This is a genomic window from Streptomyces sp. NPDC102274, assembly GCF_044766385.1.
Taxonomy (GTDB): Bacteria; Actinomycetota; Actinomycetes; order Streptomycetales; family Streptomycetaceae; genus Streptomyces.
In genome coordinates this window covers 56,769-113,253 of record NZ_JBIWLW010000021.1, presented here as the reverse complement: position 1 = coordinate 113,253, position 56,485 = coordinate 56,769, and the positions used below count along the sequence as shown (strand labels likewise).

53 protein-coding genes and 3 pseudogenes (1 of these 56 running past the window's edge) are annotated in these 56,485 nt (G+C 70.5%); 39 read left to right on the top strand and 17 right to left on the bottom strand.

What is annotated here, in order from left to right; genetic code table 11:
- Positions 1–171 precede the first annotated feature (171 nt).
- Together ACIRQP_RS26200 and ACIRQP_RS26195 are read left to right on the top strand one after the other, a co-directional pair.
- Positions 172–3,690: a phosphodiester glycosidase family protein gene (locus ACIRQP_RS26200; protein WP_403893583.1), complete on the top strand. Its 3,519-nt coding sequence runs from the start codon at positions 172–174 to the stop codon at positions 3,688–3,690.
- Between the two features lie 164 nt (positions 3,691–3,854).
- A complete protein-coding gene (locus ACIRQP_RS26195; protein ID WP_403893582.1) occupies positions 3,855–4,070 on the top strand; it encodes a hypothetical protein in 216 nt (71 codons plus the stop codon).
- On the opposite strand, the gene ACIRQP_RS26190 is transcribed toward ACIRQP_RS26195, so the two are convergent.
- Both ACIRQP_RS26190 and ACIRQP_RS26185 read right to left on the bottom strand, forming a co-directional pair.
- Positions 4,067–5,416 carry a cytochrome P450 gene (locus tag ACIRQP_RS26190; protein WP_403893581.1) on the bottom strand — a complete coding sequence of 450 codons (1,350 nt, stop codon included), beginning with the start codon at positions 5,414–5,416 and terminating at the stop codon, positions 4,067–4,069. The two genes, ACIRQP_RS26195 and ACIRQP_RS26190, sit on opposite strands and share 4 nt — an antisense overlap.
- Before the next feature lie 174 nt (positions 5,417–5,590).
- Positions 5,591–6,208, bottom strand: a complete 618-nt coding sequence (locus ACIRQP_RS26185; protein WP_403893580.1) for a DUF1349 domain-containing protein — start codon at positions 6,206–6,208, stop codon at positions 5,591–5,593.
- A 233-nt stretch (positions 6,209–6,441) separates the two neighbouring features.
- Between ACIRQP_RS26185 and ACIRQP_RS26180 the strand changes: the two genes are divergently transcribed.
- Together ACIRQP_RS26180 and ACIRQP_RS26175 are read left to right on the top strand one after the other, a co-directional pair.
- Positions 6,442–7,965 carry an FG-GAP repeat protein gene (locus ACIRQP_RS26180; RefSeq protein WP_403893579.1) on the top strand — a complete coding sequence of 508 codons (1,524 nt, stop codon included), beginning with the start codon at positions 6,442–6,444 and terminating at the stop codon, positions 7,963–7,965.
- A 243-nt stretch (positions 7,966–8,208) separates the two neighbouring features.
- A complete protein-coding gene (locus tag ACIRQP_RS26175; RefSeq protein WP_403893578.1) occupies positions 8,209–9,285 on the top strand; it encodes a TolB family protein in 1,077 nt (358 codons plus the stop codon).
- On the opposite strand, the gene ACIRQP_RS26170 is transcribed toward ACIRQP_RS26175, so the two are convergent.
- Positions 9,249–9,881 carry a GNAT family N-acetyltransferase gene (locus ACIRQP_RS26170; protein ID WP_403893625.1) on the bottom strand — a complete coding sequence of 211 codons (633 nt, stop codon included), beginning with the start codon at positions 9,879–9,881 and terminating at the stop codon, positions 9,249–9,251. The two genes, ACIRQP_RS26175 and ACIRQP_RS26170, sit on opposite strands and share 37 nt — an antisense overlap.
- A gap of 199 nt (positions 9,882–10,080) precedes the next feature.
- On the opposite strand from ACIRQP_RS26170, the gene ACIRQP_RS26165 reads away from it, so the two are divergent.
- From ACIRQP_RS26165 to ACIRQP_RS26130, 8 genes are all read left to right on the top strand, one after another.
- Complete coding sequence (locus tag ACIRQP_RS26165) at positions 10,081–11,529, top strand: serine hydrolase domain-containing protein (protein ID WP_403893577.1); 1,449 nt, start codon at positions 10,081–10,083, stop codon at positions 11,527–11,529.
- A gap of 33 nt (positions 11,530–11,562) precedes the next feature.
- Positions 11,563–11,997: a winged helix-turn-helix domain-containing protein gene (locus tag ACIRQP_RS26160; RefSeq protein WP_403893576.1), complete on the top strand. Its 435-nt coding sequence runs from the start codon at positions 11,563–11,565 to the stop codon at positions 11,995–11,997.
- Entirely contained in the window at positions 11,994–12,524 is a 531-nt protein-coding gene (locus ACIRQP_RS26155; protein ID WP_403893624.1) for a transposase, read from the top strand. The genes ACIRQP_RS26160 and ACIRQP_RS26155 overlap by 4 nt, the downstream gene beginning before the upstream one ends.
- Before the next feature lie 122 nt (positions 12,525–12,646).
- On the top strand, positions 12,647–13,816 hold the full coding sequence (locus ACIRQP_RS26150) for a helix-turn-helix domain-containing protein (protein WP_403893575.1): 1,170 nt from the start codon (positions 12,647–12,649) through the stop codon (positions 13,814–13,816).
- A 137-nt stretch (positions 13,817–13,953) separates the two neighbouring features.
- Entirely contained in the window at positions 13,954–14,172 is a 219-nt protein-coding gene (locus ACIRQP_RS26145) for a hypothetical protein (protein ID WP_403893574.1), read from the top strand.
- A gap of 948 nt (positions 14,173–15,120) precedes the next feature.
- Complete coding sequence (locus tag ACIRQP_RS26140; RefSeq protein WP_403893573.1) at positions 15,121–15,300, top strand: hypothetical protein; 180 nt, start codon at positions 15,121–15,123, stop codon at positions 15,298–15,300.
- Between the two features lie 239 nt (positions 15,301–15,539).
- Positions 15,540–16,037, top strand: a complete 498-nt coding sequence (locus tag ACIRQP_RS26135; protein WP_403893572.1) for a hypothetical protein — start codon at positions 15,540–15,542, stop codon at positions 16,035–16,037.
- 63 nt (positions 16,038–16,100) lie between these two features.
- Positions 16,101–16,283, top strand: a complete 183-nt coding sequence (locus tag ACIRQP_RS26130; protein WP_403893571.1) for a hypothetical protein — start codon at positions 16,101–16,103, stop codon at positions 16,281–16,283.
- Between the two features lie 312 nt (positions 16,284–16,595).
- Here the strand turns inward: ACIRQP_RS26130 and ACIRQP_RS26125 are convergent, their stop codons facing one another.
- The 4 genes and pseudogenes from ACIRQP_RS26125 to ACIRQP_RS26110 all read right to left on the bottom strand — a co-directional run bounded on the left by ACIRQP_RS26125 (position 16,596) and on the right by ACIRQP_RS26110 (position 20,243).
- Positions 16,596–17,210 (bottom strand): TetR/AcrR family transcriptional regulator, encoded by a 615-nt coding sequence (locus ACIRQP_RS26125; RefSeq protein ID WP_403893570.1) that lies wholly within the window; start codon positions 17,208–17,210, stop codon positions 16,596–16,598.
- Positions 17,210–18,058, bottom strand: coding sequence for an oxidoreductase (locus tag ACIRQP_RS26120; RefSeq protein WP_403893569.1), 849 nt, complete (start codon positions 18,056–18,058; stop codon positions 17,210–17,212). Before ACIRQP_RS26120 ends, ACIRQP_RS26125 begins: the two co-directional genes overlap by 1 nt.
- Positions 18,059–18,189: 131 nt before the next feature.
- Positions 18,190–18,909, bottom strand: a pseudogene (locus ACIRQP_RS26115) (bile acid:sodium symporter family protein); the annotation flags it as partial.
- 62 nt (positions 18,910–18,971) lie between these two features.
- A complete protein-coding gene (locus tag ACIRQP_RS26110) occupies positions 18,972–20,243 on the bottom strand; it encodes a cytochrome P450 (protein ID WP_403893568.1) in 1,272 nt (423 codons plus the stop codon).
- A 770-nt stretch (positions 20,244–21,013) separates the two neighbouring features.
- Between ACIRQP_RS26110 and ACIRQP_RS26105 the strand changes: the two genes are divergently transcribed.
- The 7 genes from ACIRQP_RS26105 (at position 21,014) to metF (ending at position 27,743) form a co-directional block, all read left to right on the top strand.
- On the top strand, positions 21,014–22,156 hold the full coding sequence (locus ACIRQP_RS26105) for a type III polyketide synthase (protein ID WP_403893567.1): 1,143 nt from the start codon (positions 21,014–21,016) through the stop codon (positions 22,154–22,156).
- Between the two features lie 192 nt (positions 22,157–22,348).
- Positions 22,349–22,936 carry a cupin domain-containing protein gene (locus ACIRQP_RS26100; RefSeq protein WP_403893566.1) on the top strand — a complete coding sequence of 196 codons (588 nt, stop codon included), beginning with the start codon at positions 22,349–22,351 and terminating at the stop codon, positions 22,934–22,936.
- Between the two features lie 121 nt (positions 22,937–23,057).
- On the top strand, positions 23,058–23,576 hold the full coding sequence (locus ACIRQP_RS26095) for a hypothetical protein (RefSeq protein ID WP_403893565.1): 519 nt from the start codon (positions 23,058–23,060) through the stop codon (positions 23,574–23,576).
- A complete protein-coding gene (locus tag ACIRQP_RS26090) occupies positions 23,573–24,658 on the top strand; it encodes a PrsW family intramembrane metalloprotease (RefSeq protein ID WP_403893564.1) in 1,086 nt (361 codons plus the stop codon). Before ACIRQP_RS26095 ends, ACIRQP_RS26090 begins: the two co-directional genes overlap by 4 nt.
- Before the next feature lie 44 nt (positions 24,659–24,702).
- Entirely contained in the window at positions 24,703–25,356 is a 654-nt protein-coding gene (locus tag ACIRQP_RS26085) for a ScbR family autoregulator-binding transcription factor (RefSeq protein WP_403893563.1), read from the top strand.
- A gap of 153 nt (positions 25,357–25,509) precedes the next feature.
- The gene (locus ACIRQP_RS26080; RefSeq protein WP_403893562.1) at positions 25,510–26,349 is read left to right on the top strand and encodes an NAD(P)H-binding protein; all 840 of its coding nucleotides are present in this window, start codon (positions 25,510–25,512) and stop codon (positions 26,347–26,349) included.
- 449 nt (positions 26,350–26,798) lie between these two features.
- Entirely contained in the window at positions 26,799–27,743 is a 945-nt protein-coding gene (metF, locus tag ACIRQP_RS26075) for a methylenetetrahydrofolate reductase [NAD(P)H] (RefSeq protein ID WP_403893561.1), read from the top strand.
- 101 nt (positions 27,744–27,844) lie between these two features.
- Here metF and ACIRQP_RS26070 read toward each other — a convergent pair.
- Together ACIRQP_RS26070 and rpmF are read right to left on the bottom strand one after the other, a co-directional pair.
- Positions 27,845–27,966: pseudogene (locus ACIRQP_RS26070) on the bottom strand (ATP-binding protein); the annotation flags it as partial.
- A gap of 106 nt (positions 27,967–28,072) precedes the next feature.
- Positions 28,073–28,243: a 50S ribosomal protein L32 gene (gene rpmF / locus ACIRQP_RS26065; protein WP_403893560.1), complete on the bottom strand. Its 171-nt coding sequence runs from the start codon at positions 28,241–28,243 to the stop codon at positions 28,073–28,075.
- Between the two features lie 207 nt (positions 28,244–28,450).
- Between rpmF and ACIRQP_RS26060 the strand changes: the two genes are divergently transcribed.
- Entirely contained in the window at positions 28,451–28,747 is a 297-nt protein-coding gene (locus ACIRQP_RS26060) for a hypothetical protein (RefSeq protein ID WP_403893559.1), read from the top strand.
- A gap of 96 nt (positions 28,748–28,843) precedes the next feature.
- Here the strand turns inward: ACIRQP_RS26060 and ACIRQP_RS26055 are convergent, their stop codons facing one another.
- Positions 28,844–30,409 carry an MDR family MFS transporter gene (locus ACIRQP_RS26055; RefSeq protein WP_403893623.1) on the bottom strand — a complete coding sequence of 522 codons (1,566 nt, stop codon included), beginning with the start codon at positions 30,407–30,409 and terminating at the stop codon, positions 28,844–28,846.
- A gap of 114 nt (positions 30,410–30,523) precedes the next feature.
- Positions 30,524–31,222: a TetR family transcriptional regulator gene (locus ACIRQP_RS26050; protein ID WP_403893622.1), complete on the bottom strand. Its 699-nt coding sequence runs from the start codon at positions 31,220–31,222 to the stop codon at positions 30,524–30,526.
- 55 nt (positions 31,223–31,277) lie between these two features.
- On the opposite strand from ACIRQP_RS26050, the gene ACIRQP_RS26045 reads away from it, so the two are divergent.
- From ACIRQP_RS26045 to ACIRQP_RS26035, 3 genes are all read left to right on the top strand, one after another.
- Entirely contained in the window at positions 31,278–32,270 is a 993-nt protein-coding gene (locus ACIRQP_RS26045) for an aldo/keto reductase (protein WP_403893558.1), read from the top strand.
- A 276-nt stretch (positions 32,271–32,546) separates the two neighbouring features.
- Positions 32,547–32,750, top strand: a complete 204-nt coding sequence (locus tag ACIRQP_RS26040; protein ID WP_403893557.1) for a cold-shock protein — start codon at positions 32,547–32,549, stop codon at positions 32,748–32,750.
- Positions 32,751–32,951: 201 nt separating this feature from the next.
- Positions 32,952–33,377 carry a pyridoxamine 5'-phosphate oxidase family protein gene (locus ACIRQP_RS26035; protein ID WP_403893556.1) on the top strand — a complete coding sequence of 142 codons (426 nt, stop codon included), beginning with the start codon at positions 32,952–32,954 and terminating at the stop codon, positions 33,375–33,377.
- A 24-nt stretch (positions 33,378–33,401) separates the two neighbouring features.
- Here the strand turns inward: ACIRQP_RS26035 and ACIRQP_RS26030 are convergent, their stop codons facing one another.
- Positions 33,402–34,037: a histidine phosphatase family protein gene (locus ACIRQP_RS26030; protein ID WP_403893555.1), complete on the bottom strand. Its 636-nt coding sequence runs from the start codon at positions 34,035–34,037 to the stop codon at positions 33,402–33,404.
- A 260-nt stretch (positions 34,038–34,297) separates the two neighbouring features.
- Between ACIRQP_RS26030 and ACIRQP_RS26025 the strand changes: the two genes are divergently transcribed.
- On the top strand, positions 34,298–34,561 hold the full coding sequence (locus ACIRQP_RS26025; RefSeq protein ID WP_403893554.1) for a type B 50S ribosomal protein L31: 264 nt from the start codon (positions 34,298–34,300) through the stop codon (positions 34,559–34,561).
- Positions 34,562–34,673: 112 nt separating this feature from the next.
- On the opposite strand, the gene ACIRQP_RS26020 is transcribed toward ACIRQP_RS26025, so the two are convergent.
- Entirely contained in the window at positions 34,674–35,132 is a 459-nt protein-coding gene (locus tag ACIRQP_RS26020) for a MarR family winged helix-turn-helix transcriptional regulator (RefSeq protein ID WP_403893553.1), read from the bottom strand.
- Positions 35,133–35,297: 165 nt separating this feature from the next.
- Here ACIRQP_RS26020 and ACIRQP_RS26015 point away from each other — a divergent pair, with 165 nt between their 5' ends.
- Both ACIRQP_RS26015 and ACIRQP_RS26010 read left to right on the top strand, forming a co-directional pair.
- Entirely contained in the window at positions 35,298–36,515 is a 1,218-nt protein-coding gene (locus tag ACIRQP_RS26015; protein ID WP_403893552.1) for an MFS transporter, read from the top strand.
- 168 nt (positions 36,516–36,683) lie between these two features.
- Positions 36,684–37,508, top strand: a complete 825-nt coding sequence (locus ACIRQP_RS26010) for an aldo/keto reductase (RefSeq protein ID WP_403893551.1) — start codon at positions 36,684–36,686, stop codon at positions 37,506–37,508.
- Positions 37,509–37,555: 47 nt separating this feature from the next.
- Here the strand turns inward: ACIRQP_RS26010 and ACIRQP_RS26005 are convergent, their stop codons facing one another.
- From ACIRQP_RS26005 to ACIRQP_RS25995, 3 genes are all read right to left on the bottom strand, one after another.
- Positions 37,556–38,464, bottom strand: a complete 909-nt coding sequence (locus ACIRQP_RS26005; protein WP_403893550.1) for a ThuA domain-containing protein — start codon at positions 38,462–38,464, stop codon at positions 37,556–37,558.
- Between the two features lie 182 nt (positions 38,465–38,646).
- Entirely contained in the window at positions 38,647–39,075 is a 429-nt protein-coding gene (locus ACIRQP_RS26000) for a protein-tyrosine phosphatase family protein (RefSeq protein WP_403893549.1), read from the bottom strand.
- A gap of 66 nt (positions 39,076–39,141) precedes the next feature.
- A complete protein-coding gene (locus ACIRQP_RS25995) occupies positions 39,142–39,849 on the bottom strand; it encodes a FadR/GntR family transcriptional regulator (protein WP_403893548.1) in 708 nt (235 codons plus the stop codon).
- A gap of 217 nt (positions 39,850–40,066) precedes the next feature.
- Here ACIRQP_RS25995 and ACIRQP_RS25990 point away from each other — a divergent pair.
- From ACIRQP_RS25990 to ACIRQP_RS25970, 5 genes and pseudogenes are all read left to right on the top strand, one after another.
- Positions 40,067–41,367 (top strand): annotated as a pseudogene (locus ACIRQP_RS25990) (SLC13 family permease).
- 53 nt (positions 41,368–41,420) lie between these two features.
- Complete coding sequence (locus ACIRQP_RS25985; protein ID WP_403893547.1) at positions 41,421–42,881, top strand: acyl-CoA synthetase; 1,461 nt, start codon at positions 41,421–41,423, stop codon at positions 42,879–42,881.
- On the top strand, positions 42,874–44,259 hold the full coding sequence (locus ACIRQP_RS25980; protein WP_403893546.1) for a carboxyl transferase domain-containing protein: 1,386 nt from the start codon (positions 42,874–42,876) through the stop codon (positions 44,257–44,259). The genes ACIRQP_RS25985 and ACIRQP_RS25980 overlap by 8 nt, the downstream gene beginning before the upstream one ends.
- A 91-nt stretch (positions 44,260–44,350) precedes the next feature.
- Positions 44,351–45,364, top strand: a complete 1,014-nt coding sequence (locus tag ACIRQP_RS25975) for a DUF2510 domain-containing protein (protein WP_403893545.1) — start codon at positions 44,351–44,353, stop codon at positions 45,362–45,364.
- A gap of 560 nt (positions 45,365–45,924) precedes the next feature.
- Positions 45,925–47,403 (top strand): UDP-N-acetylmuramoyl-L-alanyl-D-glutamate--2,6-diaminopimelate ligase, encoded by a 1,479-nt coding sequence (locus tag ACIRQP_RS25970; RefSeq protein ID WP_403893544.1) that lies wholly within the window; start codon positions 45,925–45,927, stop codon positions 47,401–47,403.
- Between the two features lie 67 nt (positions 47,404–47,470).
- On the opposite strand, the gene ACIRQP_RS25965 is transcribed toward ACIRQP_RS25970, so the two are convergent.
- Positions 47,471–47,998, bottom strand: a complete 528-nt coding sequence (locus ACIRQP_RS25965; protein WP_403893543.1) for a cupin domain-containing protein — start codon at positions 47,996–47,998, stop codon at positions 47,471–47,473.
- A 220-nt stretch (positions 47,999–48,218) separates the two neighbouring features.
- Between ACIRQP_RS25965 and ACIRQP_RS25960 the strand changes: the two genes are divergently transcribed.
- The 8 genes from ACIRQP_RS25960 to ACIRQP_RS25925 form a co-directional block, all read left to right on the top strand.
- Entirely contained in the window at positions 48,219–48,716 is a 498-nt protein-coding gene (locus ACIRQP_RS25960) for an RrF2 family transcriptional regulator (RefSeq protein ID WP_403893542.1), read from the top strand.
- On the top strand, positions 48,713–49,732 hold the full coding sequence (locus ACIRQP_RS25955; RefSeq protein WP_403893541.1) for a DsbA family protein: 1,020 nt from the start codon (positions 48,713–48,715) through the stop codon (positions 49,730–49,732). The genes ACIRQP_RS25960 and ACIRQP_RS25955 overlap by 4 nt, the downstream gene beginning before the upstream one ends.
- A gap of 572 nt (positions 49,733–50,304) precedes the next feature.
- Positions 50,305–51,918 carry an ABC transporter substrate-binding protein gene (locus ACIRQP_RS25950; protein ID WP_403893540.1) on the top strand — a complete coding sequence of 538 codons (1,614 nt, stop codon included), beginning with the start codon at positions 50,305–50,307 and terminating at the stop codon, positions 51,916–51,918.
- Complete coding sequence (locus ACIRQP_RS25945) at positions 51,915–52,979, top strand: ABC transporter permease (RefSeq protein ID WP_403893539.1); 1,065 nt, start codon at positions 51,915–51,917, stop codon at positions 52,977–52,979. Before ACIRQP_RS25950 ends, ACIRQP_RS25945 begins: the two co-directional genes overlap by 4 nt.
- The gene (locus tag ACIRQP_RS25940; protein WP_403893538.1) at positions 52,976–54,022 is read left to right on the top strand and encodes an ABC transporter permease; all 1,047 of its coding nucleotides are present in this window, start codon (positions 52,976–52,978) and stop codon (positions 54,020–54,022) included. Before ACIRQP_RS25945 ends, ACIRQP_RS25940 begins: the two co-directional genes overlap by 4 nt.
- Positions 54,006–55,172, top strand: coding sequence for an ABC transporter ATP-binding protein (locus tag ACIRQP_RS25935; protein ID WP_403893537.1), 1,167 nt, complete (start codon positions 54,006–54,008; stop codon positions 55,170–55,172). The genes ACIRQP_RS25940 and ACIRQP_RS25935 overlap by 17 nt, the downstream gene beginning before the upstream one ends.
- A complete protein-coding gene (locus ACIRQP_RS25930) occupies positions 55,169–56,284 on the top strand; it encodes an ABC transporter ATP-binding protein (RefSeq protein ID WP_403893536.1) in 1,116 nt (371 codons plus the stop codon). Before ACIRQP_RS25935 ends, ACIRQP_RS25930 begins: the two co-directional genes overlap by 4 nt.
- 43 nt (positions 56,285–56,327) lie before the next feature.
- On the top strand, positions 56,328–56,485 hold the 5' end (the start) of the coding sequence (locus ACIRQP_RS25925) for an LLM class flavin-dependent oxidoreductase (RefSeq protein ID WP_403893535.1). Its footprint extends 1,000 nt past the window's final position; 158 of the gene's 1,158 nt are visible here — the first part of the coding sequence; its start codon is at positions 56,328–56,330; the stop codon falls past the right edge of the window.

Genomic DNA, 56,485 nt, shown 5'->3' with positions numbered 1-56,485 from the left:
AGCTTCCGACGCGGCGTCTGATACCGGCCGGATTCGCTGCCCCGTTCCCCCCTGTCACCGCGTGTTCTCCCCGACGTATCCGCGAACCCCTGGTTCATTGGTGTGAGCACGGCAATGCTGGCGGCCGACATCGCGCAAGCCATGCGTATCCACCGTCTTCCAGGAGAAGTTGTGGGCCCAGGCATCGCCGGGCGGACCGCCGTGCTGTTCGCGGCTGTGACCGCTCTGACGGTGGGGGCGGTATCCCCGTCCTCCGCCGACTCCACCCCCGACCCCCGACCCCGTATCGCCGCGGAGGTACTGCGGCCGGTCGCGCCACCACCCGCGAGCGCGGCCACCACGGACCCGAGAGCCACCGGAACGCCGAGATCCGTCGCCGACGCCGACGGCATCGAGACCGCGCGGGCCTCGCGCCCGATCGCCCCCGGCGTCCGGCTCACCTCGTACGACCGGCTCGAATCCGACAAGTGGCTGCGCGTGGACGCGCTCTCCGTCGACCTCGACGGCACCGGCGCTCAGGCCGACTACCTCTCGTCGGGCAAGGTCTCCGACCGCCGTACGGTCTCGGAACTGGCCGCCGGCCATGACGCGGGACCCGGACGCCGTACCGTCGCCGCGATCAACGCGGACTTCTTCGACATCAACGAGACGGGCGCGCCCCAGGGCCCCGGGATCGCGGACGGCGAGGTCACGCACTCACCCGCGCCGGGCGTCAACCAGGCCATCGGTATCGGCCCCGGGAACGCCGGGCGCCTCCTGAAGCTGTACTTCGACGGCACCGTGACGCTCCCCTCGGGGCCGCGCGCCCTGAACGCCTACAACGCGGCCAATGTGCCCGCCGGCGGCATCGGCGCGTACAACGCGGGCTGGGGTGTGGCCGACCGCGCGCTCACCGTGGACCGGGCGACCCCCGTGGCCGAGGCCGCCGTACGGGACGGCCGGGTCGTCTCCGTGACGGACCGTCCCGGCACCGGAGCGATCGCCGAGGGCACGACCGTCCTGGTCGGCCGGGAAGCGGGCGCCGAGGCGCTCCGCGCCCTGCGCCCCGGGGACCCGGTCACCCTGGAGTACCGGCCGCGCACCGAGCGCGGATCCGTGCCGCGGACCGCTGTGGGCGGCCGTGAACTGCTCGTCGTGGACGGTGTCGCGCAGAATCACGACGGCGAGGGCAACAACACCGCCGCGCCACGCACCGCCGTCGGGTTCTCGCGGGACGGCACCACCATGCAGGTGATCACCGTCGACGGCCGGCAGACCGACAGCGGCGGTGTCACCCTCACCGAGCTGGGCCAGTTGATGCGGCGCGCCGGCGCCCACAGCGCGCTCAACCTCGACGGCGGCGGCTCGTCCACACTGGTCGCCCGCGCACCGGGCAGCGACGCGCTGCGCGTGGAGAACAGCCCCTCCGACGGCAGCCAGCGCACGGTCCCCAACGGCCTCGCCCTCACCGCGCCGGACGGCAGCGGACGGCTCACGGGCTTCTGGGTCGAACCCCGTACCCCCGTCGGCGCCGCCCCGAGCGTCGACCCCGTCAAGGGCGGCCACCCCGAGCGGGTCTTCCCCGGACTGACCCGTACGCTCACCGCGGCCGGATACGACGAGACCTACGGGCCCGCGACGGGCGATCCGCGCTGGCGGGCCGTACGGCCCTCGGTGGGCCGGGTCGACTCCGACGGGGTGTTCACCGCGCGCGGCAGCGGCACCACCGAGGTACGGGCCGAACGCGGACGGGCCGGAGGCGGCACGGAACTGACGGTGCTCGACGGACTCGACCGGATCCAGCCGACCACCCGGCGCGTCGGACTCGCCGACGCCACGGCGACCGGCACCTTCGGCATCGTCGGCCTCGACGCACACGGGACCAGCGCACCCATCGAACCCCGCGACGTACGGCTCGACTACGACCGGTCGCTCTTCTCCGTGACCGACGACGGCCGGGGCTCCTTCACCGTGAAGTCCCTGAAGGGCAGCGGCGCCGGGCGCGTCACGGCCGAGGCGGGCGGCGTCACGACCGTCCTCGCCGTCAGCGTCGGGCTCGACGAACAGCCGGTCTCCGCCTTCGACGACGCCGCGTCCTGGACCTTCAGCCAGGCACGGGCGGACGGCCAGGTCTCGGCCACCCCGGACGGCCACACCGGCACCGGGCTCACCCTCGCCTACGACTTCACCCGCTCCACCGCCACCCGCGCCGCGTACGCGAACCCGCCCCAGCCGATCCCGGTGCCCGGCCAGCCCCAGTCCTTCACGCTCTGGATCAAGGGCGACGGCAAGGGCGCCTGGCCCACTCTGCATCTGAAGGACGCGGCGGGTTCCGACCAGTTGCTGCGCGGCCCGTACATCACCTGGACCGGCTGGCGGCAGGTGACCTTCGCCGTACCGGCCGGGGCCGCGACGCCGCTCAGTGTGTACCGCTTCTATCTCGCGGAGACCGCAGCCACCAAGCAGTACACGGGCGAGATCGTGATCGACGGACTGACGGCGCAGGTGCCGCCGACGGTGGAGCTGCCCGCCCAGCCGCGCCCGGCCGATCCGCTGATCGACTCGGCGGCCGAAACCAGCGCCAGTGACTGGCGGTTCGCGGTGATGTCCGACGCTCAGTTCGTCGCCCGTGACCCCGACAGCGCGATCGTGGCGCAGGCACGCCGTACCCTGCGCGAGATCAAGGCGGCGAAGCCCGACTTCCTCGTCATCAACGGTGACCTGGTGGACGAGGGATCTCCGGCGGATCTCGCCTTCGCCGGAACACTCCTGACCGAGGAACTGGGCGACTCCGTGCCCTGGTACTACGTACCGGGCAACCACGAGGTGATGGGCGGCACGATCAACAACTTCGTGGACCGGTTCGGCCCCGCCCAGCGGATCTTCGACCACCGGGGGACCCGCTTCCTCACCCTCGACACATCGAGTCTGACGCTGCGCGGCGGAGGCTTGGCGCAGATCAAGGCGGTACGGGAGCAGCTGGACGCGGCCGCGAAGGACGACCGGGTCCGCTCGGTGATGGTGATCGAGCACGTACCGCCGCGCGATCCGACCGTCCAGAAGGCCAGCGAGCTGAGCGACCGCAAGGAGGCGGCCCTCCTGGAACAGTGGCTCGCGGACTTCCGCCGGACCACCGGCAAGGGCGCGGGGTTCATCGGCGGCCATGTCGGTGTCTTCGACGCGTCGCGGGTGAACGGAGTGCCGTATCTGATCAACGGGAACTCGGGCAAGGCACCCGCGGCCCCGGCGAACGAGGGCGGGTTCACCGGCTGGTCGCTCATCGGGGTCGACCAGGTCTCGCGGGGCGCGCAGTCGACCGCGCGGCTGACTCCGTGGAAGGGCGGTCCGGACTGGGTCTCCGTACAGACCCGCGCCCACACCGACGTACTCACGCTGGACGCGCCGGCCGCGCTGACCCCCGGGCACAGCGCCCGCGCCACGGCGACCGTCACCCAGGGGACCAGAGCGGTCCCGGTCGGCTTCCCGCTCAGCGCCGACTGGACGGGCTCCCCGAATCTCCGTATCGGCGACCGGAACGGCGCCCGCGCACGCCACGCGGCGGTGTTCGATCCGGCGACGGGCACGCTCACGGCGCTGCGGCCCGGGACGGTCATCCTCGCCGTGTCGGTCAACGGCGTCACGCAGCGGGCGGAGATCAGGATCGCGGCGACGGCCTCCGGAGCGTCCGCGGTGGCCGCGCCGGCGGCGTGACCGGGTGAGTACGGTGGCCCCCGCGTCCGGCCGACAGGACGTGGGGGCCACCGCATGTGCCGACTTTCGGACGGGCGAGCGGGACCGCGCTCGCGACTTTGGTCACCGAGGCCGCTCCTGAAGGCCAATAGCCGTGCTGAGCTCGCCCTTTGTAGCTTCGAGGGGTGAAGACGGTATGCGGGATCCTGTGTTTCCTCCTGTTGTCCCAAGGCGTGGGAGGACTGCTGCACGAATGGACGGACGGGTGGTTCAGCCTCTGGTCGGTGGTGGCGAGGATCGGCTACTTCGACGGCTACGAGATCTATGTGTCCATCGTGCTGATCGTGGCGGGCCTCGGCATGGGCGCGGCCACGGAGAGCGCGAGGAAGCGCGGTCTCTAGGACTTGTCGTGCCGGCTCCGGACGGCGTGGAGAGTGCCGTGTACGGGACGTGACGGCTGGAGGGTGAGCCCCGTGCGCGGCGGGATCTCGCCCCCGTCCACGTCGACATGGAAGCGCTGCGCGAGCGTGGCCAGTACGAGGACGGCCTCCACCATCGCGAATCTGGCCCCGAGGCAGGCGCGCGAACCGCCGCCGAACGGGAACCACGCGTGGTCGGGTACGGCGGCGGCAGCGTCGGCGTCCCACCGCTCGGGACGGAACGCCTCCGGGTCGGGGAACCAGCGCGCGTCGCGATGGGCACTCCACTGGCTGGACCAGAGCACGGTGCCCTCCGCGACCGGATGACCGCCCAGTGTCGAACGCTCCTTGGCGATCCCGGTCATCAGCCAGACCGGGGGATAGAGCCGCAGCGTCTCCTTGATGATCTGCTCGGTCCAGGGCAGCAGCCGGAGATCGTCATGGCCGGGCGCCCGGCCGTCGAGGGCGTCGGTGAGTTCGCGGGTGAGCCTGGCGCGCGCCTCCGGGTTGCGGGAGAGCAGATACCAGGCCCAGGTGAGCGTGGTGCCGGTGGTCTCGTGCCCGCCGATGTAGAGGGTGACCGCCTCGTCCCGGATCTCCCTGTCGGTGAGCGGCCGGTCCTGTTCGTCCCGGGCCGCGAGCAGCCGGCTCAGCAAGTCGTCGCGCTCCTCGCCGCTGCGGCGGCGTAACCCGGTGACCCGGGCCACCTCATGGTCGATGACGGCGACGGCCCGCCTCAGCTTCCGGCGGCCCGGGGTGGGTACCCAGGACGGCAGAAACAGCGTGACGCCGCGGAACTCGTCGCCTATGGCCCGCTGGGCGATGTCCATCGCCGGTCCGATCGTGGACTCGCGCCCCGCGGTGTCGGCGCCGAAGAGCGTCCGTACGGCGATCCGCTGGGTGAGCCCCAGCATCACGTCACGCACATCGAGACGTTGACCGGGCCGCCAGGACTCCGCGAGCGTGGCCGCGCAGTCGGACATCGTCTCCGCGTAGCCCCGCACCTGGCGGGGGCGTACGGCAGGCTGCACGAGGGCGCGCTTGCGGCGCCAGGAGGGCCCCTCCGAGGTGACGACGCCCTCGCCGAGAACGAGCTTGAACGCCCAGCCGAGTTCGGGGTGGCGGTACTCGCTCTCGATGCCGGTGAGCAACTCGCCGATGTGCTCGGGACGGGAGAGGAACAGGGCCCGCTGCGGTCCGAGCCGCCACTCGACGAGGTCACCGTGGCCGCGCAGCCGGGTGAAGAAGCCGAGCGGATCGCGCGCGAAGGCGGGCAGATTCCCGACGAACGGCAGTCGGCGCGGACCGGGTACGGGAACAGTCGTCATGGCGGGGCTCCTCGGCGGTGGAAGGCTGCGGGAGGCGGGGGACGGAGACGACGGGACCCGACAAGCAAAGCGTCCCGCCGCGCCCGGCACCAGAGGGCCCGCACCCTTATATGGCGCTGGAACGGCCCTCGCCACCGGCGGCCCGGCCGTTCGGAGCGCTCCGCTCCTGCCGGATCAGGCCGTTTCGAGGTGCAGCGCCGTGAACCGCGTGGTGAAGCCCGTGCCGTCGGGGGACGCGCACATCGGTCCGGCCTGCGCGGCCGCCTCCGGCGGGAAGTAGGCGAGCCGCAGCATCGTCGCGGGCTCGCCGTCGAGACCGTAGAGGATCGTGACGGTGTCGCCCTCGCGCCGCAGTTCGACGGTCACCGGTGCCGGGGTGTCGGTGAGGTGGGCCAGTGGTACGACGTTCCAGTCCGACACCTCGCGCGTGACGACGGCGCTGAGCTGCTGCCGGCCGTCGACGTACTCGATGCCGGTCTTGATCCAGTTCTTCTCGTCGAGCCGCAGCAACAGCCCGGACTGGTCGTACTGTTCGCGGTAGTCACCGGAGAACGTGACCCGCAGCCGGAACGACGCGGGCACCGGCCGCAGCAGGGCGTGTCCCGTGTCCCGTACGAAGCCGTAGTGCGTGGTCACCCAGAAATCCGTGTCCGGCTCCGTGGTGATGTCCAGGGCGTCGTCGTACGCGGCCCACTGGGCGGGCCGGTTCAGCCATGTCCAGTCGGTGAAGCCGAGACATGATTCGGTGCCGGTGCCGGTGCCGGTGCCGGTGCCGTCGGCGCTCTCGCCCATGGTGTCTCCTCGCGTCAGCGGTCGGGCGCCCACACTGCCATGACGGCGCGTGGATCCGGCGAGCGGGGTCCGACGGTGGCGCGCGGTCGGACGGACGGCCCGCCTCCGTATCGCCCCGCCGCCTTCGTACAACCCTCCCGCCCCATCCGCCGTCCAACATGCACAGGAAAGAACGGGCGCTTTCCCAACACCCCCGCACCAGCCTGGCATTCCTCATCAAAGGAGCCGTTTTCGTGCGCAAGAACAGCATCGCCGTGGCCTCGGCCTCATTCCTGCTGCTGGCGGGCGCGGCCATCACCGCCGCCCCGGCGGCCCAGGCCGGCACTCCCGGCGGGACACACGCCGCCGACCGCAACACCGATTTCAACGGGGACGGGTACGAGGACGTCCTCACCGGCGCTCCGGGGGCGACGGTCGGAGGCCACCGCGGCGCGGGCTATGTCACCGTGCAGTACGGCTCGGCCAAGGGCATCACCACCACCGGCCGGGCCGTCATCGGCCAGAACACCCCGGGCGTCCCCGGAGCCGCCGAGGCCGGCGACGGCTTCGGCAAGGCGCTGGCCTCCGGTGACCTCGACAGCGACGGCTATGACGACGCCATCGTGGGCATCCCCGGCGAGGACATCGGTACGGTCGCCGACGCGGGCGGCATCGTGATCCTCTGGGGCTCTCCCAAGGGCCTCAGCGGTGGAGCCGGTCAGTGGCTGGAGGCGGACCGGCCCACCGCGGGGAAGCGGTTCGGGGCCGGGCTCGCCGCGGCCCGCTTCACCGCCGACACCCCCGGCGATCTGCTGGCCGTGCTCGACCGGACCGATCTGCGGCTTCATCTCTTCGAACCCGCCGCTCCGGGCGCCGCCACAAGTGCGTTCCGGCCGCGGGCCGTTCGTACGGACTCCGGGGCCCTGACGGGCGCCGACCGGTCCGGGGTGGCAGCGGCCGGCCGGGCGATCCAGCCCACCTCGCTCACCACCGGCGACTACGACAACAACGGCTACGCCGACCTGGTCGTCTCGGGCGTCAGCGGCGGCGAGGAGCCGGGCCACGGCTGGTCGGCGCACTGGGCGGGCGGCGCCGACGGTCTGACCCGCGTCCGGGAGCTGCGCGGCGGCCCGGTCGCCGCCTCCGGCGATCTGAACAGCGACGGCTACGACGATCTGGTCACCGGCGAGCCCCACAGCCCGGACGACGGCGGTGAAACGTTCACCGGTGGAGTCGTCGGTGTCTACTACGGGAGCGAGGAGGGCCCGGCCGGCGTCGAGGGGCCCGGCAGCCCGCCGCGGTACCTGACGCAGGACTCGCCGGGCGTGGCCGGAGCCGCCGAGGAGGGCGACGGCTGGGGCACGGATCTCTCGCTCGGTGACACGGACGGCGACGGCTACGCCGATCTGGCCATCGGCGCCCCGGGCGAGGACATCGGCTCGGTCGCGGACGCGGGCGCCGTATGGGTGCTGCGGGGCTCGCCCGACGGTCTGACCACCGTCAGGTCCAGGGACTTCAACCAGAACTCGCCGCATGTCCCCGGCGCCGCCGAGAAGGGCGACCGGTTCGGCGGGCAGGTCCGGCTGGTGGACCCGAACCGCGACGGAAAGTCCGGGCTCCTGGCCGCCGCCCCCGGCGAGAACACGCATGACGGTGCGGTCTGGGTTTTCTCGGCGGGCTCGGGCGGCGTCGGCGCCACCGGCTCGTGGTCGTACGGCGGCGGCTCGCTCGGCGCGCCGTACGCGGACGCCCGGTATGGTGCGGCGATCGACGACTGAGCCCACGCACCGCCGCTTCCCGACCGGCGGGCCCGCCTCCGGGCGGGTTCGCCGGTTTCGCTTGCCCCGGAGCGCTCCGGACCGACTTCGGTCTGCCGGCGAACGTCGTCGTGTCCCAGGTCGCCGCCGGGCGGCGCGAAACTCACCGCGAAGGTCGCCCGGAAGCCGGGCGTCGACACCGTCGCGTTCATCATTGATTCCCCGTCACGTTCTGACAACCAGCTGTCCGAGGAGTAACCGGAAATGACCACACCCTCCGTGCCCACCGGGGGCAACGACGAGCACTCTCAACCGACTCCGCTCGACGGCGCCGACCTCGCGGAGAACGTTCCTTCACCGGGCGAATTGGCGCCCCCCGTCGGGGAGGACCCGTCGGGCCTCTTCCGAGGTCTTGGAGAAGGCCAGACGTGTCGACTCCACGTGTTCGATGTGGCGGCCCGTTCGGACTCGGTCATCGCCGAGTTCGACCACACGGTCTTCGAGGCGCCCAACTGGGGAGCCGACGGAAACACGCTGTATCTGAACGGCGAGGGCGGGCTGTGGGCATTCCCTCTCGAATCCCCGGCCGAGCCTCGTCGCATCGCCTACGAGGGGCTGCCGGCTCTCAACAACGACCACGTCCTCGATCCCGGCGGTGAAGCCATCTTCATGTCCGCGATGGATGGCCACATCTATCGCGGGGCGCTGGACGGCAGCGGCGTCCGCCGGGTCACCGACGAGGACGACGTCTGGCACTTCCTGCATGGAGTCTCGCCCGACGGAACGACGCTCGGCTTTGTCAGGATCGACGGGGCGGGCGGTCCGGGCAGGCTCGCTCTGGTGGCCTCTGATGGTGGTCGGGTCACGGTGGTGGACACGGGCGCGGGCCACATCGACGGTCCCGAGTGGTCCCCCGACGGTGAATGGATCTACTTCAACACCGAGCGCTGGGCATCGAAACCCGGGCACGCCCAACTGGCCAGGGTGCCAAGCGAAAACCCCTCCGCGGACAAGATCGAGCGGCTGATCTCGACCGATACCGTCGACTGGTTCCCCCACCTCGCGCCGAACGGACGCTTGGCCGTGTATCTCCAGTATCCGGCGGGGACCGTGGGCCATCCCGTAGACCACGATGTGGAGCTGGTCCTCGTCGATACCACGGACTGGTCCACGCCCTTGGCACGTGTGCCGGTGTTCGGCGGGCAGGGGACGATCAACGTCAACAGCTGGAGTCCCGACTCCCGGCGATTCGCGTTCGTTTCGTATCCCCATGACACCCGCGTCGAAACCGATGCGCTGTCCACTCAACCGTCGGCGAGTGAGGTCGAGCGCCCGAGATAGGTGAGCGGACCGGGATCCGGCACCGCGATCTCCTGGAAGCCGAGCCGGTCGTAGAAGGCGCGGGCGGAGGCGTTGGCGGTGACCATCGAGAGATGGACCGCGTCGGCTCCCCGGTCACGCAGGGCGCGCAGAAAGGTGTGCATCAGGACCCGGCCGTACCCCTGGCGCTGCACGGCGGGCAGCAGATCGATATGCAGATGCGCGGGATAACCGGCCAGTTGGGGCAGGATCATCCGCTCCGGCCGGTGCAGCAGGGCGATCATCTCCTCGCTCGGGGTACGGGCCGGGCCGACCGGTTCCGGATAGCGGGCGGCGAGCGGCGGCAGCCACACCTCGCGGAAGGCCCTGACGAAGCGGGCGGTGTCGGACGTGCCGAGGACATAGCCGACGGCCCGGCCCCGTCCGTCGTCGAGGACGAAGGTCGACTCGGGCTCCAGCGCCGCGTACGGCGCGGCGAAGATGCTCGGCATCAGGTCCGGATCCGGATAGAGGTGCCGGGAATCCCCGCCCGCGTCCGCGGTGCGTACGCAGATGTCGTGGAGCGCGGGAAGGTCCTCGGGGCGGTAGGGGCGGACCGTGGCGAGTAGGTGCGGCACAGCAACGCATGCTGCCAGTAGTGGGAGCGCTCCCACAAGGGTGGAGTCGGTGGCATAGCGGGCGACATCGACCGACCGTACGGCGTGCACGCTTGCGCACACTGTACGGGCTCCGTACAGTGTGCGGAGTGATGAACGCCGTACGTAGGTGCTCGTCGTCGCTTGTCCCTCGTCACCATTCGAAGCCGCAGGAGATGACATGTCACAGAGCCCGCACCTGAACCGGCACGCCGCCACGGCCCCGGCCTTCGACTCCGCTCGCTGGCAGGCCCGGCTCGATGAGCTCCTCGCCGCGCATCACATCCCCGGCGCCTCCCTCGCCGTACTCGCCGGCGGTGAGATCCATGAGCTGGCGAGCGGGATCCTGCACACCGGGACCGGCGTCGGGGCGACCACGGACTCGGTCTTCCAGATCGGCTCGATCAGCAAGGGCTACACCGCCACGCTGGTGCTGCTCCTCGCCGATGCCGGGAAGCTGGACCTGGACGCGCCGGTCGTGGACGTCCTGCCGGACTTCGCCGTCGCCGACGCGGCGGCCGGCGGAACGATCACGGTGCGGCAGCTGCTCAACCACACCAGCGGTATCGAGGGCGACTTCGTGAGCGACACCGGCCGGGGCGACGACTGCCTCGCACGCTATGTCGACGGCGTGAGAAACGTCGGGCTCACCAACCCGCCCGGCGCCACCATGTCGTACTCCAGCACCGCGTACAACGTCCTCGGCCGTATCGTCGAGGTCGTGACCGGCCTGACCTGGGACGAGGCGCTCAAGGAGATGCTCTGCGACCCGCTCGGGCTGGCGCACACGATGACACTGCCCGAGGAGGTGCTCCGATTCCGCGCCGCGATGGGACACATGGGCGAGCCCGGCGAGGTCCCGGTCCCCACGCCACTGTGGAACATGCTGCCCCGCTCGGCGGGCCCGTACGGCGGGATCTCCGCCACCGCCGCCGATGTGGTGCGGTTCGCCCGGCTCTTCATCGACGGCGGTACGGCGCCGGAGGGCACGCGAGTGCTCTCCGCCGGGGCCGTGAAGGCGATGCTGACGCGTGAGGTCGAGCTGCCCGACCAGTGGTTCCTCGGCGCCCACTGGGGCCTGGGCTGGGGCCTGTTCGAGTGGGACGGCGCGCGCGGCTTCGGTCACGACGGCAGTACGTTCGGTCAGCTCGCCTACCTGCGCGCCATCCCGGAGGCGGGGATCGCGCTCGCGCTCCTGACCAACGGCGGGGGCGCCGCGCCGAAGGTCTTCGAGACGCTCTGCCGCGAGCTGACCGCCGAACTCGCCGGGGTGACCATGTCGGGGTTCGGTCCTGCGGCAGGGGCCCCGGCCGCGGAGCCCGCGCAACCGGCCGTGGATCCCACGCCGTTCGTCGGCGGCTACCGGCGTGAGGGGTTCCTGATGACCGTCACCGACCGGCCCGTCGGTGAGGGCGTCCTCCAGGTGAAGTACGAGGGCGCCGACGGCCTGAAGGACTCGTTCGAACCGCTCTTCTGGAACCTGGTACCGGTGTCGGAGACGCCGTCGAAGACCGTGTTCGCCGGACGGCGCAACGAGAGGGACGCCTGGATACCGGTGGTCTTCTACGCGCTGGCGGACGGCTCCAGGTATGTGCACTTCGGCGCGCGGGCCACTGCCAAGTCCGCGTGAGAACCGGCGGGACGGGCCCGCGGGGCGAGTTCGGTGATCGCCAAAGACTTGCGCGTCAGTGTCCGCTCGGAGCAGAGGTGGCGGCAGGTGTGGGACCAGGGCGGTCCACGTGCTCTGCGGTCACAGGGGCCGGCGTCGCTGCCGAGGCTGAGCGAGAAGCAGTTTGCTCAGCTGGAGGCGGAGCTGGCCAAGGGGCCGGCCATGTACGGCTGGGAGGACCAGCGCTGGACTCTGAGCCGTGTGAAGACGGTGATCGGCCGGCGCTTCCACCTGACCTACACGATCCAGGGCGTGCGCAAGCTCCTGGTGCGTAACGGCTGGTCCTGCCAGGTCCCGGCCCGACGCGCCATGGAGCGGGATGACGAGGCTGTCGCCGGGTGGGTCAAGGAGGTGTGGCCCTGCGCGGAAGGCTCGCGGCGGCCCGTGGCGCCTGGCTCGTCTTCGAGGACGAAGCCGGCTTCTCCATGACGCCGCCGCACGCAAAGACATGGTCGCAGAGAGGCCGCACCCCGGTGGTCCGGGTCCGCGGCCGCTCTCGCAGACGGATATCCATTGCCGCGCTGACCTGCTACAAACCCGGCCACCGGTCGAGGCTGATCTACCGACCGCGCAGAGACGACGACCGGCGTGACGGGCGCAAGAGCTTCTCCTGGCGCGACTACCGGGACCTGCTGAGCGCCGCCCACCAGCAGCTCGGCGGCCCGATCCTACTGGTCTGGGACAACCTCAACGTCCACAAGGCTTCCGGACTGCGGGAGTTCGCCGAAGCCCGGGACTGGCTGACCATCTACTATCCGCCGCCCTACGCGCCCGACCTCAACCCCGTCGAGGGCATCTGGTCCCTCCTGCGGCGCGGCTGGCTCTCCAACGTCGCCTTCAGCACCCCCGAACACCTCGACCAGCGCATCCGGCGTGGCCTACGGCACATCCAGTACCGCAGCCACCTCATCGACGGCTGCCTCAACGAAACCGGCCTGACCATCCGACCTGCCTGATCAACAGCACGACATCACGAGTTCAACCTCAGTAGGACGATGAAGCCCCCGACATCTCACGGATGAGATGTCGGGGGCTTCTTTGCGTTGGGGGGAGGGGGCAATGGCCGTACCCTTGTGGTATGAGCGAGACAGGCAAGAACGTCAAAGAGATCCGGAAGCGGCGCGGACTCACCCAGGGGGAGTTGTCGAAAGCGTCGGGCGTGTCGCTGTCGATCATTCGGAAGCTTGAGCAAGGGGAGCGCTCCAGCGCACGCCTTGAAACGCTGCGGAAGCTTGCCGCCTCGCTCCGTGTGCCAACCATGCGCCTCGTCAACGGTCCTACCGAAGAAGGGCCGGTGAAAGGTACCGAGGAGCAATGGGATGGCGTACGACGGTCTCTTGAGCGTCCGCCAGTGATTCCGGAACTGGACGATGACATGCCGACCGTGGAGGGCGTACGCGCGAGTCTGGCAGCAGCTATGCCGGTGTATAAAGCCCACAACTACGCCACGCTGGCATCAGTGCTGCCACCCATGCTCCGTGATGCTGAGGCGCTAGGGGACGAGGGCCGCGCCGTCCGCGTACGGCTTCTGCAACTTGCCGGAGTGCTCATGGTCCAGACCCGTCTGTACAACGCTGCGGAAACCGCGCTCGATCGGGCCTTGGACGAGGCAGGCGACCGCTTGGAGGGTGCAGCAACGATTAACACACATTGCTGGATGCTGATGCGCCAAGGGCGGCTGGACAGTGCCTTGGACCTTGCCGTGAAGTGGGCCGACGAGACCGAACCGCGTATGTCCCGTGCGACGCCGACGGAACTAAGTACATGGGGGCGGCTTCTCCTTAAAATGTCGTCAGCTGCCGTACGAAACTCCCAGCAAGGACAGGCTGCTGACGCAATCAGGCTGGCCCAAGGGGCTGCTGCCACACTCGGCAGGGAGTATGCGCCCGAGACCGACCCGCTGCGAACCTTCGGGCCAACAACGGTGCACCTCATGCGAACAGAGAACGCCAGTGTCATTGACCGTCCGGATGTCGTGCTGCACCTTGCCGACCGAGTCCCCGCAAGCGGACTACGCCCCGTAAAGGGAGAACGTCATCGTCACTTGCTGGACGTCGTAGACGCGTACGCCAAGACTCGGCAGTACACGGAGGCGTTCAGTAAATTGGCGTCCATTCAGGCAGCGTCACCTGAGTGGCTGCCTCATCAAACATACGCCCGTACTGTGCTGGGGCGAATCATTGCGGGTCGACGAACTCTGACACCCGAAATGCGCAGCATGGCGGCCAACATCCACTTGGAGATCTAGCCTCGTTGGGGTACTTAGCCCTGACGGGTAGTCAAAGTGCCACAGACAGAGGGCACTCACCTTCGTAGCTTGTATCAGGTGTCCCGGCGTCGCGCGAACGACCCGGGACCGGCCGACGCTGCGAAGGAGCGACGACAATGGAGAACACTAGCCGTCAGAGACCAAGCACGGAACTTGCGCTGACAGGCCCCGTGCTGACGAAAGCACGGCTCATAGAGGGCAGCGTCCAGCGCACGTACAGCGCCTTCCTCGACCACGCACAGAAGTGCGCGGGCTGCCGAACGAACGGCGTCGACTGCGGAGAGGCGCGGGACCTCCGGGCCGCGTGGCGGAGCGCCAAGGAACTGGCCTCATGACCGTCACGACCATGACCATCTCCGTCTACCGTCTGAGTCCGGGCGGCGTGCGGACGACCGTCGTACCCCGCTACACCGTCCACCCCGCGAAAACGCGAGACGAGGGCGTCTCTGCGACATGGCCCCGATGCGACTGCCCGATCCACCGCCCGGCGCCGAAGCCTGAGGGGGCCCCGCGGTGACCAGGGTTCTCCTCCGGTCCGTCGGATGGCTGCTGGGGCCGCATCCGGATCGTGGCGCAACGCACCGGATCGTCTACGACGCGCAGTGCGAGACGTGCGAGGAGTCGGCGGACACGTCGATCGGGTCCCGAGTGGGCCCGGAGGTATGGGCACTGACGCATACCGGCCGCCATCCCACTCACAGGACCTACGTAGCCACACGGCGAACTGTGTGGCTCACCGTACCCGCAGAGGGATGCGGTGTGGCCATGGGCGACGTAGAGGCCCTGATCGAGCGGACGCGTGACGGTGCGGGACCCAAATCTCTACGTCAGCAGCGTGCCGAGTGGAACCACCGAGTCCGGGACTGGGCAAACGCAAGCGGGTACTTCGTCAGCGCCGGCGGAGGCCTCCCACATCACGTCGTGACTCTCTACATCTCCGCCCACCCGGACGACCCGCTACCGGAGGTGACGTGACATGCAGCGTGCCAGAGACGCGTACAAGACGCTGGCTGCGTGCTGTGCGGGTGTGTGGTTGCTGATCGTCTCCCTTGTCGCCCTCGTCGTGGCCGTGGCCATGCGGCTGGTTCGGGCGTAGCAACACCTACAGACTCCGTGCTCCTCCGTTCCCCCGCGCGGAGCGCGGAACGGGACAGGGTCGGCGCAGGTCACGGCCGTCGGCCCTGTCCCGATAAAGCCCCCCGCGTGACGCGCAGTACCGGCGACGCGCGGGTGAGGGGCGGGTACTCGCCCGCCAGCACCTACCGGACAGACCGGTGTCCCGTGTGAATCAGGAGAACAACAGCAACGTGAGTAAGAAGCAGACCGTCAAGGCAGCCAAGGGAACAGTGAAGAAGGCCGCCAAGGGTGCAAGCGTGAGCGGTGAGCGCAGTCAGGTGACGATTGCCACCAATCACGTGCGCGCTTACGACCGGAACGCCGGCAAGACGACCGACGGCCAATGAGGAGAGGCAGGACCGGCCCCTCGTCATGCCGTACACAAGCCCCTCGTGCGTCGCCCATAGCGGCGTCGCGCGAGGAAGGCGGGGCCCCATCTCCCTTTGAGTGAGGTCGGAGGAGGGGTCCCCGCTCGCCGCTACATAGAGGCACGGCACTCACTGACCCCCGCCCCGGCCGACACATCCCAGCCAGGAAAGCGGCCGGAGCGGGTTCCACCACCCATCCACCAGAACAGGAGGCACCTATGAGTATCACCACCCAGGCGCCCGCCACACGGGACGCCCGAGCCCTGCTGACGGACGAGGAGTTCACAGCCGTCGCAGGGACCGTCCAGCGCAACAACCCCGGCATGGAAGAGGCCGTTGCCCGGAGCATCACCGAGGAGGCACTGAAGTTCGAGGCGGCCTGCGCCTTCAACCCCGGCGCCCGCCTGAAGCCGTCCCGGGTAGTAGATGAGGGCTGGCACGCGCTCATCCTCCACACCCGCATCAAGGCCCAACTCGCCAACGCGATCGGCATCTTCGTCCACCACGTACCCGAGCCTCCAGACACCAGCCGCCACGATCCCCACGCCCTGGCCCGCACCCAGGACGCCATCAGGGCTGCCGGCTACACCCCGGAGGCCGCGCTGTGGGCCGGGCCCAGCAACGGCACCATCCCTATCGCCGCCAGCTGCGAGCACTCCCCGCCGCCGCCTGAGGGAACGTGCGGCGGCGACTGCGGTAACACGGGCCCGAACTGACGTTTCGTGGCGCCCGTTCCCCCCGTCGGCTCTACCGTCGGGGGAACGGATAGAGAGGCCGACATGCAGAAGTGGACCGATCCGCGGTACGCGGACGTGATGAGGCAGTACACGGTGATGAAGCCCGCGAAACCGAAGCTGCGCAAGGGGTGGTCGAAGCGTCCCTACGGGGACGGATTCGTCATCGTCATCGACCCGGCAACCTTGACCCCGTACACGGCGCGTCGTGGGAGCCCCAGCTCCTGACGGGCCGGCGGGAACCCCAGGTCCTGCCACAACGAGACGGATGCCGTCAACGCCGCCAAGTAGCGCCTCTGACAGCCCCGGTTGCCCTCCACCCCCCAGCGGACGGCGATCGGGGCTTTTTCTGTCCGCAGGTTAGATACGTCTCTGTACCTGATAGTTAGCCCAGCTTGCGTGCGCCGGCCGAGTCCCGGTAGCCGCAACGATGCCGCGCGGGGCGCCGGGGGTCGATTACGTCCGGGGTAATGGCGGCCGGTGACGCGAGGCCGGTGGCGCGGCTTCGGTTCTTACCCTTCACCGTCCGTGCCAGATGTATCAGGCGGTCAGGCCGGCGCTGATCAGCCAGATGTGTTCGCAGGTCGAAGATGCCTTCCGCAACTCCTCGCGGGACTCTTGCGAGGCGTGGTAGAAGGTCCGCTCGATCATCCAGCACAGGGCGCGTGCCATCGCTGACGCTTGTTCTGGTTCGTTACCGGCCTGAACGCCGGCTCGTTCCAGAACGGCGGTGATGGCCGTGATGAACAAGTCGGCTGTACGGCTCCACAGCTCGCCGATCTCCGGCACGGTCAACGACAGGTCGATCGCCGTGCGCATGACCAGGCCGTGCTCGTTCCACAGCTCGACCGTGCGCTGCATGGCTGCTGCGATGGCCCGGCGCGGGTCGTCGGTCTGCGCGGTGGCCCGGGATCGCTCCCACAGGTGCTCGACGGTCCGGGCCACGAGTGCCGCGACCACTTCTTGCTTGGAGCCGAAGTAGAAGTACAGGGCGCCACGTGTGATGCCGGCGCCCTGGGCGATGTCGCCGATGGTCATGGCGTCGTAGCCCTTCTGCGCCAGCAGGGCTCCGCAGGTGTCCAGAATGGCCCGCTCCCGGACATCGCCCTTGCGTTCGGTGGTGCGCCGGCTCCGCGCGGGATGATGGCCGGGCATCAGAGCTGAGCGCCCTCGGCGAAGTCGGTCGTACGGGAGAGCGTCTCCCATGCGCGGATGTCCTCGTCCACGGCCGTGCGCGCGGCGGTGACCAGTCGCAGCGCGTCCGAGCCCAGGACGAGGTGGGCCGGCGGCTGGTCGACCGACGTGATGTGCACGACGGCGTCCCCGGCCTTGGCCGGATTGCCCAGCTGGTTCCCGCTGGCCTTCTGCCGCGCTTCACGGATGGGGGTGAACAACTCGTCGTAGTCGTCGATGGACTGCGCGGCGCGTGTCATGGACCGTCCGGCCCAGTCGGTGCGGAAGGAACCGGGCTCGATCGCCGTCACGTGGATCCCGAACTGTGCGACCTCCTTGCCCAGTGCCTCGAGGATGCCTTCCAGGGCGAACTTGCTGCCGCAGTAGGCGGACATGCCGGGCACGGCCATGAGCCCGCCCATGGAGGTGACGGCCATCAGGTGTCCGCGGCGGCGCCGGCGCATGTGGGGCAGTGCTGCCTGCAGGGTGGCCACTGCCCCGAATACGTTGACCTCGAACTGCCGCCGCACCTCGGCCAGCGGAGTTTCCTCGAGGGTGCCCTCCAAGCCGTACCCGGCGTTGGCGACGACGACATCCAGAGGGCCGACGCTCTGCTCCACCTCCGCGACCACGCTCGAGACGGTGTCGTCGTCCGTCACGTCCAGGATGCGGCCGCGAGCGTGCCCGGGTTTGAGCTCTTCGAAGGCCCGCAGGTCCTTCTCCGAGCGGACGGTGCCGACGACGGTGTGCCCGGCGGCCAGGGCGGCTTGGGCGAAGGCACGCCCGAGGCCCGAGCTGACGCCGGTGATGAGCCATTTCTGCTTCCGCATTGCTCCTCCAGAGAGAGCACTCGAAAGGAGCTGGACTGCTCCCTCACCCCAAATTCTACACGACGTCGATTTTTATCATCGTCGTGCAGATTCTGGCGATGCCTTACAGCTCCGTCGACCGCCCCATGTGCCTACGCGCCGGTGGACCGGACGGCCCCGGAACTGGTCCGGCGCGCGCGGTACGCCATCCAGGCCGCGACCAGCGCGCCCGACACGTTGTGCCACACCGAGAACACCGCGGCCGGCAGCGCCGCCGGCGGGCTGAAGTGGGCGGTGGCCAGGGAGGCGGCGAGGCCGGAGTTCTGCATGCCGACCTCGAAGGCCATCGCACGGCTCGCGGGCGGCCCGAGCCGGGCCAGCTTTCCGGCGCCGTAGCCGAGCGCCAGACCGAGGCCGTTGTGCAGGACCACCGCGACGAACACCAGCAGCGCGGCCGACTTGATCGCGCTCGCGCTGCCCGCCACCACCACCGCGACGATCACCGCGATCGTGACGGCCGACAGCCAGGGCAGTGCCCCCAGCGCCCGGTCGGCATACCGCCCCGCGAGCAGCCGGACCGCCAGCCCCGCCAGCACGGGCAGCAGCACGGTCTTCAGGATGTCGCCGACCATCGAGCCCGCGTCGACCGGCAGGAACTCGCCCGCCAGCAGCAGCGTCAGCGGCGGCGTCACCAGCGGCGCGAGGACGGTCGAGACGGTGGCGACCGAGACCGACAGCGCCACATCGCCGCGCGCCAGATACGTGACGACATTGGAGGCGGTGCCACTCGGCGCGCAGCCGACCAGGATCACACCGGCCGCCAGCTGCGGCGGCAGATCAAGGGCGTTGGCTATCAGCCAGCCGAGCCCCGGCGCTCCGTGCAACACCGTCTCGTCATCCGGTCACCCACCGCCACCGCCGCCCACGGTTACCGCTACCGGCTGCCGAGGGCCGGAATCCGGGCCGCCGAGAACTCCACCGGGAGGGAGACCGGAATACGCGTCCAGGGCGAGGGATGCCAGGAGACTTCCTCGGCGGGGATGGCGAGTCTCATGTCGGGGAGCAGATGGAGCACGGTGCTGACGGCGGTGCGGGTGATCAGGCGTGCGGGTACTTGCGCGGGGCAGACGTGGGGGCCGGCGGAGAAGGCGAGGTGGGCGCGGTTGCCGGGTTCTCCCGCGGTGTCGTCGGGGCGGATGGCGGGGTCGTCGTTGGCGGCGGCGATGCCGAGGATGAGGACGTCGCCGCAGCTGATGTGCCGGCCGCCGAGTTCGGTGTCGCGCAGTGCGTAGCGGGCGGGCATGTTGTTCATGGGCGGGTCGCGCCAGAGGGCTTCGTCGAGGGCGTCGTCCACACCGAGCCGGCCCCCGTGCATCCGGGCGGCGAACCGCGGATCGGTGAGCATCAGTCTCAGCGTCAGTGACGTCCAGGCGTTGACGCCCTCGGTGCCCGAAGAGATCATCACCGCCATCGACTGGATACGTTCCGATTCGTTGCGCAGATTCGGGTGGTTGATGAACGCGGTCGTCAGATCGTCCGTCGGGTTCTCCTGTCGGCGGCGCAGCGCGTCGACCAGGATCTCCTCGAAGTGGCGGTTGCCGTCCTGCGAGTCGTCGGCGCTGCCGAACAGCGCGATGAGCGCCCGCAACAGCTCCTGGCCCTCCGCGCTGTCCAGACCGAACAGCGACGCGATGGAGAGCATCGGGACGATCGTGGCGTAGTCGTTCACCAGATCCGCCCGGCCCTGCTGGGAGAAGCGCGCGATCAACTCCGTGCACACCGACTGGACCTGACGGCGCGCCTTGCGCTGGTCGATCCGTGCCACACCGTCGTCCAGCGGCTGCCGCAGCCGGCGGTGCTCGGGACCGTCCGCGCCGATGACATTGGCGCGCCAGGCCATCATCGGCAGCAGCCCCGAATGCGGCGGGACCACGCCCTCGTTGAGATCGCGCCAGTTGCGCGCGTCGCGGGAGAAGACCTGTTCCTGACGGGTGATCGTGAGCAACTCCCGGTAGCCCATGACGAGCCAGGCCGGTACGCCCGGTTCCAGCTCGACGCGGGCGACGTTGCCCCACTGCTCGCGCAGTCTTCGATAGACCTCGCGGGGTTCGGACGCGCCGGTCGCGAAGGACAGGGGGAGCAGCTCCGCACCGGGGGAGTGGGCCGGACACTCCGGCGGCGGGGAGAGCGGGGAGGGATGGTTCATGAGGCGGTCTCCTTGGCACGCACCGCGCCGACCTGCGGCGCGCATTCGACAAGGCTGATCAGGGCATCCACCGACGGGGCACGTTCACGCATGTGAGGCATCACCAAAGTCGTTTCCTCCACCGGGCAAACGACCCACTCACCGGGGAGGACACGGGCAGCGGCGGGCGGGCGGTCGTGCGACGCTCTCCCGCGCCGCGGACGGTGTTCGCGACACGCGTCGGCCGGATTCGCCGCCCCGAGAGGGAACTTGCGGATCCGTGGTGGCCGAACGGCCGGGACGGCGACGGCGCGCCCGTCCCAGCGGTTAGTGATCACGGCGTCGACCGCGCGGTGGGAGGCTCGACTCACCGCGTGACCCGAACGGGCGTACGCTCCACGGCTTCATGACCGGGGCTCGCCGGTACGCGAGGGCGCCGTTCGGCTCCCCCGTGGAGAGAGCGGTGATCACGACGACAGGGCCGACAATCAGTGACATATCGAGCATGCCGCGCCCGACCGGGAAGACATGGCGCGCGTCCGATCAGGTGGGGCGCCGGGCCCGCCCGGTGTCGGGCGGGCGCCACCCGAACGGACGAGGCGGTCCGGCCCCGGTTCACGTTCCGTAGTCATCGCGCGAGCCCCGAAGGTTCTTCCGCTCCCGCGCCGCACCCTTCGGGGCGGCGGCCGCCGCCTCATTCCACCTCCCCATTCCCGGGTTGCGGGGTGGGTGACCACCGGTGAGTGTGGGCCGCAGTTCACAGCGAACACGAGTGAAAGAGAGGGAGCGACGTGGCGACTCTGTGCAAACCAGCGGTCTCGGTTCCCCAGTACGTGATCACCATGGAGGACACGCTCGCCCTCGCGCGCTCGCTGCATGCGGACCATCCTCAACTGCCCCTGGCCCTACGGCTGATCCAGAACACCGGGGTGGCCAAGCGGCATATCGTGCAGCCGATCGAGGAAACGCTTCGGCATCCCGGCTTCGAGGATCGGAACATGCTGTACGAGGCCGAGGCCAAGGCACGGGTCCCCGAGGTGATCGAGCGCGCCCTCGACCACGCCGAGCTGCGCCCCGCGGACATCGACATGATCGTCTACGTCTCCTGCACCGGTTTCATGATGCCGTCGCTGACCGCCTGGCTGATCAACACCATGGGCTTCCCCGGCCACACCCGTCAGCTCCCGATCGCCCAACTCGGCTGTGCGGCGGGCGGCGCGGCCATCAACAGGGCGCACGACTTCTGCCGCTCGTACCCCGGCGCCAACGTACTCGTCGTCGCCTGCGAATTCTGTTCGCTCTGCTACCAGCCGACCGACCTCGGGGTCGGATCGCTGCTGTCCAACGGGCTGTTCGGAGACGCCGTCGCCGCCGCCGTCGTACGCGGCGCGGGCGGCACGGGGATCGCGCTGGAGCGCAACGGCTCCCATCTCGTACCGGATACCATCGACTGGATCGCGTACAGCGTCCGGGCCACCGGTTTCCACTTCCTGCTGGACAAGCGGGTGCCCACCACGATGGAGCCGCTGGCGCCCGCACTGCGCACGATCGCCGACCAGCACGGCTGGGACGCCACCGGGCTCGATTTCTACATCATCCACGCGGGCGGCCCGCGGATCCTGGACGACCTCAGCCGCTTCCTCGAAGTGCCGCCGGCGGCGTTCCGGTTCAGCAGAGGCACGCTCACCGAGTACGGCAATATCGCCAGCGCCGTCGTCCTCGACGCGGTGCGCAGGCTCTTCGACGAGGGCAGGGTGGCCGACGGCGCGCGCGGCATCATCGCCGGATTCGGGCCCGGCATCACCGCCGAAATGGCGCTGGGGCGCTGGACGACCACCGGCGCCTCCGTCGACACCGTGCTGACCGGACGCCAGGTCATGGAAAGGCTGGAACGCGGCAGCGAGCCGTCGCCCGTGAGCGAACCGGTGAGATGACGATGACGGTGAGACGGCTGCCCAGTCCCTGTCCGGCCGGTCTTCGTGGGCCCCCGACGGCCCCCGACGCCTGGCACGGCACCTCGCCGCGTCGTCGGAGTCGTCCATGTACGTCCAGGGCCCCTTCACCCGAACGGCTCCGCGCCACCGCACCGCCGTACGACCACCGTCCCCACCGTCATGGAGCACCGCATGACCCAGCTGACCCAGGCCGAGGGGCTCATCGTCCCTCCGGGCGGGGGCACCACCATCCTCACCGATGCCCAGCAGGTGACCTTCAAGGTCACCGGAGAGCACTCCCGGGTCTCCTCCAGCTTCGAGGTCGTCGTGCCTCCCGGCTTCGACGTCGGCGCCCACCGGCACACGCACAGCGAGGAACTGTTCTACATCCTCGACGGTGAGCTCGACGTGATGGCCTTCGAACCGCGGGTGCTCGGCGAGGACTGGCGGCACTGGGAGTCCGCGTCGGGGCTGAAGTCCGTGCGGGCCACACCGGGCACCGTCATCGTCGTACCCCCCGGCTGTCCGCACGCGTTCGCCAACCGGGGAGACGGCCCGGCCAAGATGTTCTTCCAGTCGTCCCCGCCCTCCGACCACGAGCGGTACTTCGAGGAGTTGCTCGACATCCTCAAGGACGGCGGAACGCCCGATCCGGCCGCCATCGCCGATCTCCGGCTGCGCTACGACATCGAGCAGCTCACCCCGCTGCGGCATGACGCCCAGGACCGTCCCGGCGATGACATCGGCTCCGGTTCCGCGGCCACTCGTATGAGTCACTGATGCTGCGTGAACCCGGTCCCTGGCCGACCGTAGGGGGATGGACTCCGCATCGGACATCTGGCGCCCACCGCGGCGAACCTCCCGGAGGGCCCGGTCGTCGGTCATCGGCGTCCTGCTCGTCATGGCGGCTCTGACCGCGGGCTGGCCGCTGATCGGCCTGGCCCTGAACGATCACGAGCGGTTGCCGGACGGCACACTGCTGGAGCTGGGGCCCGATGACAACATCGCGGTGCTGCGGGTGACCGGCGCGGGCTGGGCGCTCAGCAAGTCGGCGAGCGATCCGGACTCGATGTACGTACTGACCCGCGACGGCGTCGACCTGGTCGCGGGGTATGTCGCCCTCACGACGCCCGGCCAGGCCGGAGAGCTGTGGGCGGGCCTGCGCAAGGTCCAGTCCGTCCCGGACGGGAACACCCGGCTCGGTCCTCCTCACCCCGTCACCAGCGCCAGGGGCGCCCACGGCGAGACGGGCACACTGACCCGTGGCGGCCGTACGGGCACGGCCACGGTATTGCTGCCGCCGGACCTGAGCTACGCGGTCGAGATCACCGTACTGGCCGGGGCGGACGCGGATCCGCGCGTCTCGGCGGACGCCGCCGCCATGGTCCGTTCCGTCGCCTTCCCGCAGGATGCGCCGTGACGACGGCGGCCGTGACCTCCCCCCGCACCGGACTGCGCGGCTCCGTCCGACGGCGGCCGGTGGGCTGGCTGTGCGGCGTCCTGTGCGTCCTCGGTCTCGCGCTGCTCGCTTTCGAATTCGGCCCGGCCATCCGGGTGTTCCCGGGCCCGGCGCTGCTGGCCTTCCTGCTGCTGCTGTTCACCCTGGGCATCGGCGTGGCCGTCCTGGGGCGGGTACGTCCGTTCCGGGCGCCGCCGCGCGGCTGGGCCTGGAGCGGGGTCGCCTGGGGGGCCACCGCGGCGAGCGGCTGCGCGATCGTGGCCAACGGCGGGCTCCAGGGCATCTGGTCCAAGGCGGCCGGTATCGACTTCGGCTCGCAGTGGGGCGCCGCGCTCACCGCCCCCCTCAACGAGGAACTCCTCAAGGCGTCCGGCGTCGCGCTGATCGCCCTCGGAGCACGGCAGTTGGTACGCGGGCCGCTCGACGGGTTCTTCCTCGGCGCCTTCACCGGTCTCGGCTTCCAGGTCATGGAGAACTGGACCTACGCGATGAACTCCATCCTCAGCGGTGGGGGAGTGAACGCGGACAACGACGTCCTCCAGTCCTTCGTCACCCGGGTCGGGCTGACCGGTCTCGGCTCGCACTGGTCGATGAGCGCCGTCTCGGGGACGGGCGTCGGCATCCTGCTCGCCCACGGCGGCCGGCCGATGCGCCGGCGGATCGTACCGGCGGCCCTCTGTCTGCTGACCGCCATGAGCATGCACTGGCTCTTCGACTCGCCCCTGCTCGGCTCCGCCCCGGGGCTCGCCGGCAAGGTGGCCATCAACTTCCTTGTCGCGGTGGGGTTCTATGTCGTCCTGCGGCGTGCCGCGCGGCGTCGGGCCCGCGCCTTCCTGCTCTCGCCGCGATCCCCCTACTCCATCGAACTGCTCACGCGCCGCTCCCGCGGGCGCGCCCTGCGCCGGGTGCCCCCAGCGCGCCGCCCCGCCGCCGCCCTGCTGGCCGCGGACCATCTCGCGGTGGTCGAGGAATACGCGGCCGGAACATACGGACCGCCCGGTTCGGTAGGTACCCTTGACAGTGAACGAAGGGTTAACGAGTGAGACCGGCTCGGCGAACCCTTTGACGGTGCGACGGGAGCATCCCGATGGCACAGCAGCGTGCGATCAGAACACGCGCCGTGATCCTGGAGGCGGCGGCCTCGGTATTCGACCGGTACGGCTACGACGCCGCGACGATCAAAGAGATCACGGCGCGCTCCGGGGCGACCAAGGGTGCCCTCTACTTCCACTTCTCGTCCAAGGAGGAGCTGGCGTGGGGCGTGCTGCGCGAACTGACCGGGGATCTCACCGTGGAACCGGCGGATTCGCATGTCCAGGAGCTCATCGACATGACCATGGCCGCCGCGTACCGCTCCCTGCACGACCTGATCGTCAGGGCGGGTCTCCGGCTGGCCATGGAGCCGGGATCGGTCGACTTCTCCGAGGCCAGCCCCTTCCCGGTGTGGGCGGGGCTGGGCGAGGACCTGCTGCTGCGGGCGGCGGAGCGGGGCGAACTTCTGCCGTACGCCGTGCCTCGGGAGACGGCCGACCTGGTGGTCAGCGCCTGGGCGGGGATCCAGGTCTACGCGCGCCTCGTGGCCGGCCGCGGCGATGTGGAGCGCCGGATGTCGGTGATGTGGGCGCATCTGCTGCCCAGCGTGGTGATGCCGCGCCTGCTGCTCGAACTGGACGTGGCGCCGGACCGCGGCGCTCGCGTCGAAGCCGTCCGTGCTCTCCGATCGGCCTCAAGCGCCTCTTGAGCGGCCCGCTGCCGCCCGCCCGTCCCCGCGCGAGCGAGGGGTGAATCATCCGTCCCGGCCGGGGTTCTTCCCGGGTGAGGCCGTAGACGCACGCGTATGGAACTGAGATTCGTGGCCATGTCCCGTCTCACCGGGGTGGATTTGACTGTACGCATGACACAGACCACGCAGTACGCCCAGGCGGAGATGAAGACGACGCTCGTCATCGGTGGCACCGGCAAGACCGGACGGAGGGTCGCGGAGCGGCTGGCCGACAGGGGCCTTCCGATACGCATCGGTTCGCGTAACGCCGACCGGCCCTTCGTATGGGAGGACCCGGCCACCTGGGAGGGCGCGCTGGAGGGCGTCGGAGCCGTATACATCACCTACTACCCCGACCTCGGTTTCCCCGGGGCCGCCGAGGTCGTCGGCGAGTTCTCCGCGTTCGCCGTCGCCCACGGCGCACGCCGTCTGGTGCTGCTCTCCGGCCGCGGCGAGGAGGGTGCGCGGGCCGGAGAGGAGAAGATGAAGGAGTCCGGCGCCGACTGGACGGTGGTCCGGGCCAGTTGGTTCAACCAGAACTTCAACGAGAGCTTCTTCCTCGAACCCGTCCTCGCCGGGGAACTGGCGCTGCCGACCGGCGACGCCGTCGAGCCCTTCGTGGACACCGACGACATCGCCGATGTGGCCGTCGCCGCGCTGACCGGAGACCGGCACATCGGCAGGACCTATGAACTCTCCGGCCCCCGGCTGCTCAGCTTCCAGGACGTCGCCACCGAGCTGTCCAAGGCCACCGGCCGGGAGATCGGCTACATCCCGGTCTCGATCGACGACTACCGCGCCGCGCTGGCGGAGCACGGGCAGCCGGTCGAGTTCGCCGACCTGTTCGGCCTGATCCTCGACGGCCGCAACGCGCACCTGGTGCACGGTGTGGAGGAAGCCCTCGGCCGCAAGCCCCGTGACTTCTCCGACTTCGCCCGTGACGCCGCCGCCGGCGGTGTCTGGAACGTCTGACCCCCATGTCCGGCGAGTACGGACTCGCCTCCCTGCCCGGCCACTTCCGCGCCGACTCGGGCCGGGCCCGGCGCCGCCGCCGCGTGGTGTGTCCGGCCCGGCGTCGCGGCTGCTGCGCGAACAGCCGGGCAGGGCACGGACGGTGGCCTCGCCCGCGGACTGTGCGGCGTTCGAGCGGGTGCGAAAGGTTGAGTTCGCGGGAGTTCCGGGGTGCGGTTCCATACGGTGGGCGCCGGCCGTGACGGCGGCGTGCCCGCGAGGTGTTGGGGACGTCCCCGCCCGGTCCTGAACTCCGCACGGCGGCAGGGTGGTTGGCCCCGGAAGCGTCCTCTCGGTGATCACTGCGTGATCAATCCGTGGTCATGGCGAGGGAGCGGAGCGCATCGCGGCTAGTGTGTGCGCACCGTATTCGATCACGCACCGAGCGACTCCAGGAAGGACCCCTCCTTATGGCGGCAGAGACCGCGGACCTCCCGCAGCACCCCAGGCCGGGCCCGCGTGCCCTGATGGCCGACGGGCAGCGCTCGTACTCCTTCGAGTTCTTCCCGCCCAAGACGCCGGCGGGGGAACGCACGCTGTGGAACGCGATCCGCCGGATCGAGGCGCTCGCGCCGTCCTTCGTCTCCGTGACCTACGGCGCGGGCGGCTCCTCGCGCGACCGCACGATCGAGGTCACCAAGCGCATCGCCGCCGAGACCACGCTGCGCCCGGTCGCCCATCTCACCGCGGTCGGCCACTCGGTCGCCGAACTGCGCCACATCATCGGCCAGTACGCGGACGCCGGTATCCGGGACGTGCTCGCGCTGCGCGGCGACCCGCCGGGCGACCCGCGCGGTGAGTGGGTCCGTCATCCGGAGGGCTTCGCCCAGGCCAGTGAACTCGTCACCCTCATCAGGGAACTGGGCGACTTCACCGTCGGGGTGGCGGCCTTCCCCGAGCGCCATCCGCGCTCGCCCGACTGGGACAGCGACATCCGCCACTTCGTCGCCAAGTGCCGGGCGGGCGCCGACTACGCGATCACGCAGATGTTCTTCGACGTCGACGACTATCTGCGGCTCCGCGACCGGATCGAGGCCGCGGGCTGTACGACCCCGATCGTCCCCGAGATCATGCCGGCCACCGACGTACGGCAGATCCGCCGCTTCGCCGAACTCAGCGACGCCCGCTTCCCCGACGCACTGGCCCAACGGCTCGAAGAGGCCCGCGACCGGCCGCAGGACGGGCATCGCATCGGTGTCGAGTACGCCACGGCCATGGCCGAACGGCTGCTCGCCGAAGGCGCCCCCGGACTGCACTACATCACCCTCAACCGCTCCACGGCCACGATGGAGATCCACCAGAATCTGGGCGTGGGGGTACGGCGCGACCGTCCGCTGGCCGCGACCCGTCCCTGATCCGTCCGAGCCACGGCGGCAGCGAACGAGGCGGCGGGGCTCCCGGCCCCACCGCCCCCGCTCCGTCGTCGCACCGGATGGGGGGCGCGGTGGCCCGGTGGGGAGATCTTGTTGCCGACCACGGCAAGCGCGATCCCGACTCCCGTGCGCGATCGCGGTACTGGCGGTGGACGGAGACGCCCTTACGCGTGGGCTCGGCGACCAGGAACGTCAGGTCGAACCGGGCGAGCCCGGCATGATCCACACGAGAGGCCCTGACTGCCGGGCGAAGAGGGCCGACAGTGTGGTCTTGCCGCTGCCGCCCTGCCGACGAACGCCACGCGCACGGCTCAGCCCTCCGGGGTCAGTAGCCCGCGCTCGTACGCCGTGACGAGTCGCTGCGGTACGAGATGGGACGTACCGTCGATGGTGACAGGCGCCAGGGTCGGCGTGACGCCTTTCCACTGGGCGCGGCGGTGACGGGTGTTGCTGCGGGACATCTTCCGTCTGGGTACGGCCATGGCGAACCTTCTGAGTGCGCGGAGCGCGGATGTGATGCCGCCGAACGCCACATGCAAATGAACACCGTTACCAAAACGGCCTCGCACTCGAATACCGCACGGACGGTGACGCGTCCGGCGCACGGCTCGTTGGGGAGGCGGCATCGGGCCGGAGCCGACGACGGGACCGGGCGCTGCCGGCCTTCCGCGAACGAACTGGAGAGAGCCATGACCACTGCGCACGCCCCCCATCCGAACCACACGCACCAGCACGGCGCGGGCTGCGGCCATGTGGCGTTCCCGCACGAGGGGCATGTGGACTATGCACACGACGGCCATGTGCACGCGGTCCACGACGACCATGTGGACGAATGCGAGCCCGGAGCCCACGCCCCGCACAGTGGCCACGCGCACCAGCACGGCGAAGGGTGCGGCCATGTGGCAGTGCCTCATGGCGGCCATGTGGACTATGTACACGACGGACACCGCCACGCCGAGCACGACGGTCACTGGGACGATCACTGACCCCTACGCCCCGGTCGCCTACGCGTACGGCCCCGGTCGCACCCGAGGGGGCGCGGCCGGGGCCGTAACGTCATGCGGTGCGGTGATGCGCGGGGATCAGCCGACCGGGGAGGGCGGAGCCGGCGTGGAGCTCGCCTCCGCCTGCTTGCTCTCCTCCGCGAGCCGCTCCATCCCGCTCGTCGTCTTGAGCGGCTTCTCCTTGATGAAGAGCACCGCGACGAGCGCCAGCGCGGCGAACGGCGCGGCGACGAGGAAGAGTTCCGCCGTGGCCACACCGTAGGCGTGCTGCACGATCTCCCGCATGGCGGCGGGCAGCTTCGACACGTCGGGTACGGCGCCATGGCCCGAGTCGCCGGAGGCGCCCTGGCCGGACTCGCCCAGGCTCTTGGTCATCTCGGCCGCCACCCGGTTGGCGAGTACCGCGCCGAGGACGCTCGTACCGATCGTTCCGCCCATGCTGCGGAAGAACGACAGGACGGATGTGGCCGCGCCCAGCTCGGCGGCAGGTACGTCGTTCTGCGCCGCCAGCACCAGGTTCTGCATCAGCAGCCCGACGCCGACACCGAGCACCGCCATGTAGAGGCTGAGCAGCCCGAAGCCGGTGTCGGCGCTTATGGTGGCGAGCAGGCCGAGGCCGGCCGTCATGATCACGCCGCCCGCGATCAGATAGACCTTCCACTTGCCGGTGGCGCTGATGATCTGGCCGGCGACGGTGGAGGAGACCAGCAGACCGAGGATCATCGGCAGGCCCATCAGCCCGGCGACGGTCGGGGACTTGCCGAGCGAGATCTGGAAGTACTGCGACAGGAAGACGGTGCCGCCGAACATGGCCACACCGACCAGCAGGCTGGCGACCGTGGTCAGGGTGATCGTGCGGTTGCGGAAGATGTCCAGCGGAATGATCGGCTCGGGGACTCTGGCCTCCACGAAGACCGCGGCCACCAGCAGCACCACGCCCGTGGCGGTCAGGGCGAAGGTCTGCCAGGATGCCCAGTCGAACTGGTTGCCCGCCAGGGAGGTCCAGATCAGCAGCGCGGAGACGCCCGCCACGATCAGGAACGCGCCCAGGTAGTCGATCTTCACCTCGCGCCGGATCGTGGGCAGGCGCAGCGTGCGCTGGAGCATCAGGATCGCGGCCAGCGCGAACGGCACGCCGATGAAGAAGCACCAGCGCCAGCCCAGCCACGAGGTGTCCACCAGCACACCGCCGATCAGCGGTCCGGCGACCGTACCCACGGCGAAGACGGCGCCGAAGATCCCGGAGTACTTGCCCAGCCGCCGGGGCGGAATGACCGCGGCCATGACGATCTGCGCGAGCGCGGTCAGACCGCCGGCGCCGATGCCCTGGACGACACGGCTGAAGATGAGCAGGCCGACGCCCTGGGAGAAGCCGGCCAACAGGGATCCGACCACGAACATGGCGAGCGACAGCTGAAGCAGCAGCTTCTTGTTGTAGAGGTCCGACAGCTTGCCCCAGAGGGGCACGGTCGCCGTCATGGCGAGCAGTTCGGAGGTGACGACCCAGGTGTACGACGACTGACTGCCGTCGAGGTCGGCGATGATCCGGGGCAGGGCGTTGGCCACCACTGTGCTGGCCAGGATGGCGACGAACATACCGGCCATCAGCCCCGACATGGCCTGGAGTATCTGCCGGTTGGTCATGGAGGTCGGCGCCTGCTCGGGCGCCTCTATTGCACTCACGGTGTCCTTCTTCAAGTCCATGGTTGATGCCTGGGTGGAACCGGTGGAAGCGGTGAAAGGGCGGGAAGCCGACCGTCAGCCGTCGGCCGGCGGCTCCGGCAGACCGGCGGCCAGATGAGCGAAGACGCGCCGGAAGACGTCCGGGAAGGTAACCCCCGGGTCGTGAGCGCACCAGTGCTCGACGGAGACCCGTACGGCCGTCGTGGCGACGGCGGCGAGAAGCCGCGGATAGAGCCCGAGCGCCGAGGCGTCCGGGACCTGTGCGCAGGACCCCGGGTCGCGCGACTTCCGCTCGCCCCCGGCTGTACGGAACACGGACGCGCCGAGCCGTTCCGCGATGGCCTCGGCCAGTTCGCGCTCCTGGGCCATGTGTGCGCCCATGCCGCGGAGCAGCAGATGCGGGGAGCGCTGCAGCACCGTGGCCCGCAGCTCCCAGATCTCCTGCTGCTCCTCCACATCGGCCAGTTCGGTGGCGAGCGCCTCGCGGACCGCGTCGAGCGCGGGTACCGAGGCCGGTGCCTCGCGCACCGCTCGCCGTACCCGCTCGCCGATGCCCCGGTCGATCATGACGAACGCGTCGTCGTGGCTGTCGAAGTAGTTGAAGAACGTACGCGGCGAGACCCCCGCGGCCTCGCTGATCGCCTCGACGGTGACATTCTCGGCGCCGTGCTCGGCGGCCAGCCGCACCGCCGCCCCCGCCAGTGCCGCGCGCGTGGCCTGTTTCTTGCGCTCGCGGAGCCCCAGCGCCGCACCCTCACTTCTCACATGTTGCAGGGTATGCAAAAGTGCACGATCCGCAAAATTAATTACCCGCCGCCGACGCCGTAACATGATCCGTATGGAGCAGCGTGTACTGGGCAAAACAGGACGAAACGTATCCGTCGTAGGGCTGGGTACCTGGCAGTTGGGCGCCGACTGGGGCGAGGTGGCCGAATCGGACGCCTTCGCCGTCCTGGACGCGGCCGTGGAATCGGGCGTCACCTTCTTCGACACGGCTGATGTGTACGGCGACGGCCGCAGCGAGCAGTTCATCGGCCGGTATCTGAAGGGCCGCCCGGACGCCGGGGTCTTCGTCGCGACGAAGATGGGCCGACGGGCCGACCAGGTCCCGGAGAACTACGTTCTGGACAACTTCCGCGCGTGGAACGACCGCTCGCGGGCCAATCTCGGCGTGGACACCCTCGATCTCGTACAACTGCACTGCCCGCCCACGCCCGTCTACACGTCCGACGCGGTCTACGACGCGCTCGACACCCTGGTGGCGGAGGAGCGGATCGCCGCCTACGCCGTGAGCGTCGAGACCTGCGCCGAGGCGCTCGCCGCCCTCGCGCGCCCCGGTGTGGCGAGCGTCCAGATCATCCTCAACCCCTTCCGGCTCAAGCCGCTGAAGGAGGTACTGCCGGCCGCCCGCGCGGCGGGGGTCGGCATCATCGCGCGCGTGCCTCTCGCCTCCGGCCTGCTGACCGGGAAGTACACCGCGGACACGGTCTTCGCCGAGAACGACCACCGCACGTACAACCGGCACGGCGAGGCCTTCGACCAGGGCGAGACCTTCTCCGGCATCGAGTACGGGACGGGGCTGGCCGCCGCGGCGGAGTTCGCCGGACTGGCCCCCGAGGGCGCCACCCCGGCCGCGACCGCGCTGCGCTGGATCATCCAGCAGCCCGGCGTCAGCAGCGTCATCCCCGGTGCCCGCTCCGTCGAACAGGCACGGGCCAACAGCGGGGCGGCGGCCCTCCCGCCGCTGTCGCCGTCGACCCTGGAGGCGATCCAGGAACTGTACGACCGTCGGCTGCGCGCCTCGATCCACCCCCGCTGGTAGCGCCCGCGCCCCCCGTGGCCCTGCTGGCGAACGGGTGATCGTGGGCCGTTCGCGCTCCGATTACGCGGCACAGACGCAAGAGTTGGTCGTTTCTGTGGCTGTATCGCTTCGCGCCCTGTAGCGTCTTGATCAGCTGTCGTGGTTCCGAAGTACCGCTCGCCCGTGACGTGCCGTCACGGGCGTTTGTGCTGTTCAGCGTCTCTGCGGACCAAGGCGATCACCTCCGGTTCCCGTACGGTGCGGGAATCTTTGCGTCCCTTGAAACGGAGACTCAGCATGGCCAGTGGAACAGTGAAGTGGTTCAACTCGGAAAAGGGCTTCGGCTTTATCGCGCAGGACGGCGGTGGCCCCGACGTGTTCGCCCACTACTCGAACATCGCGACGACCGGCTTCCGTGAGCTCCAGGAAGGCCAGAAGGTCACCTTCGAGGTCACGCAGGGCCAGAAGGGCCCGCAGGCGGAGAACATCCTCCCCTCGTAACACAGCGCCGTCCCCAGGGGGCTGAGAAGGCCCCGGGGAGTCGGCACGGAGCAAGAGGGCGCCGGCCCGGTGGAGCTTCTTTCCGCCGGACCGGCGCCCTTGCCGTTACCTCGCCCGCGAAACGGGGGAGGGCTTGACCGTGCCGGACGACCGCCGCGCGACGGAAGCGGTGGGGCCGGTCCGAGGGACGGAGGAGTTTCGGTGGCACTGACCCGAGAAGAGCGCGAGCTGTTCCTGGCCGAGCCGCATATCGCCGCGCTCGCGGTGGAGGCGGCGGAGGGGCGGGCTCCGCTCACGGTGCCGATCTGGTACCAGTACCGGCCGGGCGGCGACATCTGGATCATGACCGGACGGCAGTCGCGCAAGGGCCGGCTCATCGCCGCGGCGGGCCGCTTCACCCTGATGGTCGAACGCGTCGAGCCCACGGTCCGTTACGTATCGGTCGAAGGTTCCGTCACCGCGACCGAACCCGCCACCCGCGAGGCGCTCCACGAGCTGGCGTCCCGCTATGTCGCCGCGGACAAGGTCGCCGCGTATGTCGACTTCGCCTCGTCCGAGCACGGCGAACAGGTCATCATCCGGATGCGGCCCGAGCACTGGCTCTCGGCCGATCTCGGAGAGATCTGAAGCCCGCGGCCCCCGGCGCGCCGGTCAGGCCGCCTTCTCCTTCTCCCGCGCGGCGCGCAGCACGCTCTCGGGGAGGGCGAGGTTCCACGCGGTGATCACCGGCCGGTCGTGCTCCGTCCCGAGGCGGGAGACGGTCCCGGTGGCGAGAAGGAACAGCGCTCCCGCGGCCGGGGCCAGCCCGAGATAGCGCGCGGTGAGCACCCGCAGGAAGTGGGCGTGCGAGACGAGCGCGACATCGTCACCTGAGCGCAACCCCTCCAGGGCCTGGGCGAGTACCCGGTCGGCACGGTGCCCGACATCCGCGGGGCTCTCCCCGGGCCGGCCGTCGGGACCGGGGACGGTGCCGTCGGTCCACAGGTCCCAGCCGGGGCGCGTGCGGTGGATCTCGTCCGTGGTGACGCCCTCGTAGCCGCCGTAGTTCCACTCGCGCAGATCCGGCATGGCGTGCAGCCCGTCGAGACCGGCCAGCTCAGCGGTACGCCGGGCGCGCGCCATCGGGCTGACGAGTGTGAGGCCGATCCGGCGGTCGGCGAGAAGGGGCGCCAGGGAACGGGCCTCGCTCTCGCCACGCTCGGTCAACGGCAGGTCGGTGTAGCTGGTGTGCTGCCCGGACCGGGACCAGGCGGTCTCTCCGTGCCGTACCAGGATCAACTCACCCATGGGTGCCGCCCACTTTCCTGTTCGCCGCGCTGCGCCACCGGGGCCGTCCCCGGCGGTCTCGGCCCGGACGCCCGCCCGTGCCGAAGGGGGAACTCGGCGGGCCGCGAGCGCATTCCTCGGCGGGCCGGGGGAAGCCCGTCACGCCCAGTGTCCCCTGTTCCGGCGCTCGGGACATGGCGGGGGAATGCCGAGGAGAGCTGTCGCGTTACCCCGACGAAGCACTTGATGGAAACGATATCCATCATGAGGAGGGAGTTCCCATGAAGCCTCGTATCCACCCCGTCTCCCGTCCGGTCGTCTTCCGGGACCGCGCGGCGGGCACCGCGTTCCTGACGCGCTCGACCGCGGACTCGACGCAGCGTGTGGAGTGGGAGGACGGCGACACCTACCCCGTCATCGACGTGGAGGTCTCCTCCGCGAGCCATCCCTTCTACACCGGCACGGGCCGTGTGTTCGACACCGCCGGCCGGGTGGAGCGGTTCGAGCGCCGCTACGGCGCCCGGGGTTCCGCGAAGAAGAGCTGACGCCGTACGGCTGATCCGCGTGCACGAAGCGGGTGCGCGAGCTGTGTGAGAAGAGCCGGACGGAAGCCCCGACCAGGGGTTCCGTCCGGCTCTTCGCTGTGCGAGGGGCGGGTCAGACGGCGGAGCCGGGTGACTCCACGGTCCTGACCAGGGCGGCCAGCTCGGGGACCTTCGCCGCCTCGTCGAGCGCCTCCCGCAGCGCCGCGTCATTGGTGGGGCGCGCCTCGGCGAGCAGCCGCAGCCCCGCCTCGCTGACATTCGTGTAGATCCCCCGGCGGTCGGTCGGGCACAGATAGCGGGTGAGCAGTCCGCGGTCCTCCAGCCGGGTGACCAGCCGTGTGGTGGCGCTCTGGCTGAGGACCACCGCTTCGGCGACCTGCTTCATCTGGAGATGGCCGCCCTCGCCGTCGTGCTGACGGCTGAGGACATCGAGCAGGGAGTACTCACGGACGCTGAGACCGTGCCCAGCCTGGAGCGCGCGCTCGATGTGCCCCTCGATCCTGCCGTGCAGCAGCGAGAGGGCGCACCAGCCCTGGGCGAGCCCGGTGAGCGCGGTGTCCGTGGCGGTCATGGCTTCCTCCTGCGGGAGATGAGGGCGGGCGGCGGCGGGACCGGATCCCGTACCCAAGGGTAGGGCACTTCCGCAATATAGCGCGTTTGCAAGTAATCGGCGTCTGCAAGTATTGTCGTCGCTTGTAAGGCGCACGTGCAATCGTCGTTCTGGAAGGCCACACCCATGCCACTCGCGCTCCTCGCCCTGGCCATCGGGGCATTCGGGATCGGCACCACCGAATTCGTGATCATGGGGCTGCTCCCCGAGGTCGCCGCCGACTACGGCGTCACCATCCCCACCGCCGGACTGCTGGTCACCGGCTATGCCCTCGGAGTCGTGCTGGGCGCGCCGCTGATGACCGTTCTCGGCACCCGGATCCCCCGCAAGCGGATGCTGATGGTGCTGATGGGGCTGTTCGTGGTGGGCAATGTGCTCTCCGCGCTCGCCCCGAGCTTCGGACTCATGCTCACCGGGCGTGTCGTCGCCTCGTTCGCCCACGGGGCCTTCTTCGGGATCGGATCCGTCGTCGCCGCCGGTCTGGTCGCTCCGGAGAGGAAGGCCGGCGCCATCGCCATGATGTTCACCGGGCTGACCGTCGCGAATGTCGTCGGCGTACCGGTCGGCACCTTCCTCGGCCAGAGCGCCGGCTGGCGGGCCACCTTCATTGTGGTCGCCGGGCTCGGTGTCCTGGGCCTCGCGGGCATCGCGAAGCTCGTACCGGAACAGCCCCGGCCCGAGGGCGTACGGATACGGCATGAGCTCGCCGCCTTCCGCAACGCGCAGGTGCTGCTCGCCATGGCGATGACCGTGCTCGGTTTCGGCGGTGTCTTCGCCGCGATCACCTACATCACGCCGATGATGACCGAGACCGCCGGCTTCGCCGACTCCTCGGTCACCTGGCTGCTGGTGCTCTTCGGTCTCGGTATGGTCGCCGGCAATCTGATCGGCGGCAGGTTCGCCGACCGCCGGCTGATGCCGCTGCTGTATGTGTCCCTGGGCTCGCTGGCCGTGGTGCTGGCGCTCTTCACCCTCACCGCGCACAACAAGGTCACGGCGGCCGTCACCCTCACCCTGATCGGCGCCCTGGGCTTCGCGACCGTGCCGCCGCTCCAGAAGCGGGTCCTCGATCAGGCGTCCGCCGCGCCCACCCTGGCCTCCGCCGTCAATATCGGCGCCTTCAACCTCGGCAACGCGCTGGCCGCCTGGCTCGGCGGCATCGTCATCGCCGCGGGGCTCGGATACACGGCGCCGAACTGGGTCGGCGCGGCGCTGGCCGGCTCCGCCCTCATCCTCGCGGTCGTCTCCGGCGCCCTGGAGCGCCGTACGTCCGCCGCCGGACAGACGGTCGCCGGGACGGCGGCCCCGCGGCAGGCCCAGCGGGCCACCACCGCGCCGCACTGACCCGGCTCGTCCGTCCCTCGTCCGTCCGGGGGCCGCGGACCGCCACAGCGCGCGGCGCCGCCGACGTCGTTACGTTGGAAGTCGGTATGCCCATCTTTCTGTCAGTATGAACCGATTTTCCCTTGTGGTGAACCGGCGAATTGTGAACCCGCGAAGAAAAGGAACACCATGAATTCCGTCCCCAACGTCGTACTCAACAACGGCGTCCGGATCCCGCAGCTCGGCTTCGGTGTCTTCCAGGTCGGCGACGAAGAGACCACCGGCGCGGTCCTGACCGCGCTGGACGCGGGCTATCGCAGCATCGACACCGCCACCTTGTACCGCAACGAGCGCGGTGTCGGCCGCGCCGTCGCCTCCTCGGGCCTGCCCCGCGAGGACCTGTTCATCACCACCAAGCTCTGGAACGACGACCAGGGGTACGACTCGACGCTCGCCGCGTTCGACGCGAGCCTCGCCAGGCTCGACCTCGACCGGGTGGATCTGTATCTCATCCACTGGCCCGCTCCGGCGCGCGACCGCTATATCGACACCTGGCGAGCGATGGAGAAGCTGCTCTCCGACGGCAGGACCCGCGCCATCGGTGTGTCCAACTTCCAGCCCGCACATCTCCAGCGCCTGCTGGACGAGACCGGGATCGTCCCGGCCGTCAACCAGATCGAGCTGCACCCCGGCCTCCAGCAGGAGGAGCTGCGCGACTTCCATGCCCAGCACGGCATCGCGACCGAGGCGTGGAGCCCGCTGGCACAGGGCGCCCTGCTCCAGGAGGAGGCGCTCACCGAGATCGCGGGGCGGCACGAGAAGACACCGGCCCAGGTGATCCTGCGCTGGCACCTTCAGCTCGGGAACATCGTCATCCCCAAGTCCGTCACCCCGGCGCGGATCCACGAGAACATCGACATCTTCGACTTCGAGCTCTCGGCCGGTGACATGGCCGCGCTCGCCACGCTCGACCGCGGTCTGCGCGTCGGCCCGGACCCCGACACCTTGAACTGACCGGGGTCCGAGCCGGGCGGCCGTACGGCGCCCGCGCTGAACAGGGCCTACCGCGCGGCCGCCGCGTCCGTGGCGGCCGACGCGCCCGTGACCGCCGGGCGCGCGGGGGCTCCGGCCGTCACACCGCCGAGCCACTTCAGTCCGTCGATGACGAACCGGTTCTGGACCTCGTTGCCGAACGTCCACGACAGTGTGGTGCCCGATCCATAGTCCATGGCGTTGTGGCCGAAGTTGGCGTACAGCATCCGGTAGTTCTTGTTCGTCCACACGATCGGGTAATACCCGCTGTACCAGGACTGGTTGGGGTCCGTGCCCAGCGGGAAGCTGACCGGATCGACCGAGGCCAGGATATTGATGGCGGGGTTCTTCCTGAGGTCGTTCGCCCAGCTGTACCACTCACTCACGGCCGAGGTGAACGTCGCGGGGAGCCGGGTGGTCGACGGATGGGTACGGTTCTCGGTCCGCAGCACGGCGGTGGTGGGGCCCCAGGTATTGGACTTGAACCCACCGCTGCCCAGGAACTCGTGGTGATACCACGGCCACTTCTGTGCCTCGGTGGTGAACGCGGAGACATGGAAGCCCATCCAGGCTCCGCCGGCCCGCATGTACTGCTCGAATCCGGACCGTTGAGCCGCCGTCTGCGGCAAGTCGTCCAGGAACAGCACCACCTGGTAGTCCCGCAGGGCCGTGCTGGTCAGGCGATTCCAGTTGTTGGTCGACTCGTAGGTGAAGTTGTTGGCGGCGGCGGTCCTGGGGAACCACTCGTTCGCTTCATGGACGAAGCTGATGTGGGCGGCGTCCCAGGTGCCGTTGTAGAAGGCGAGCACCTTGAACGCGGGGGCGGCCGGTGTCTGCGCGCGTCCGACGCCGGGCACCGCGGCCAGTCCGAGCAGGAGGGCGAGCAGTACGAGCAGGCGGAACGGGCCGCGCGCCGTACGGGACTTGAGCATGGTCATTGTGACGATCCTTCCTGCGACCGTTCGGTGAACGGAGGCGCATGGAATGTGGGGGATGTCGCGCACATGACAGCAGGAAGCGCTTGCTGGACGATTTAAGAAGTGAACCAACGCCATGTCAAGGCTTTGGTATGGACCAGCGGCATGGACGAGCGGCCGGCCGGACTTCGTGCGCAGGGGAGTCAGGGGAAGCGGGCGACGAAGCGGCGTTGCCAGGGAGTCTCGACGGCGCGCCGGGCGTAGTGCTCCCGGATGTAGGCGACCGCCTCGTCCTGAGGCACCCCGTCCAGAACGGCGAGGCAGCCCAGCGCCGTTCCTGTCCGGCCGATTCCGCCGCCGCAGGCGACCTCGACGCGCTCGCGCTCGGCGCGCTCCCATGCCTCACGCAGCGCGTCGGCGGCTGCCGCGCGGTCGGACGGCAGCCGGAAGTCGGGCCAGCGGAGCCAGCGGGACTCCCAGGCGACGGGGGGTGGTTCATGGCCCAGCAGATACAGCCCGAAGGCGGGCGCCGGGCCGGCCGGGAGCGGGCGGCGCAGTCCCCGGCCCCGAACGAGCCGGCCCGAGGGAAGCCGCAGTACGCCCGTGGTCGCGGGGTCCCAGGTAGTGATCACGACGTGAGCGTAGCGGGTTCATCCCGGTCGGGCGTGAGGGCCGGTTTCGGGGCTTGTCCGGAGGTGTCAGACGCTCTCGTCCGGATTCCACTCCAGCAGGCGCACCTTGGCCACGGTCTGTACATGGCGCCGCATCGCGGCCGCGGCGGCCTTGCCCCGGCCGCTCTCGATCGCTTCGAGGATGGCGCGGTGCTGCGCCAACGACCGCTTGGGGCGGCCGGGCTGGCGCAGGGACTCATTGCGGCTCTCGGCGATCTGCTCCGTGATGGAGCGCATGAACTCGGCGAGCAGACCGCTGTGCGCGGCGGCGGTCACAGCGGTGTGGAAGAGCCGGTCGCCCTCCACTCCGTAGCCGCCCGCCTCGATCTCGTCGGACATCTGGTGCAGTGCGTCGTGCAGCGCCGCCAGATCCAGTTCGGTGCGCCGCTCGGCGGCGAGCTCGGCGAGCTTGGTCTCCAGCGCCTCGCGCGCCTCCAGAACATCGGGCAGCCGCCGCTTGCGCTCCACCAGTCGCTCGACGGGCTCGGGATCGAGGCCGGCCCGGGTCAGATAGGTGCCGCCGCCGTGCCGCACCTCGACCAGGCCCTGGACCTCCAGGACGACGATCGCCTGCTTGACGGAGGCGCGGCTCACGCCCAGCCGCTGGGCCAACTCCCGCTCGGGAGGCAGTCGGTCGCCCGCGCCGAGGTTGCCCTCGCTGACATAGCTGCGCAGTCGGTCGAGGACCCGCTCGTACAAACGCGGCCGGGCCATCGGGCGCAGTGCGTCGGTCATCCGGACCCCCCATTCCTGCCCACTATCTCCCGCTCCTGTGCGCGCCAGCCTAACACCGGGCGGTCAAGTGGCTGAGCCAATTCCTGCCCGATCCCTTGACGCTCACCTCGGCCGGGCGTCAATGTGGTCCAGCCACTTGGCCAGTCAATCAGTCGACCTGTCAGCCAGTCGGCCAATTCCCCTCTGTTCAAGGGACCCAGGGACGGGAGCCCGCGCCATGTCCGCCGAACTGATCTCGATCCTCGTACTCGCGGTCGTCTTCGTGATCGCCACCACCCGCTCGATCAATATGGGCGCGCTCGCCTTCGCCGCCGCGTTCGGCGTGGGGGGGCTGGTCGCCGGTCTCGACGCCGACGGCATCTTCGCGGGCTTCCCCGGCGATCTGTTCGTGGTGCTCGTCGGCGTCACGTATCTCTTCGCGATCGCCCGCGCCAACGGCACCACCGACTGGCTGGTCCATGCCGCGATACGGCTGGTCCGCGGCCGGATCGCGTTGATCCCCTGGGTGATGTTCGCGATCACCGGCGCGCTGACCGCCATCGGGGCAGTCTCCCCGGCGGCCGTCGCGATCGTCGCGCCGATCGCGCTCAGCTTCGCCGCGCGGTACGGGATCAGCCCCCTGCTGATGGGTGCCATGGTCGTGCACGGTGCCAGGGCGGCGGCTTCTCGCCCATCAGCATCTACGGTTCGATCGTCAACGGCATCGTGGAGCGGGAGAACCTGCCGGGCAGCGAACTCACCCTCTTCCTCGGCTCGCTCGTGGTGAATCTCGTCATCGCCGCGGTCGTCTTCGTTCTCTTCGGCGGACTCAAGCTCTCCGGCAGGAGCGTCGAGCCCCACCCGACGGAAGGCGAGCCCCACCGGACGGAACAGGAGCGGAAGGACGAGCACGAGCCGGAGGGGCAGTGGGGCACGTCCCGGCTCACCCCCGCCATCGGAGCCACCCTCGCCGCACTGGTCGCGCTCGTCGTCGCCGTCCTCGGCTTCGACCTCGACGCCGGGCTCTCCGCGATCACCCTCGCCGTACTGCTCAGCGCACTCTGGCCGGACACCAGCCGGAAGGCCGTGGGTGAGATCGCCTGGCCGACGGTGCTGCTCATCTGCGGTGTCCTCACCTATGTCGGTGTCATGGAGGAGATGGGCACGATCGACTACGCCGGTCATGCCGTGGGGGACATCGGCATCCCGCTCCTCGCCGCCGTACTGCTCTGCTACATCGGCGCGATCATCTCCGCCTTCGCCTCGTCCGTCGGCATCATGGGCGCGCTCATCCCGCTCGCCGTGCCGTTCCTCGCCCAGGGCGAGATCGGGGCCATCGGCATGATCACCGCGCTCGCGATCTCGGCGACGGTCGTCGACGTCAGCCCGTTCTCCACCAACGGCGCGCTGGTGCTGGCCGCCGCGCCCGATGTGGACCGTGAGCGTTTCTTCCGGCAGCTCATGGTGTACGGAGGGATCGTGGTGGCGGTGGTACCCGCCGTCGTCTGGCTGGTACTGGTGGTGCCAGGCTTCGGATAGCCGCTACACCGGGCGATGCCGGCCAGACTCGTCAACAGCAAGGAGAACGACGCGTGTCCCCTCTCTTCCCGGCCCTCGCCGCGCGTTCGGATCGCCCCGCACTCCGATTCGGTGACCGTGCTCTCACCCATGCCGAACTGGCGGACGCGGCCGGTTCCCTGGCCGTTCGTATCGCCGGTGAACGGCGGATCGCGGTCTGGGCCACCCCCACGCTCGGCACGGCCGTGGGGGTGGTGGCCGCGCTGCTGGCCGGGGTCCCCGCCGTCCCCGTCAACCCCAAAAGCGGCGAACGCGAGCTGGCGCACGTCGTGGCGGACAGCGCCCCGACCCTGGTCATCGCGGAACCGGACGTCATCCTTCCGTCCGCACTGGCCGGGCTGGCACGCGTGGACGCCGGAGCCGCCGGCACGGACGAAGCGGCCACGGAATACCCGCGGGCCGGCGCCTTTCCCGAACTCTCCCCGGAAGCCCCCGCCCTGATCGTGTACACCTCCGGCACCACCGGGCCGCCCAAGGGCGCCGTCGTGCCGCGCCGCGCCATCGCCGCGACCCTGGACGCGCTGGAGGACGCCTGGCGGTGGACCGCCGACGACGTACTCGTCCACGCCCTGCCGCTCTTCCATGTCCATGGGCTGATCCTCGGCATCCTCGGCCCGCTGCGCCGCGGCGGATCCGTCCGCCATCTGGGCAGGTTCGACACCGAGGGCGTCACCCGTGAACTGTCGTCGGGCGCCACGATGCTCTTCGGCGTACCGACGATGTACCACCGCATCGCCGAGGCGCTCGCCGACGATCCGGCGCTCGCGAAGGCGCTGGCCGGAGCGCGGCTGCTGGTATCGGGATCCGCCGCGCTGCCCGTGCACGACCACGAGCGGATCGCGGCGGCGACCGGCCGCCGGGTCATCGAGCGGTACGGCATGACGGAAACCCTGATGAACACCAGTGTGCGGGCGGACGGCGAGCCGCGCGCCGGGACCGTCGGGGTGCCGCTGGGGGGCGTCGAACTGCGGCTCGTGGATGAGTCGGGCGTCGTCTTCGAGGCGTACGACGGCGAGACGGTCGGCGAGATCCAGGTCCGCGGCCCGAACCTCTTCACGGAGTATCTGAACCGGCCCGACGCCACCGAAGCCGCCTTCACCGACGGCTGGTTCCGCACCGGAGACATGGCGATCCGTGACCCCGACGGCTATGTCCGGATCGTCGGCCGCAAGGCGACCGACCTCATCAAGAGCGGTGGGTACAAGATCGGCGCGGGGGAGATCGAGAACGTTCTGCTGGAGCATCCCGGGGTACGGGAAGCCGCGGTGACCGGCGAGCCCGACGCGGATCTCGGCGAGCGGATCGTCGCCTGGATCGTCCCCGCCCGCGCCGAAGCGCCGCCGTCCGCACAGGAGTTGGCGGACCATGTGGCGGCGCAGCTCGCCGCGCACAAGAGGCCGCGCACCGTGCGCTATCTGGACGCGCTGCCCCGTAACGACATGGGCAAGATCATGAAGCGCGCGCTCCATGACTGAGCGTCCGAGCGCGCGCGAGGCGATCGCGACCGTCGCCGAGGAGGGTGCCTTCACCGAACTGCCCACGCCAAAGTCCGTGTCCGCACCGGACGGGCCGCTGGGCTGGGAGGGGTACGACGCCTCGCGCGCCCGCGCCGAGGAACGTACCGGGGAGAAGGAGTCCGTCGTCTGCGGTACCGCACGGATCGGCTCGGTCGAAGTGGTGCTGATCTCCTTCGAGTTCGGCTTCCTCGGCGGCTCTCTGGGGGAGCACACCGGCGACCTGCTCGAAGCCGCGTACACCCATGCGCGCGAGCGGAAGCTGCCGGTGGTCTCGCTGATCGCGACCGGTGGCAGCCGGATGCAGGAGGGAATGCGCGCGCTGCTCCAACTCCAGCGGGTGGCACGGCAGTCCGCCCTGACCCGGACGATGGGGCTGCCGCAGCTGGCGGTGGTGGGCGATCCGACGACCGGCGGTGGCTGGGCCACGCTCGGGGCGGGCGCCGATGTCGTACTGGCGCTGCCGGGCGCCCAGATCGGGTTCGCGGGCTCGCGCGTGCGCCCGGCGGACGCCGATCCGTACGCCTACACGGCGGAGGCGCAGCTCGCCGCGGGCCAGATCGACGCGGTGGTGGACCGTGACGAACTGCGCGTCACCGTCGGCCACTGGCTGACACTGCTGACGGGAGGCGTACGGGACGCCGTGCCGTCCGCCGCCCCGCCTCCGTACGGGCTGGGCCGCTCCGGGCTGCCCGCCACCGGATGGGAGGCCGTTCTCCAGGCCCGTGTCCCTCAACGGCCGTGTGCCGAAGCGTACTTGGACGCGTACTTCACACACCGCGAGGCGATCGGCGGAGACCGCTGCGGTGGTACCGACCCCGGGATGCTGTGTGGTTTCGGCCGCCGCGAGGGCCGTACGATCGCCTACGTGGCGCAGTGCGGCACCGCCACGCGCCCGGCGGGGTATCGCACCGCCGCCCGGCTGGTACGGCTCGCCGGCCGGCTGGGCATCCCCGTACTGACCCTGGTGGACACCCCCGGCGCGGCCAATGACGCGGAGGCGGAGCGCGCGGGAGCGGGCAGCGCCATCGCGGACCTGTTCGCCGCCGTGGCCACCGCCCCGGTCCCCGTCACCTCACTGCTGATCGGCGAGGGCGGCTCCGGCGGGGCGCTGGCTCTGTCGGCGCCGGACAACACCTGGGCCACGCCGGACAGTTACTTCTCCGTCATCGCGCCGGAACTGGCGGCGGCGATCCTCAAACGCGCCCCGGAGGAGGCCCGGGTGACCGCCGACCAGCTCCGGTTGCGTCCCCAGGACCTGGTGTCCCTGGGCGTGGTACGAGGGATCGTGCCGGGCCCGGGGGCGGGAGAGGTGGGGACGCAGCGGGGAGAGGTGTAGGGCGGTACGTACGGCACGGGACAGCACGTCGGCGGGGGATTCTCATGGCCCTCTCACAAGCTTTTCAGACAATATACTTAAGGTGAGAGCCGTGACGAACACAACTCCGCCCGGCTGGCATCCCGACCCGGGGCACACAGGTGAAGGACCACGCCAGGAACGCTGGTGGGACGGTTCCGCGTGGACCGACGAAGTCCGCGCCGCCCCGCCCGCCGAGTGGGATCCGCCCGCCGCGGCGCCCTCTCCCGCCACGCCTCCCCCCGCGGCGCCTCCGGCCGGTCCGGCCTACCCCGCAGCGCCGTACCCCGCGGCACCGCCGCCCGGCGCGCGGCGCGGCGGGCGTCGGATCGCGATCGGTGCCATCGCCGCGGTCGTCGCGGTGGCCATCGCGGGAGGCTTCTATCTGCTCGGGCGCGACGGCGGCGACAACGAGGCGGGCCGCGTGGGCTCGGACCCTTCCGCCGCCCCCTCGCGGCCCGGCCAGCAGAGCCCGGCGCCCGGCGGCCCGCGGGGCGGCGGCCCCGGCGGCGAGAGCGGCCCGCCCCAGCAGCAGCCGCAGACCGAGGACGGCTACGCCACCGACGCGGCCAGCGGGATCAGCATTCCGGTACCGGACGGCTGGAACGGTGAATCGGGGGCCGTCGGCGCCGGGGTGACGACCGGACAGTACGAGTGCCCCGGGGACACGTCGCAGAGCTGCGTACGGGGCGGGGTGTTCTCCGCTCCCGCGGCCGCCCTGGAGATCGACGCCACGACGGCCAAGGCGGCGGCCGAGAAGGACATCGAGGCCAATGCCGAGGAGTCCTACGGCGGCACGATCTACGGGGACATCTCCTCGCACCAGCAGTTGAAGTCGGAAGAGGTCACCATCGCCGGGCAGAAGGGCTATCTGGTGCGGTGGAAGGTCGTCACGAGCAAGGGGGACGACGGCTATGTGCAGTCGCTCGCGTTCTCCTCACCGAGGTCCCCGGAGCTGATGGTCCTCGTACGTTCCGGATTCGACGTCAATGACAAGGCACCGAAGCTGACCGTCATGGATGAGATCACCAAGGGGATCAAGGCGGCGGCGGGCACCGGTTCAGGAGGCAGCGGCCAGGGAGTCTGAGCGCGGACATCCACAAGCGCGGGCGGGTCGCTCCGAGCGGCCCGCCCGAGTGCTGTCCAGCGGTACTGGGCGCTGTTCGGCGCCGAGGCGGGGCCGGGAGCGGTCCCTCGGCCGTACACTCCACACATGGGTTGCACACGTGCCGTGAGGGAGTGCCTGCGACAGGCCCCCTGCGCGCTGTGCTCGGCCGCCGCCGGGATCGCCGGAGCGGGCCCTCTCTCCGCGCCGGAAGCCGGCTGCCGGGCCCTGCACGGCCACGGCTAGCAACCAATCCCCGGACCATTTCGCCGGACTGCTCTCCCGGTCCCGCGCGTTCCGGTCTCCACCGGTAGGCCCCTTCGGCCGGGCCGGTCGGCTCCGCCCTTCCGCTCGGCCCGGTCGCCCGGCCGGTTCGTCCGGCCCGGTTGTCCGGCCCGTTCGGCCCGGTCTGTTCCCCGCCACTCTGCTCGCGAGAGCGCACATCCCGTACGCACCCCCCTTCCGCGACGCCACGGCGTGCCGTCGGCGCCCACTCGGCGTCCGCCGGAGACCTGCCATGTCGCATCTTCGAGAGGACCCCTGTGAAGTTGAGCGCACTGCTCGCCGGGAACGACCACGAGATTGTGCGGGGCGATCCGGAGACGGCGATCACCGCGGGCACGTGTATCGACGCGCACCGGGTCTCGCCGGGTTCGCTGTTCATCGCGGTTCCGGGCCACCGTGAGGGCGGCCCGGAGTCCGTGGGCCCGGCCCTCGCGCGCGGCGCGGCGGCTGTCCTCCTCGACGCGGGGGCGCCGGAGCCGCCGGTGTCGATGTGGGCGGACACGGAGGTGTGTGTGGTGCGGGTGCCGGACACACGGATCACCGCGTCCGTCGTCGCCTCCCGCTACTACGGGGAGCCCGGACGGGCCATGGACATGGTGGCCGTCACCGGTACCAACGGCAAGACCTCGGTGTCGTACATGGTCGAGTCCGTGCTGCGGCTCGCCGAGGGCGCGACGGTCGGGGTCATCGGGACGGCGGGCAGCCGGATCGGCGACGAACTGATCCCCATGCCGAGGTCGGTGCTCACCACCCCCGAGGCGCCGGACTTCCAGTATCTGCTGGGGCGCATGCGCGACCGAGGGGTCGGCACCGTGGTCCTGGAGGCCACCTCCATGGGGCTGTTGACCCACCGGGTGGACCACGCCCACACCGACATCGGGATCTTCACCAATCTGACGCAGGATCATCTGGACGACCACGGCACCATGGAGAACTACCGGGACGCCAAACTCCGGCTGTTCCAAGGGCTTTGCCGACGCGCCGTGGTCAACGCGGACGATCCGGTGGGCGCCGCCATCGGCGCGCTGATGCCCGGGGCCGTCACGACCTACGGGCTCGGTTCCGAGGCGGACTTCCGGGCGACCGATCTCACCATGGACGCGTTCGGTACCCGGTTCACGCTGCACCACCAGGGGCGCAAGTACCCGGCGGCGATCCCCGTACCCGGCCGCTTCTCGGTGGCCAACGCCCTTGCCACCGTGGCCGCCTGCCATCTGCTGGGGCACGATCTGGCCGGCCTTGTCGGCGCGCTCGACCGGATGCCTCCGGTCCCCGGACGGTTCGAGCGCTTCGAGACCCCGGCGGGCACCTCGGTCATCGTCGACTACGCGCATTCGCCCGACTCGCTGGAGAAGGTGCTCACCACCATCCGCGACTTCGCCCGCGGCCGGATCGTCACCGTCTTCGGCTGCGGCGGCGACCGCGACACCACCAAGCGCGCGCGGATGGGGGAGATCGCCGGAACCCACTCCGATCTGTGCGTTCTCACCTCGGACAATCCACGTGACGAGGATCCCGGGACGATCATGGACCAGATCACCCCGGGACTCATGGCCACCGGCACTCCGTTCGAGCGGCTCGCCGACCGGCGCCGCGCCATCGCCTTCGCCCTGGCGGACGCCGGCCCCGACGACATCGTCCTGATCGCGGGGAAGGGCAGCGAGCCGTACCAGATCGTCGGTGACCAGTTGCTGCCGTTCAGTGACATGGCGACCGTCCGCGAACTCGCCGTGTAGGAGCGGCGCGAGGGCGGGACTTGGGGCCGGGCTGTCTTCGGGGCGTGCGCTGTTCTCGGGGCGTGTGTCAGCTCGCGTCCGGCTCCTGGCCCAGGACATAGAGCTCGGGCAGATTGACCACGATCGCCTCCTGCGTGCTGCGGGCGATCACCACCACGGCCTCGTCGTCCGGGCTGGGGTTCTCCTCGCGATGCGGGACATAGGGCGGTACGAAGATGTAGTCACCGGGCGAGGTACGGATCCGGATCTCCTCCGGCGTACCGCTGGAGTCGTCCAGGAACACGAACTCCGGGTGTCCCTTCACCACATGGATCGCGGTCTCGGAGGCGCCATGGTGGTGGTTGGAGGACGCGGTGTCGGGGGCCACATGCGTCTGGCCCATCCAGATGCGTTCCGAGCCGACGGTGGATCCGCTGATCGCGGCGAACCGCCGCATGCCGCCGGTCTGCGCGGTGTCGCCGTCGAGCGCGTCGGCACGGATGTGATGCAGCCGCGCGCGCAGCGGCAGCGCGCTCTCCGCCGTACCGTGGTGATCGTCGTGGTCGTGGTCCGGAAGGTCGGGATGGAAGGCGTCGTGCTCGGTGTGCGAAGCCATGGAGATCCTGCTCTTCGGTGCTGTGGGCTGCGGGTTGCCGGTGGCGGGTGTGGGTGTGGGCGCGTGGTCGGGGGCGGGGTCCCGGCGCCGACCGTAGAGAGCGCGGCAAATGGATGTCAAGATGTGTCCATTACCGCCGAGCTGGCCGTTCCCGGTGTCCGGCCGGTGACTGAGCAGGTATTCGGGCAGGCAAGGAACCCCTCAGGAGAAGGTGCACCACATGCAGATCTCGGCGAAGGCGGACTACGCGGTGAGGTCGCTCGTCGAACTCGCCGCCGACAGCGGACGGCCCCTGACCTGTGAGGGCATAGCCTCCGCCCAGGACATTCCGTTCCGCTTCCTCAAATCGGTCTTCCGTGATCTGCGGCAGGCCGGTCTGGTCCGCAGCCAGCGGGGCTGCGAAGGGGGCTACTGGATCGGCCGCGACCCGGCCGCGATCAGTGTCGCCGAGGTCATGACGGCGGTGGACGGGGAATTCCTCACCCTGCGCGGCGCGCGTCCCGACACGCTGAAGTACCCCGGAGCGGCCCAGCGGCTGCCGGATCTGTGGCGCGCTGTCGAGGCCGCCGCGCAGGCGGTGCTCGGGCGTACGACCATCGCGGAACTCGCCGCGGCGGGGACACGGGCGGACGGTGCCGGCCCGGAGCCCAGGGGCGAAACCGGTCCGGCGCGTGATGTCTCCCCGGCCGTCTCCCCGGCCGTACCCGCGTCCGCATGACGCCGGACGTGAACCACGAGGCGCCGGAGGTGGTCCGTACGGATCCCAACGAGATCCGTACGGCTCCCGGGGCGGACCGGCCGCTCGTCTCGGTCACCGAGTTCACCGACCCGGCCTGCCCCTGGGCCTGGGGCTCCGAGCCGGTCTTCCGGCTGCTGAGACTCACGCTCGGCTCCCGCGCCCACTGGCGAACCGTCTTCGGCATCCTCTTCGACGAGGACGACGACCCGGCCCCCGATCCGGCCGCCGAGGCCCGCTGGTACGAGCGGTTCATCCGCGAGGTCACGGTCCACACGGACGCGCCCTACGCGCCGCGGCTGCACTGGCTGACCCGGTCGAGCCTGCCAGCCTCGCTCGCAGCCAAGGCAGCGCTCTCCCAGGGGCCCGAGGTCGCCGAGCGGGTCCTGCGCCGACTGCGGGAGAGCACGTTCGTCCTGGGCGCGCCCGCCGACACGCCGGACGGAATCCGCGGTGTCGTACGGGGAGTCCCGGGCCTGGACAGCGACCGGCTGCTGCGTGAACTGGCCGCCCGGGAGACCTGGGACGCGGTACGTGCCGACTGGGCCGAGACCCGTCGGCCGATCCCCGAGGTGCTCGAACTCGACGGTCCCGGACCGCACCCCGGCCGGGCCAAGGAGGTCGGGGACCGCCGCCGCTACGCGCTGCCGACGCTGCTGTTCGACGGTCCCGGCGGACGAGTGTGCGTACCCGGATGGCGGCCCCTGGCGACGTATGTCGAAGCCGCCCGTACGGCGGCCGGGGACCGGCTGTCCATCGTCCCCGTACGGCTTCCCGCCACGGCCGCGCTGGAGAACTGGCGCACGTTGACGGGGCCCGAACTCGCCCTGCTCACCGAGGAGTCGGCGGCTCCCGCCGAGGCCGTACGCATCGACACCGGGCATGGCCCGCTCTGGCTGCATCCCGACGAGGCACGCGCCCGCGCGCAGTCGTCGTTCGGGGTGAAAGCACAGGTCGTCGGGGTCTCGGACAATGAGACACCAAGAGGTGTCCATTGACACCGTGTCGAGGGACCGTGAGGATATGGGGCATGCGTTCGATGCACCCCGCCGTGGTCTGCCGCTACGTGGATTACCTGCGTACCTCCAGCGCCCTCTGTCGCTGATCCGACCCGCCGAGGCGGCCCACTGAGGCCCTCGGCTCTCCGGCCTGCCCCGGTCCCCGGCGGTGTCGTCCGCGGTGAACCAGGACGGCGCGACCGCATGATGACCCGGGGACGTACGCCGGTCCTCGGCCGGGTCCTCCGGATCCCCGCGTCCCGGATCCCCTCGTCCCGCACCCGGCGGGCGGTCTCCCGCCCCGAGAACGGAATCTCCCGAGTCGCCGTACCCGCCCCAACGCCGCGGTGGTGCACGGCGTCGCCCTTCGTGCGCCACCACGGCTCCCGGCCCGGCCCCGCGCAACCCCCTTGACTTCACGGCCTGTTGCCCGGCCATCGGCCACCGGCACCTCCTTGTCCGCTTCGGTCTCCTCGTTTCTCCTCTGTTCGCCCGGGGCGCCCGGCCGGGCGTCCCACGGCCCCGCCCGCGTACCCGAGTGCGCCGGCACGGCCCAGAAAGGTGGCGCACCCATGCCGATCTTCCGTACCCCATCCACCACCGCCGGCGCGGACCGCCCGGCCACCACACCGTCGTCCGCTCCGCTGCCCGGTTCCGGCCTCGGTCCCGGCCTCGGACGACGGTCGTTCCTCGGACTCTCGCTCGGCGCGGGTGCCGCACTCGCCCTCACCGCCTGCGGAGGCGCGACCACCTCATCCGCCGGCGGTCGGGGTTCCACCCTCAAATGGGGCTGGAACCTGACGACTTCCTGGGATCCGGTCACCTCTTCCGCGGGCTGGGACGTGCACTCCCTCTCCCTCGTCTACTCGGGGCTCACCACACTCGATCAGGCCGGAAACGCCAAACCCGCTCTGGCCACCTCGTGGAAGTACAACGCCGAGGGCACCGTCGTCACCTTCACGCTCCGCCAGGGACAGAAGTTCAGCGACGGGACGCCGATCGACGCCACCGCCGTGAAGAAGAGCATCGAACGCGGCCGTGACGACGAGAAGTCGCTGGTCGCCTCGCAGCTCGTCGGCGTCGAGCAGGTCACAGCCGTGGACGCCCGTACCGTCGAACTGCGGCTCGCCGAGCCCGACTTCCAGATTCCGCTGCTCCTCGCGGGGAAGACCGGGATGATCGTCAACCCCAAGGTCTTCGAGAGCGACGCCGCGAGCCTCGCCACCAAACCGGCCGGCTCGGGACCGTACACCCTCGTCTCGTACGTACAGAACGCGAAGGCCGTGCTGCGCCGCAACCCGGACTACTGGGACGCCGGCCGCGTCAAGATCGAGAACTTTGAGCTCTATCCGCTCCCCGAGCCCTCGACAGTGGTCGCCGCTCTCACCTCCGGGCAGTACAACGTGGCGCAGATACCTGGCAGTCAGGTGGAAGCGGCCAGGGCCGCGGGCCTGGAGGTCCAGGTCATCCCCTCCATGGTGGTGGCCGTCCTCGATGTCCATATCGGCAAGGAGCCCTACACCGACCCCGATGTGGCCCTCGCGCTCAAATACGCGATCGACCGCGAGGAACTGGTCAGGACCGCGTCCTTCGGGCACGGCGAAGTCACCCGTCAGCCCTTCCCCAAGGGATACGCGGGCCATGCCGACGCGCTGGACAAGCTCTTCCCGTACGACCCCGGGAAGGCCAGGGAACTGCTGGCGAAGGCGGGCCACGCCGACGGGCTGAAGATCGCGCTCTCTGCCCAGAACGCCGAGGGCGTGCCGGAACTGATCCAGGCTCAGCTGAAGAAGGTCGGGATCACCGCCACGATCGAGACCATCCCGGCGGCCCGCGCCACCCAACTCGTCTACGTCCAGCGGAGCAAGGCGCTCTACGTCGACCAGTTCGCCGGGCGGGAGTCCGCCACCCAGGGCTTCCAGGTGCTCTTCGGCAAGGAGGGCCTGATGAACCCGGGCCGCACCACTTCGCCCGAGCTGGAGAAGGCACTTGACGAGGTCCGCCGCACGCCGCTGGAGGCGCCCGACTACCCGGCCGTTCTCCAGAAGGCCACCGGGATCGCCGTACGGACCATGCCGAATGTCTTCCTCTACACCACACCGCGCATCCTGGCGCGCAACCCCAAGGTCTCGGAGATCCCCGCGTACACCGTCGTCCAGCGGTTCGAGGGGGTCACCGTCTCATGACCGCGCCCGTACTGACGGGGCCGGCGCGCACCGCACGGCTCGCGCGCGGGCGTTCCGTACGCCGGCGGCTCGCCGGGGCGCCCCGGCCGCTCGGCCGGCTGCTCGTCACCACCGCCACGGTCTTCGTACTGGCCTCGCTCCTCACCTTCGCCCTCGGAGCCCTGTCCGACGCCAACCCGGCGGCGGCCGTGCTCGGCGACCAGGCGACCCCTGCCGACATCGCCCGGATGGAGGCACAGTTCGGTCTGGACCGGCCTCTGCACGCGCAGTATCTGAGCTGGCTCGGCCACGCGCTCACCGGCGATCTCGGCGTCTCGTGGTTCACCGGCGTCCCCGTCGCGGACAGTGTCGCGCAGGCGCTGCCGGTGGATCTGTCCATCGCGGGGCTGGCCCTGCTGCTGGCCGTACTGATCGGTGGCGGAGCCGGGATCGCCGCCGCGCTCAACAGCGGCGGGCGGATCGACCGGGCCGTCACGCTCGTCTGCTCGGTCCTCGCCACACTGCCGCCCTTCCTCATCGGCATCGTGCTGATCGTCGTCTTCGCGGTGCAGCTCGGCGCGCTTCCCACCGGCGGGTACGTACCGCTCGGGCAGAGCCCGGGGGAGTGGCTGCGGTACGCGATCCTGCCCGCGTTCGCCCTCAGCCTGGACGCCGCCGCGTCCATCGCCCGGCAGCTGCGGACCTCGCTCGTCGGGGCCCTGCGCGAGAACTATGTGACCGGCGCCGAGATGCGTGGTTTCTCGGCGCGGCGCGTGCTGTTCGGCCATGTGCTGCGCAACGCGGCGGGACCCGCGCTCACCGTCCTCGGCATGAGCGTGCCGGTGATCCTGGGCGGCGCGGTCGTCACCGAGAAGATCTTCAACCTGCCGGGCATCGCGCAACTGTCGCTCCAGTCCGCCGAGCAGCACGACATCCCCGTCATCCAGGGGACGCTGCTGGTCACCGTCGCCGTTGTGCTCGTCGCCAACATCGGCGTCAACGCCGCGCTCACCGCGCTGAATCCAGCGGCCCGCGGTCAGTCGGGCGGCGGTCGTGGCGCCAGGGAAGGCGGGGCGTCATGAGGACTCTTCGCCGCACCTGGCGGCTGCCGTCGGCCCGGATCGCGCTGGCCGTGCTGGCTCTCGTCGCACTGCTGGCCGTCGCGGGCGGCGCCCTCGCGCCCCACGATCCGCTGGCCCAGCGTCCGGTGGACATGCTGCACGGACCCAGCGCCGCGCATCCGCTCGGGACCGACTATCTGGGGCGCGACGTCCTCAGCAGACTGCTGGCGGGCACGGGAAGCTCGATCGTGGGTGCCCTGGAGGCCGTCGGGGCGGCGATGCTGCTCGGTGTCGTGCCCGGGATCGCCTCCGTATGGCTCGGCAGGACCGTCGAATGGACGGCGCAGCGGGCCGCGGACACCTTGATGATCATGCCGTTCACGGTCTTCGCGATCGCGGTGGTGGGTGCGCTCGGCAACGGTATGCACCAGGCGATGCTCGCGCTGGGCGTGCTCTTCGCCCCGCTGTACTTCCGGGTGACGCGTGCGGCGGCGCTGGGGCTTAAGCAGGCGCAGTACGTCGAGGCGGCGGAACTGATGGGCGCGTCCCGCTGGTGGATCCTGCGCACCCACGTCTGGGGCAAGATCCTGCCGACGGTGGCCGTCACGACGGCTCAGGCCGTCGGGCAGGCGCTGCTGGTGGTCGCGTCCCTGACCTTCCTGGGGCTGGGCGTCCAGCCGCCCGCGCCGACCTGGGGCGGGATGCTCGCCTCGGACCTGGGCTATCTGGCGCAGCAGCCATGGGCGCCGCTGATCCCGGGCGCCGCGATCATGATCACGGTCGGGGCCCTCAACATCCTCGCGGACGCGGTGCGTGACAGCGGCACGGCGGCCGGCGATCCACGGGCGACGGGCCCCCAGGTCCCCGCGGCCGGGTCCGCGGCCGGGTCCGCGGTCGGGATCGTGGCCCCGGATGCCGCCGCCCCGGATCCGGTCGCCGTCTCGGATCAAGTCACCGAACAGGCAGAGGAGTTGGACGAGTCCGTCGCCGCCCGGCCCGGCCGCGCTCCCCGTACCACGAACGGCCGCTCAGAGGAGGTCGAGCAGCGTGTCACCACTGGCTGACCCCGGTACCCCGCCCGTCACCGTGGCCGACCCGGTCGATCCCGTACTGACCGTCGACGGGCTCGATGTCACCGTGTCCGGCGGGGCGCACGCCGTCCGGGGCGTGTCCTTCACGCTGGGGCGCGGCGAAGCCGTCGGGCTGGTGGGGGAGTCCGGCAGCGGAAAGAGCCTGACCTGCCGCTCCGCCCTCGGGGTGCTGCCCGCCGGATGCGCGGTGTCCGGCGGCCGTATCACCCTCGGCGCCACGGGCGGCGAACCGGCCGCCGATCTCACCGCGTTCACCCGTAAGCAGTGGAACGCGGTACGCGGCAGCCGGATCGGCGCGGTGTTCCAGGACCCCGCCTCGTATCTCAACCCCTCCCTCACCGTGGGGCGCCAGCTCGTCGAGCAACTGCGGGTGGGAGGCGCGCTCTCCCGTACGGACGCGCACACGCGCGCCGTCGAGCTGTTCGCGGCCGTCGGACTGCACCGCCCCGAGGAGGTCTTCCACCAGTACCCGCACGAGCTGTCCGGCGGGATGCTCCAGCGCGTCCTGATCGCCGTCGCCGTGTCCTGCGCCCCCGAACTCCTCATCGCGGACGAGGCCACCACCGCCCTCGATGTGGTCATTCAGGCGGAGATCCTCGAACTCCTCCAGCGGCTGCGGGCCGAACAGGGCCTCGCCCTGCTCCTCGTCACCCATGACCTGGCCGTGGTCTCCGAGAGCTGCGACCGCGTCCTGGTGATGTACGCGGGCGAGATCGTGGAGGACGGTCCGACCGCCGAGGTGCTCGCCGCGCCCGCGCATCCGTACACCGAGGCTCTGCTGCGGGTCGCGTCGATCGGTACCTGGGGACGCCGTGAGCTGGACATCATTCCCGGCCGGCCGCCGGAGACCGGTGCCGCGCTGCCCGGCTGCCGGTTCGCCGACCGCTGCGCCCACGCGGTGGCGCGGTGCGCCGAGGAGCCCGTCGCCCTGCACACGCTGGACGAAGGACGCAGGGCGCGCTGCCTGCGCCCCGCCGGACTGCTGGACGAAGCGTCTGTCACGCGCCCCGGGGACGCCACTTCTGCCACCTCTGCCGTCGCTCCGGTAGCTGCCGTCGCTTCCGCGTCATCCGCGTCATCCGAGCCCGCATCCGAGCCCGTATCGGAAGGAGACTCCACATGACCACCGTCCTGGGCCGGGACCTCACCACCCGGAAGGGAGACCCGGCAGCGTCACCACGGGACCGAGCGGCGCTGCTGGAGATCAGCGGACTGTCCGTGTCGTACGGCCGCCGGGCCACCTCGCTGCGGCGCGCCGGTACCACCCGGGTGCTGTCCGGCGTCGATCTCACCGTACGTACGGGCGAAATCCTCGGGATCATCGGCGAGACCGGCTCGGGCAAGACCACCCTGGCCCGTGCCACGGTCGGTCTGGTCCGGCCAGAGGCGGGCAGTATCGCCTTCGAGGGGACCGATCTGGTCCGGCTCACCCGTCGTGAGCTGAGGGCGTTCCGGCGTACGGGACGGGTGCAGTTCATGTTCCAGGACCCGCTCCGCTCCCAGGACCCGGAGTTGACGGTACGTCAGACAGTGGCTGAGCCGCTCGCCGCCGTCGGCGCCCTCACCCGGCGGGAACGCGCCGAGCGGGCCGACGAGGCGCTGGCACTGGTGGGACTGGACGCCGAGGCTCTCGGGTCACGTATCCCCGGGCAGCTCTCCGGCGGCCAGCGGCAGCGGGTCTCGCTCGCCCGCGCCATCGTCACCCGGCCGCGGCTGCTGCTCAGCGACGAGCCGGTCAGCGCGCTGGACGCGTCCAACCGCAATCTCGTACTGAGCCTGCTCGACGGCCTCCGTCGTGAACTGGGCCTCGCCGTCGTCGTCATCTCCCACGACCTCAGCTCGCTGGCCGGGATCGCGGACCGGGTGGCCGTCCTCTATCGCGGGCGGCTCGTGGAGCAGGGCCCCATCAGTGAGGTGCTTGAGCACCCCCGGCATCCGTACACCGCGCTGCTCACCGCCTCCGCGCCCAGCGTTCGTCGTGAACACCCGCTGCTGCCCGCCCAGTTGAGGCCCGCGCCGGACCGCGAGCCATGGCCGGACGACGAGGGCTGTGTCTTCGCACCACGCTGCCGCTTCGCGGGACCGGAGTGCCGGGACGAGCCGCGCCCCGCCGCCGTCTCGGAGACCGGGCGGCTCCACCCCACGGAGACCGGGCGGCTCCACCCCACGGAGACCGGGCGGCTCCACTCCGTCGCCTGCCACCACGCGGACGGCTGGCGGGATCGGATCGGCTGAACGAATGAAGGACAGAGCCACCTATGGAAGGAGAACCACCCCCATGACCATCGAGTTCATCGGAATCGCCGCCACCCAGGAGACCAGTGAGAGCGGCTCCGCCACCCCGGCCCCCGGCCGCGACGGCATCTCCGCCCAGAGAGAGACCGGCCGTGCGAGCGGCCCGGTCGTCCAGCCCGTGTATCTGCGTGAACTGGCCCG

Bases quoted from the DNA above. Each gene is read 5' to 3' on its own strand.
- ACIRQP_RS26190 (WP_403893581.1), bottom strand. From the start codon at position 5,416: ATGACGACTGTTCCCGTACCCGGTCCGCGCCGACTGCCGTTCGTCGGG.
- ACIRQP_RS26185 (WP_403893580.1), bottom strand. From the start codon at position 6,208: ATGGGCGAGAGCGCCGACGGCACCGGCACCGGCACCGGCACCGGCACC.
- ACIRQP_RS26175 (WP_403893578.1), top strand. From the start codon at position 8,209: ATGACCACACCCTCCGTGCCCACCGGGGGCAACGACGAGCACTCTCAA.
- ACIRQP_RS26165 (WP_403893577.1), top strand. From the start codon at position 10,081: ATGTCACAGAGCCCGCACCTGAACCGGCACGCCGCCACGGCCCCGGCC.
- ACIRQP_RS26155 (WP_403893624.1), top strand. From the start codon at position 11,994: ATGACGCCGCCGCACGCAAAGACATGGTCGCAGAGAGGCCGCACCCCG.
- ACIRQP_RS26150 (WP_403893575.1), top strand. From the start codon at position 12,647: ATGAGCGAGACAGGCAAGAACGTCAAAGAGATCCGGAAGCGGCGCGGA.
- ACIRQP_RS26145 (WP_403893574.1), top strand. From the start codon at position 13,954: ATGGAGAACACTAGCCGTCAGAGACCAAGCACGGAACTTGCGCTGACA.
- ACIRQP_RS26135 (WP_403893572.1), top strand. From the start codon at position 15,540: ATGAGTATCACCACCCAGGCGCCCGCCACACGGGACGCCCGAGCCCTG.
- ACIRQP_RS26130 (WP_403893571.1), top strand. From the start codon at position 16,101: ATGCAGAAGTGGACCGATCCGCGGTACGCGGACGTGATGAGGCAGTAC.
- ACIRQP_RS26125 (WP_403893570.1), bottom strand. From the start codon at position 17,210: ATGCCCGGCCATCATCCCGCGCGGAGCCGGCGCACCACCGAACGCAAG.
- ACIRQP_RS26120 (WP_403893569.1), bottom strand. From the start codon at position 18,058: ATGCGGAAGCAGAAATGGCTCATCACCGGCGTCAGCTCGGGCCTCGGG.
- ACIRQP_RS26110 (WP_403893568.1), bottom strand. From the start codon at position 20,243: ATGAACCATCCCTCCCCGCTCTCCCCGCCGCCGGAGTGTCCGGCCCAC.
- ACIRQP_RS26100 (WP_403893566.1), top strand. From the start codon at position 22,349: ATGACCCAGCTGACCCAGGCCGAGGGGCTCATCGTCCCTCCGGGCGGG.
- ACIRQP_RS26095 (WP_403893565.1), top strand. From the start codon at position 23,058: ATGGCGGCTCTGACCGCGGGCTGGCCGCTGATCGGCCTGGCCCTGAAC.
- ACIRQP_RS26085 (WP_403893563.1), top strand. From the start codon at position 24,703: ATGGCACAGCAGCGTGCGATCAGAACACGCGCCGTGATCCTGGAGGCG.
- ACIRQP_RS26080 (WP_403893562.1), top strand. From the start codon at position 25,510: ATGACACAGACCACGCAGTACGCCCAGGCGGAGATGAAGACGACGCTC.
- metF (WP_403893561.1), top strand. From the start codon at position 26,799: ATGGCGGCAGAGACCGCGGACCTCCCGCAGCACCCCAGGCCGGGCCCG.
- rpmF (WP_403893560.1), bottom strand. From the start codon at position 28,243: ATGGCCGTACCCAGACGGAAGATGTCCCGCAGCAACACCCGTCACCGC.
- ACIRQP_RS26060 (WP_403893559.1), top strand. From the start codon at position 28,451: ATGACCACTGCGCACGCCCCCCATCCGAACCACACGCACCAGCACGGC.
- ACIRQP_RS26055 (WP_403893623.1), bottom strand. From the start codon at position 30,409: ATGACCAACCGGCAGATACTCCAGGCCATGTCGGGGCTGATGGCCGGT.
- ACIRQP_RS26045 (WP_403893558.1), top strand. From the start codon at position 31,278: ATGATCCGTATGGAGCAGCGTGTACTGGGCAAAACAGGACGAAACGTA.
- ACIRQP_RS26040 (WP_403893557.1), top strand. From the start codon at position 32,547: ATGGCCAGTGGAACAGTGAAGTGGTTCAACTCGGAAAAGGGCTTCGGC.
- ACIRQP_RS26030 (WP_403893555.1), bottom strand. From the start codon at position 34,037: ATGGGTGAGTTGATCCTGGTACGGCACGGAGAGACCGCCTGGTCCCGG.
- ACIRQP_RS26025 (WP_403893554.1), top strand. From the start codon at position 34,298: ATGAAGCCTCGTATCCACCCCGTCTCCCGTCCGGTCGTCTTCCGGGAC.
- ACIRQP_RS26020 (WP_403893553.1), bottom strand. From the start codon at position 35,132: ATGACCGCCACGGACACCGCGCTCACCGGGCTCGCCCAGGGCTGGTGC.
- ACIRQP_RS26015 (WP_403893552.1), top strand. From the start codon at position 35,298: ATGCCACTCGCGCTCCTCGCCCTGGCCATCGGGGCATTCGGGATCGGC.
- ACIRQP_RS26010 (WP_403893551.1), top strand. From the start codon at position 36,684: ATGAATTCCGTCCCCAACGTCGTACTCAACAACGGCGTCCGGATCCCG.
- ACIRQP_RS26005 (WP_403893550.1), bottom strand. From the start codon at position 38,464: ATGACCATGCTCAAGTCCCGTACGGCGCGCGGCCCGTTCCGCCTGCTC.
- ACIRQP_RS25995 (WP_403893548.1), bottom strand. From the start codon at position 39,849: ATGACCGACGCACTGCGCCCGATGGCCCGGCCGCGTTTGTACGAGCGG.
- ACIRQP_RS25980 (WP_403893546.1), top strand. From the start codon at position 42,874: ATGACTGAGCGTCCGAGCGCGCGCGAGGCGATCGCGACCGTCGCCGAG.
- ACIRQP_RS25965 (WP_403893543.1), bottom strand. From the start codon at position 47,998: ATGGCTTCGCACACCGAGCACGACGCCTTCCATCCCGACCTTCCGGAC.
- ACIRQP_RS25960 (WP_403893542.1), top strand. From the start codon at position 48,219: ATGCAGATCTCGGCGAAGGCGGACTACGCGGTGAGGTCGCTCGTCGAA.
- ACIRQP_RS25955 (WP_403893541.1), top strand. From the start codon at position 48,713: ATGACGCCGGACGTGAACCACGAGGCGCCGGAGGTGGTCCGTACGGAT.
- ACIRQP_RS25950 (WP_403893540.1), top strand. From the start codon at position 50,305: ATGCCGATCTTCCGTACCCCATCCACCACCGCCGGCGCGGACCGCCCG.
- ACIRQP_RS25945 (WP_403893539.1), top strand. From the start codon at position 51,915: ATGACCGCGCCCGTACTGACGGGGCCGGCGCGCACCGCACGGCTCGCG.
- ACIRQP_RS25940 (WP_403893538.1), top strand. From the start codon at position 52,976: ATGAGGACTCTTCGCCGCACCTGGCGGCTGCCGTCGGCCCGGATCGCG.
- ACIRQP_RS25930 (WP_403893536.1), top strand. From the start codon at position 55,169: ATGACCACCGTCCTGGGCCGGGACCTCACCACCCGGAAGGGAGACCCG.